Genomic DNA, 42799 nt, shown 5'->3' with positions numbered 1-42799 from the left:
ATTTATGCTGTTGTTCGACGCGGGGAAAAATATGACAAAAATTATACAAACACGCTTGCATAAACCATAGAAATCGGTCTGAATGAAATTTCCGCACTGCCGGCGAGATGCCAATCGGAAGAGAATTGCTTGACCAAATGGAGGAAAAGAGTGAAGAATCAAACGGGGAAGTTAGAAGGAGTAGGCTTAGATTCCTTGATTTTCATACGTTCTATCAATGCCATAAGATCATCGTGCTTTTTTTGATGAGTTGCTCCAAGTTTGATACCCTCGTTTTTTTTATCCAAAGCGGGATTAACACTGATACGGGCGGGCTTTTTCATTGCTTTAAGCAGATTTGAAATGCAAAATAGTTTTTATTGGGAACAAACAGTTCAATTTCATCATCGAATGTAATACCAAAAATGTCAAACTTTTCATTGATTAATTTCGATATGACAGCACGATACAGACGGTTTCTTGACGCTGAACTACCCGTAAATATAACAGTTTTTGAAGGGTAAAGTTCAAAAAAATGATACAAGGTTTTGATTACTGTATTTAAAATCAGGACTATATCTTGATTGTTACTGACTGTTTGAACATCTATTGTCCCGTCATCCTGTAAGTCGCCAAAGATAAGTTCATATAAATTAGGGTCTTGTTTTATCGGCAAGTAAACAACTGCTTTCTTAATCATTTTGTGATCGCTGTTACTCTCAAATTCATACAAAAGGCGGTCGGAAGATGATTCAATGTTGTAAATAGGTTTCTCCATTGTGCAAAAATAAAATTTTATTGACAGTGTTTCCAAAATTCCCCCACTGCCGTCGAATCGTCGAACCGCGAGTCGTCGAACCGCAACTCGACACCATGGCCGAAACGTCGGACCGCGAAACGTCGGACCGCAGGAACGCCTGCCCGGTGCGCGGAAACGTCCGTCCGACCCATCTGCTTACGTTTGTCAGCCAAATAATAATAAGCATTTGAAATCCTTCCCTTTTTATAAGCAACTCGACGCCATGGATTGTGGTCCCACTTGTCTTCGAATGGTAGCCAAATACTATGGGCAGAGTTATGGCATACAACCGTTACGGGCGGCGGCGGAGATAGGGAAAGAGGGCGTAAATCTGCTGGGCATTGCCCAAGCCGCCGAAAGCATCGGCTTCAAAACCCTGGGCGTAAAAGTCACTCTTCAAAAACTATTGGAAGAAGCACCGCTGCCCTGTATTGTACATTGGGGGCAAAATCATTTTGTGGTGGTTTATGGTAAAGGGGTTGGCTCTTTTTCTCTTACAAGGAGAAAGGGCGGGGACGGTACGCCGCGCGGGATAGAGGTTGCTGACCCCGCCGCCGGCCTGCTCACTTACACCAACGAAGAATTTGAAAGCAAATGGGCCACCACCGTGGCCGATGGTGAAAAAGTAGGAGTTGCTTTACTGCTGGAACCTACTCCGAAATTTTTTGAAGGGGTAGAAGGAATAGAAAAAAGAACAAAAGCAATTGGCTTACCTTACCTCTTTGGCTACCTGTGGCGCTATAAAGGCCTGATTTCACAGTTGGGCTTGGGATTGTTGGTCGGCAGTATTTTGCAACTGGTGTTACCTTTTCTCACCCAATCGGTAGTGGATGTGGGCATTCAGACCCGTAACCTGCACTTTATCACGTTGGTACTGACAGCGCAGGTGATGCTGTTTGTGGGGCGGGTATCGGTGGATTTTATTCGGTCGTGGGTGTTGATCCACATCAGTACCCGCATCAATCTCAATATTTTGTCGGATTTCCTCACGAAGTTACTCAAACTCCCGCTTTCTTTCTTTGATACTAAACTCACGGGCGATATTCTCCAGCGCATCGGCGACCACCACCGCATTGAACAATTTTTGACGGGCACTTCGCTCAATACGCTGTTTTCACTTTTCAATTTGGTGGTTTTCAGTGTTATACTGGCGTATTACAACCTGTCTATTTTCGGAGTTTTTCTGATTGGGAGTGTGTTGTACGCGCTGTGGGTAACGATTTTTTTGCGATATCGTCGGCAACTGGACCACAAACGCTTTGCCTTGGCTTCGCAGAATCAAAGCAGTCTGATTCAGCTCATTACGGGTGTGCAGGAAATAAAACTCAACAATGCTGAACATCTTAAGCGCTGGCAATGGGAGAATTTGCAGGTACGGCAGTTTAAACTCAGTATGAAGGGTCTGGCCTTGGGACAATACCAACAGGCAGGGGCGCTGTTTCTGAACGAAGGAAAAAACATTGCCATTACTTTTTTAGCCGCCACGGCCGTGGTCAACGGTCAAATGACCTTGGGCGGCATGATGGCTTTGCAGTACATCATCGGGCAGTTGAACAGTCCCGTGGAGCAGTTGGTGCAGTTTATGCAACAGTGGCAGGATGCACAGATCAGTTTAGAGCGGTTGAACGAAATTCATGAGTTGGAAGATGAGGATAAGCCTGCTTCACAGGGGCTTATGCACGCTCAATTGCTAACGGGAGGAGGGGGAGAGAAGGGCATGCCGCGCGGGATAGGCCTAACCAACCTCACGTTTACCTACCCCGGGGCAGGAAACGAGCCTGTGTTGAAAAACATCAATTTACACATCCCGGCCGGGAAAATAACGGCGATCGTAGGGACCAGCGGAAGCGGTAAAACTACACTTTTGAAATTGCTGTTGAAGTTCTACGAGCCGCAAAAGGGCGAAATAAATCTCACCCATTCTTCATTAAGCGGAGAAGGAAGTTTCCACAGCAAGCTAAGCTTAAAACAAATTTCTCACCGTCAATGGCGCAGTCAATGCGGGACGGTACTACAGGACGGATTTATTTTCTCGGATACCATTGCCAACAACATCGCCGTAGGCGACGAAGTGCCGAATGTTCAGAAGCTGCTTCATGCCGTGCATGTGGCTAATATCCGGTCGTTTATTGAGGAGTTGCCGTTGGGGTATAACACCAAGATCGGAGCGGAAGGCAACGGCATCAGTCAGGGGCAAAGGCAGCGGTTGCTCATTGCCCGTGCCGTCTACAAAAATCCCGATTATCTGTTTTTTGATGAAGCCACCAATGCACTTGACGCCAACAATGAAAGCGTGATTATGCGAAATTTGGATGAATTTTTTTAAGGGCGGGCCGATGGGCCGACGGACGGTGATCGTAGTAGCGCACCGTTTGAGTACGGTCAAAAATGCCGATCAGATTGTGGTCTTGGAAAAAGGGGAGATTGTGGAAGTTGGGACGCACTCAGAATTGGTACACCAACGTGGCAAGTATTTTGAATTGGTGAGCAATCAGTTGGAATTGGCAGAATAGCCCTTTGTATGAAAGAAATAAATCCTATATCACCCGAAGAACTGAAACACAATACTGGAGGCCGTGCCAACGGCGTGGCTGTCCTTTCCCAACCAGGACAGGCGGGCCAGGAATTAGTGGGGTTACGCAGCTCTGAGGTCAACGAAGTATTGAGTCAGCCGCCGTCGTGGTTGGTACGTTGGGGCATTACCGTTTTTTTCTTCGTGTTGTTGATTTTGCTGGGCGTAGGGTGGTTTGTGGAATATCCCGATTTGGTCAAAGCGAATCTGCGCGTAGTGGCTTTGAATTTTCCCAAGGCGGTCAATGCCAAAAGTGAAGGAGTTGTCATGAAACTGTTTGTCAAAGACGGAATGAAGGTAATGCAGGGGCAGCGTCTGGCGTATTTGGAAAGTACGGCCAATCCTGAAGAAGCGCTGGGTTTAGATGAAGTGGTAGATAAGTTGGTTAGACTAGGCATCGACAGCGATTTGGAAGGCATTCATAAAGTCACCATTCCGTTGTATTTTCAATTGGGCGAGCTTCAAAAATCGTATCAGACGTTTCAGGATGCCTATGTTCGGTCAAAAGCATTATTGCACGGCGGCGCTTTTGAACAAAAAAGGCTCGCATTGCAAAATGACTTGGCTCAATTGGGGCTATTGCGGGAAAACTTGCAAACCCAACTAGAAAATTACCGAAGAGACCTCGAACTGACCGAAGATGATTTACGGATGAACCGCAAACTGCACGAGGAAAAAGTCATTGCGGATGTAGAAATGCGTCAGACCCGAAGTCGGTATTTGTCTAAAAAACAGGTCGTTGACCAAGCCCAAACGGCGTTTAACAACAACGGAATGTCGCAAAATCAAAAACAGCAGGAACTGTTGGAGCTGGAAAAGACCCGTATCGAACAATTGAACAGCCTTTTTCAATCCATCAATACCCTCAAAAGTGATACCGAAGCGTGGAAACAGCGTTTTGTGTCGGCGGCACCGACGAGCGGAAAAGTCGCTTTTCTCAGTCCGTTGCAAGAAGGCCAAACCGTCAAAGCTGGGCAGGAGTTATTTTATGTGTTGCCCGAGGGAGCGGGATTTGAAGGAGAAATGTACGTAGGTCAGTACAATTTCGGGAAAGTTCGTCGCGGGCAGGAGGTTATTGTGAAGTTTGCGGGCTACCCGTATCAAGAGTTTGGCACGGTGAGCGGGCGCATTGCGTCGATTTCGGATATGCCCAAAGATACGGCTTACTTGGTGAAGGTGCAGTTTCCCAAAGGATTGGTGACGTCTTCACAAAAGAAAATCCCCTTTCGCAACGGCATGGCGGCCACGGGCGAGATTGTGACGGAAGATTTGAAATTGATTGAACGACTTTTCTACGATTTTAGGAAGGTGTTAAGGCGTTAAAGCCGATTTTTAAACAAGAATAAGTCTATTATTAGAGTGGAGGGCATGTATAAACCCGATTTATGAATATCAGCTTGGTGTATAGCTCACTTATCACCTCAGCCAATTAGAAACTCTGTGCCGTATTTTAGCACTGGATAGTACATTAACATAAGGATTTGGCCGAAACAACATACATTATTTTGCCAATACACACAACGGTGCGGCGAACCGCACAACGAAACAAAATGAAAAAATCAATGTCAAGTTTTATGGATGCGGCGCTCACAAAGGCGGAGATGAAGCAAATGAAAGGTGGGGCTTATTGGAGTTGCTCTTGTACACATGAAGGGCATGTAGTATCAGGAATAAGCTTTGAGGCGGATTCGGCAACGGTGGCTTTGCTAAAAGCAAAAACTGCGTGGAGCAGTCCATTTAGCCCATGCCATCCAGGCCAATCGCATATCACTTGTCGAATCAGTTAAAAGTTGACAAGATAATTTTCTATTCTTTAAACCTAATCTATGGGAGTGTAAAAGCTTTCATAGCTAAAAATTATACAAATGAAAAATGGCACAGTATTTCTCGCTTTTATTCTTTTTGCCTGCAACCAAAATGAAGATATAACCAAGTTTACTTCAACATTTAACGCCAATGGTATAGTTTTGGAAAATGAAGATTTTGTAATTACATCTGACAAAAACCTGATAAAGCTGAAAAGTAATCAACTAATCAGTTTTAGTTTTTCTATGGATTCTACAAGTAATGAAAATGTGGTTTTTGATAAACTTATATTTGTGCCATCAGATGAACAGATTAAAAAACATGACCTTAGTGACACAGTAGCTGTAAAATTTAAAAATGGAGCAAAATTAAACCTGCATGAGATACTGAAGAGTAGGCAGACTTTATAAGGAATTCGCTGTAAAGTGCCTGGCCCGCGATACGTCTGACCGCCTCTCAAAACTCTGAAAGAAGCTTTCCTGACGGGCATTTTCAGGCAAAACGGCATGACGGCTACGGGCGAGATAGTGACGGAAGATTTGAAGTTGATTGAACGACTTTTCTACGATTTTAGGAAGGTGTTAAGGCGTTAATTAGACCAAAGGAAAACCATTTCAGTTAAATTTTTGTTGCAAAAGGGATAATCTTTCAGAGGTTGTCCTTTTTGTTTTTTTATTAATCACTAACAGTGCGAAGCAACGACCATGCAACCCGTATTTATCTATACAGAAGCGAGCCCCAATCCCAATTCGATGAAGTTTGTACTAAACTTCGAGCTTGTTCCGCAGGGACTTTCGTTTGACTATCCCGACAGCGAGTCTACCCAAATGGAAGGGAAAGCGTCGCCGTTGGCGGGAGATTTATTTCAGTTTCCTTTTGTCCAACGTATTTTTTTAGCGTCCAATTTTATTACGGTCACCAAAGATGATGCCACCGATTGGGGGGATGTCATTCTGGATACCAAGCAGTTTTTGAAAATTTACTTCGAAGAAAATCACCCCGTATTTGAACAAAAGACGGTGGACAAGAACACGGCAATCTTAGATACCGACAGCCCGACCGTCCGTCAAATCAAAACCATTTTGGACGACTACGTGCGCCCAGCGGTAGAATCAGACGGGGGAGCTATTTCGTTCCATTCGTTTGAAGAAATAACCGGAACCGTAAAAGTATTGTTGCAAGGCTCATGCAGCGGGTGTCCTTCTTCCACATTGACGCTCAAAGCAGGTATCCAAAACTTGCTTACCCAAATGGTACCCGACGTGAAAGAGGTAGTGGCAGAAGGAGTATAGGGCTTCTTTTGCGATTTTTATCCTATTTTTGAGTTTCTTTGCCTAAAATTCAACAAAAACTTTCCCGTTTTACCATTGGATAAAATCACGGAAAGTTTTTTTGTATAGTTTAATCATTGAAATTTAAAAAAACGTTATTTCGTACTAGATAAAATATAGCTGCGCAAATTGCGCAGACGTTGTATCTAAATACGTTAATACATTAGTTGTATAACTAATCACGATTCATTACGTACATGTCGACGATTCTTAAAACCCTACTGATTTTTAGCTGGATTGCGCTCTGCAGCTTTACGTTAAAATCTGATGCCGAAGGAGGGATAAAGACGGTGGTGATTGATGCAGGGCACGGCGGAAAAGACCCTGGCGCGCGCGGGCGCATCTCGCGTGAGAAAGATATTGTGCTGGATATTACCCTTCAATTGGCGCGTAAAATCAAGTCAGAAATGCCCGAAGTGAGGGTGGTTTTGACGCGTGCCAGCGATAAATTTGTGGATTTGGACGAACGCTCCAACATTGCCAACCGCCGTAAAGCAGATTTATTCATTTCTATCCACTGTAATTCTCTTCCGAAAAATAAAGTAAGCCCCGCTGGTACCGAGACCTTTGTGATGGGATTGCACAAATCGGACGAAAACCTAGAGGTGGCCAAAAGAGAAAATGCGGTTATTTTGTTGGAAAAAGACTACGAAGACAAATACAAGGGTTTTAATCCTAACTCACCGCTTGCGTATATCATGCTTGCCAACCGCCAAAATGCGTATATAGCGAGCAGTTTGAATTTTGCGGGAAAGATTGAACGCCAATTTAAAAAACACGCCGACCGTAGCAGTCGGGGGGTAAAACAGGCGGGTTTTATGGTTTTGTGGCAGACTGCTATGCCTAGTGTATTGATTGAAGCGGGTTTTTTAAGCCATGCCCAAGAAGAAAAATACCTTAATTCGGAAGAAGGTCAGGACCAAATCGCGGAATCTATCTTCCGAGCTTTTAAGCAATATAAGGAAGAAGTAGAAGAAAACTGATAAATTTGCCATTTCAAACAGATAGTCAAGGGTTAAAAGCTAAGCGTTATGAATGCACTTTTAACGCTTCATTTTTAACATATACTCATCCATGAAAATATCAAAAGAAGCAAAAGTTGGTATATTAGCAATTGTCACCATAACGATGCTGTATTTTGGCTTCAATTTCTTAAAAGGTTCGGATTTCTTTTCAACAAACCATAAATACTACGTACTCTACGACAACGTAGGCTCCCTCCAGCCTTCCAACCCCATTAAGCTCAACGGAGTTGCTGTGGGGATTGTGAAAGCAACGGAGTTGCTACAAGAGCGAGGAAACGCCGTTTTAGTAACGCTCGATATCAATCGGAATATTATTTTAACCAAAGGAACCAAAGCTATGCTAACCTCAGAATTGCTCGGGGGAAGTGCTCTAATGCTCCAGATTCCGTCGGGTGCGCCTCGCCTCAACGAAGGGGATACTTTGTTGGCCGAAACTGAAAAAGGAATTCAGTCGCTGTTGCAAGAGAAAGCGTTGCCTGTGGTCAAAAATGCTGATTCGCTGATTGTTAGCCTCAATAAAATCATCAACCAATTTGACCAGACTGGCTACGCCCTCAACAAACTGCTGACCACGACCGACCAAACGGCCATGGGAATCAACGCATTGGTAGACCAGAATCGGCAAACAATCGCCGCTACAATGGCCAATATCAATGCTCTGTCGGCTTCGTTGATTGAGACTGAAAAAGGCATGAAGCCCATTCTTAGTAATTTACTCACTACCACCGATTCACTGAAAGCCTTACGACTAGGCCAGACATTGGCGCAGGCCAATGCTGCCGTGGCAACGCTCCAAAAGTCGCTTACAGCGCTCGAACAGGGTCAGGGAACGGCGGGTAAATTATTGAAAGATCAAGCCTTGTACGATAACCTGAACCGTACTATTGTGAGTGTCAATAAATTAATGACTAATTTCCGTCAATACCCCAAGCGATACGTAAATATATCGGTATTTAGCAAGAAGGATAAAGGCCCCGCTGATAGCCCTGCCGATACTACTTTAAAGTATTAGTTAAGCTAGGTATTGATATTTGGGAACTGCCCACTAAAAAAGGTCGTGAGAACTCTCTCGCGACCTTTTTTAGTAGGAATAGACTCGTTTATTAGGCGGTCGTTTTATTGGATGATGCCAATTTTGATTTGGCAAATTGCCACACCATCGGCAAAACGGAAAGGCCGATGATCCCGAAGATGACCAATTCGAAGTTCTTCTTTACAAAGTCTAGGTTTCCAAAAAAGTAACCCAACATGGTAAGGGATGGTACCCAAAGGATAGCTCCGATGATACAAAAGAGGATATATTTAGAATAGGTCATGCTTCCAGCACCCGCCACAAAAGGAGCAATGGTACGGACAATCGGAATAAAACGGGCCATGATGACGGTTTTGCCGCCGTGCTTGGCATAAAACTCTTCTGTTTGCTCCAAATATTCACGTTTGAAAAACAAGATTCGTTCTCGTTTCTTGATGGTACTGCCCAAGAATTTCCCGACAAAGTAATTTACATTATCCCCCATCAACGCTGCTACAATCAGCAATGGAATAACAATCCAGGGATTCAGTGCACCCGTAGATGCTGCTAAAGCGCCTGTTGCAAATAAAAGTGAATCGCCAGGCAAGAGTGGCATAACTACCAAGCCAGTTTCGGTAAAGACAATCAAAAACAGAATCAAATAGGTAAGAGTACCGTATTCATTGATGATGTCGGCGAGGTGTTTATCAAGGTGTAAAAAAAAGTCTAAAATCTGCGCGAGAATTTCCATTTGTGTGTGATGTTTATTTTGTATTTAATTAACGCACAATGGTGCGAGTTTACTTTGTTAACTTCCAGCGCTTACGCGTTTTATCGTTAAGAAAATGGGCGAATGTGTCGCCGCGAAGGCCCAAACGAATGGTTTCGAGTGGGATAATTTCATTAGGAGCGATATTACCCAGGTTGACATTGGCTCCAAGAAGTTTGACAAACCATACTTGTTGGGCTTTTTGGGGGGCTTCCCAGATGATGTCTTTGTTGGGAACTTGAGTTAAAATTTCTTCCACTAAACCTTGGCGCACTTCACCACTAGAGCGGAACAAACCCACGTTTCCAGATTCACGGGCCTCGCCAATTACTTTCCAAGCACCTGCTTCAAGTTCGGCCTTCATCAGTTGAATCCACTTGTAGGGTGGAATGATTTTGGTTTCATCTTTTGAACCCACTTCCGAAAGCACTTTTACCTGCTCGGCAAGCACCTTGATAAAATCACATTTGATTTCTTCGGGCATATCTACTGAGCCATCAGAAACTTCGGCGTACTCTAAGCCGTATTCGTCAATCAAACGGCGATAGTCTTCAAATTGATTGCGAACCACAAAGGCTTCAAATAGGGTCCCTCCGAAATACACTGGGATTCCAGCACTTTTATAGACGGCAATCTTATCTTTTAGATTAGGAGTAACAAACGAAGTAGCCCAGCCCAATTTGACGATGTCGATGTGCGGGGCTGAAATATCAAGCATATCTTCAATTTGACGGATGCTTAGCCCTTTGTCCATGACCATGGTTAACCCAAATTGACGAGGTTTACTTGTGCGCTCGGGGACCTGAGATAGTTTAAAATTCATACTTGTTGGTTCGGTATGTCATTAAAAATAATGCGTAAAATTAGCGATTACTATTACAACGTACTAAACCCAAGTCGAAAATATGCTGATTTTAGTCATTTATTTAATCACTATAAAATCCATAGGTTGAAAACTTTTTTAAATTTAGGCCTATTCATCAAATGGAATATGACTGTCGTTTTCCTGAAATAATCCTACTGGATTTAGAATAATAAAAAACCCGCAACCGAAATCGCGGGCAGGTGGAAAGGGTAGGAAAAGTAAGGTTTGGTGCCCTAAAATCAACAGAACTCAGGGTACTGGTCTGGCGCAGCTTCACTTACTAATTGATACACTGCTTCAAAAATATCTTCCACATTTGGTTTTGAAAAATAATCGCCGTCGGAGCTATAAGCAGGGCGGTGGGGTTTGGCTGATACGCACCGGGGAGCCGAGTCAAGCCATTTGTAAGCGTTTTGTTCATCCAGTACCTGCTGCATCATATATCCACTACCACCGCCAGGCATATCTTCGTCGGCAAAAATAACCCGATTTGTCTTTTTGATGGAGTTGAGAATTTGATGGTCAAGGTCAAAGGGGAGCAATGTCTGTGCGTCGATAACTTCAACACTAATTCCCGTTTGGGCGAGCTCCTCAGCGGCTTCCAATACAATTCGGCACATAGAACCGTACGTTACAATGGTTACATCCGTGCCTTCACGCAACACTTCAATCTGACCCAGCGGAACGCAGAATTCTCCAGGATTGGAAGGCATCCGCTCTTTGAGCCGGTAGCCATTAAGTGGCTCTACTACCAGTGCGGGGTCATCGCCGCGCAGTAAGGTGTTGTACATCCCTGCGGCTTGGGTAAGGTTGCGAGGTACACATACATGCAGTCCACGGAGACTGTGAATAACGGAGGCCATGGGTGAGCCAGAGTGCCATATTCCTTCCAGACGGTGGCCGCGTGTCCTGATAATGACGGGGGCTTTTTGACCGCCTTTGGTTCGGTAGTGCAAGGAAGCCAAGTCGTCGGTGAGGGTGGCTAATGCATAAAATACGTAATCAAAGTACTGAATTTCAACGATGGGTTTTAACCCACGAATGGCTAAGCCGATGCCTTGGCCGATGATGGTAGTTTCGCGAATGCCAGTATCAGTAATTCGCAACTCACCAAATAATTCTTGTAGGCCCGCAAATCCTTGGTTCACATCACCGATTTTGCCCACATCTTCACCCAAAGCCACGATTCGGGGGTCATTGGCAAATAGCGCCCCAAAATTGGCACGTACTACTTCCCGCCCGTCGACAAACGGCGATTCGTCATCGTAAATAGGAGCAACAGGTACAATTTTTAACGGGGATTCGGGCGACTGACTGTAAACGTGTGAGCTAAATCGGTCGTGATTGATTTCGGTGTTTTTTTGAAGCCAATCTGCCAGTGCCTTTTTGGCGGGTATGTTTTCAGAACGCAGTGTGCGGAGTGTTTTTCGGACGGCAGTGGTATTGTATCGGTGTAGGGGCACAAATTCTCGCTGTACTTCGTCAATCACTTGGCGTAGCTCCTCTTTGAAACGGCTTTCTTGAACCGCTGCCTCAATGAGCGTTAAGGCCTCTTTCTGCTCTTTTAAAATAGCTTCGTGGTAGGCTTTCCACGCATCGTTTCTTTGATTCCGAATAAGTTTTTTTGCTTGTTCTTCTATTTCGTCCAGCTCATCTTCGTTGGCGTAGCCGTTATTTAGAATCCATTCTTTAAACTTACGGTTACAATCCCAATCCTTTTCCCATTCAAGCCGTTCTGCTGATTTGTAACGGGTGTGCGTGCCCGAAGAGGAATGTCCTTGCGGCTGAGTCACTTCTTGCACGTGAACGAGCACAGGCACGTGGTCGCGACGACAAATCTCTTCTGCTTTACGGTAGGTTTCCAGCAGACCCACATAATCCCAGGCTTTGACCGTAAAAATTTCAATTCCCGCTTCCTCTTCGTGGCGTTGAAGCCCCGCGAGGGCTTTTGAGATACTTCCTTTGGTGGTTTGGTACTCAACAGGGACCGAAATTCCGAAGCCATCATCCCAAACCGACATCAACAGCGGAACCTGTAATACCCCTGCCGCATTCATGGTTTCCCAAAACATCCCCTGCGAAGTGGAGGCATCACCGATGGTGCCAAAGGTAATTTCGTTGCCTTTCCGCGAAAAATTGGTCATCGACCAGAGTTCTTCATTTTGACGATAAAGTTTGGATGCATAGGCCAAACCCACCGAGCGCGGAATTTGCCCTGCGGTAGGGGCAAGGTCATTGATGTGATTATAAGTATCTACCTGCGATTTCCAGAGGCCGTTCTCGTCCAGAAAACGGGTTGTATAATGATTGTTCATCGAACGCCCAGCCGTATGCGGGTCAAAGGCCACGTCGGCATGTCCGTACAATTGAGAAAAATATTGTTGCCAGGTGAGATTTCCTAGTGCCGCTACAATGGTTTGGTCACGATAATAACCCGAGCGAAAATCTCCCTTACGAAACACCTTGGACATTGCGACCTGCGCCAACTCTTTCCCATCGCCAAAAATACCAAACTTAGCACGTCCTCCCATCACATCCTTTCGACCCAATAAGCTGGCTTGTCGGCTTTCACATACCAAACGATAATCGTTCAGAATCCCTTGACGCGTAAGGGCAATAAAGTCGGTCGCGAGTTCGTTCTCTATCACGTTTCTTGATGAAAGTTTGTAGGTTTCCGTTGAAATAAAAAGTAAAATAAATAAACATTTACTAATTATTTACAACGAATAATTAATTTCATTGTTTTGGCAAGTAAATATAAGGGAAAACAAATCAGGTTTCAAAATACAAGTTTTTTCTGTTACCTTGCCATAAAAATTTCGTCAAAAAGAACGTTTGGCAAAACTTTTGCTAGTACAATTATTGTTAGATAAGCAACCAACTTTTACAAAACTAAATTTTACAATGAACATGAAAAAGTTTCTTTCATTTTTCGTAGCAATTTTGGTATTCAGCGCAACAAGCTACGCGCAAAAAGGAGTCGTAAAGTTCGCCAAAGTCGAGCATGATTTTGCCAAAATCGAACAAGGTAAGCCCGTAAGCCATGTATTTGAGTTTACCAATACTGGCACTGATCCCGTCGTTTTAGGAAACGTAACGGCATCATGCGGTTGTACCACTCCAGAATGGACGCGGGAGCCTGTAATGCCTGGCAAAAAAGGTTCAATCAAAGCTACGTTTAATGCAGGCGTAATGGGACCTTTCAACAAAACAGTGACGGTTCCGAGCAATGCTGAAAATGGCACTCTATACTTAACCCTCAAGGGGGAAGTGGTGGCCAGCAAAGCACCTGAAGCAAAGAAAGGTAAGTAGATATTAGTGGATGGTTATGCGGCTCATAACCATCAGATTAATCTTTAGACTACTAATTTTTAAAAGCATATAAAGGCTTTGGCTTGATGTCAAAGCCTTTTTTGTTATTTTTGTAAACGAAAGAGGGTATGGCCGGGTGTTGCAACGTATTGCGTAACGATCATGCTCAATACTCAATGCCTTGTCTTTATAACCTTCAACGATGTTTAAAACTGGTATCATTCTCGCATTAATTGTTGCGTTTTCCTGTAACAACACGGCCGACCACCACCATGCCGCTTCCCTTCAAAATGCACTGGCCGATTGTGTCACCGATGCAACCCTGACTCCAGAACAAATTTCTAAAATTCGGATGCGCATCAAGGCTGACCAAAAAACGGCGAGTTTGGATTCGATTTTTCGACGGAAGTACAAATTGGAGCGTTTTAACGGGAATGTTCTGATTGCCCAACAAGGGGTAGTGCTCTATCGCAACTCTTTTGGGTATGCGCAAATTGAACAAAAAGATACGATGCGCTCGGAGTCCAAATTCCAATTAGCATCGCTTTCGAAGACCTTTACGGCGGTGGCCATTCTGAAACTGTACGAAGAAGGCAAGCTAAAACTTGAGGATTCCATTCAAAAATTTATTCCGCAATTTCCCTATTCTGGGATTCAGATAAAGTCTTTGTTGTCGCACCGCAGCGGCTTACCCAACTATGCGTATGTGCTCACCGACAGCGTGCGCAAGCGAAATCCTTACCCTTGCAACGACGACATTGTGCGATGGTATTGTGCCGTCAAGCCCAAATTATACAATACTCCCAATCGGAATTTCAGTTACAGCAATACGAACTATGCCCTCTTGGCTACGATTGTAGAAAAAGTGTCGGGTCAAAAATTTGAAGACTACCTGCGGCAGTATATCTTCAAACCCCTCGGGATGAAAGATACCTATTTGATTACGAGTCGTAACGATTCCTTAAATTTATATCGTACCACGGGCTATCAATATAACCGTCGATTACCCAAGGATAATTTTGATGATGTAGTGGGAGATAAGGGAGTATATTCCACCATGGATGATGTATTGCGTTGGTATTCAGGTCTTAGTGGTGGTTGTGTTTTGCGTCCAGAAACCATGAAAGAGGCCTTTACGCCAAGGAGCTTTGAGCGCCATGGCATCAAAAATTACGGATATGGCTTCCGGATGCACGTAAACGAAGCTACGCGTGAACCCAAGTACGTCTACCATACTGGCTGGTGGAAAGGCTATAATACACTGATGTGGTTTAGTCCCAAAAACAAATTTGTCATTATCATTCTCAGCAATCGCTACAATCGCAGTATCTATCAAATCAAACCTATTTTGGAGGTGTTGGAAGGTAAAAGTAAAGTAGAAGAAGGCGTGGAGGAGGAGCTTTTTTAGGCTTATCCAAAGCCGACTTGATACGGATTGAGTTTCTATTTTACAAAATCGTATATCATCTCCGAAACATCGGCCAATATTCGTACACCTGCTTTGGGGTCTTTTAGATTTTTGGAAAGTAGGACAAGCACGTATTTGCGTCCATCGGGCAAAAATACAATTCCTGAATCGTGCTGTACACCCGTGATAGAGCCCGTTTTATGCGCTACTTTTACTTCTTTGGGGAGTTTAGCGGGGATAATTTCGTTGAATTTTTGGTCAAATAAAATACGCGTCATGCCTTCGGAGGCAGTGGGGTCGATGGCTTTTTTTCTGGCGATTTTCTCAAAAATAACCATCAAATCATAGGCCGTTACGGAGTTGTTCATTCCGAGCTGAAACGCTTTGCTATCTTCTACGCCACGCAGTACTTGAATGTCATTTGCTCCAAAATCGCGCATGGTGGCGTTGGCTTTCTTCGCGTCAACCAACTCAATCAGAATGTTAGTAGCTAAATTACTGCTGACGATAATCATTTGGTATGTCAGGTCGTAAATGGTCATTTTTTTGCCAATCATTTTGTACATTCCGTCGGCACTGTCGTCGCTTATATCAAGGCTAAAAGCTGAGCCATCCACGATACTTTTAAACTCGTTTTTGACCAAAATAGAATCGGTAAGCTTGAATTTACCCCCCTTTGCTTGCTTAAAAACCTCAATCATTACGGGAGTTTTCATCGTACTTGCCGCATGAAAGTTTTCTTTTTCATTGATAAATAACGTTTGATTGGATTGCAAGTCTTTGAAGGCTACGCCAAAATTGCCTTCAACACCTGCTAGTTTAGCCTGAATGGCTTTTTTGAGAGGTTCAGTGGAGGGCTTTTGAGAAAAAGCGGACCATGTCCATCCAATAACAATGAAGGCTAAGAGGTATTTCATAAATAGATTATTGATGAAGGGTTGTGTATTACTTGATCAGAAACTGCACCCGCCGGTTGCGGCGGCGATTTTCGTCGGTATCATTGGGGGCAATGGGTTTGGTGCTGCCTTCGCCTCGGTAGATAAGGCGTGATTCATTGATGCCTTCATTGCCAAGAAAGTTTGCAATGACTTTTGCGCGTTGCTCAGAAAGAATTTTGTTCAGCCGAGCATCGCCTACGTTGTCGGTATGGCCTACAATTTCAATATTAATGTCGGGGTTTTTGGTCATGACAGCGGCCAAACGTAGCAATTGACCGTAGGCTTCGGTACGAAGAATATAGCTGCTTTGGTCAAAATAAATGTTGTCTTCAATACTCACAGATTGACCCGCTTTAATATTGTCAAAAATCTTTTCATTGATGACCCGAGTTGCGGGGGGGGCGGTGGTTTTAACGAGGGGAACAAGCGAGATATTGGTCAAAAATTCACCCCGGTTGGCCCATTCTGCTGCTGCCATCTTCATGGTTGTTTTTTCGAATCCTTTGGCTTCAACTTCAATAAGATAGGTTTGGTCCGTTTTCAGCCTGGTTTCTTTGAGTTGTCCCGCTGGTTTGGTCGTAATTACCTTTTGCGTGGCTTCATTGATAATTTTTAATCGTGCGTTGGGTACTGGTTTTTGACTTTGGCCGTCCAAAATGGCAAAACGAAAGGTTTCTAAAGGGGCGTTGGTGGTGGGTTGTTTGGTGGTCGGTACGAGTTTAGCCTCGTAATTAAACACTTGTCCAACGCTAATCTCTTCGGCATCTATTTCTGCTTTTAAAGAGGCGAACCCCGGCGCTATGGTTTCGATTTGGTAAATATCGGGTTCCACAATTTTGTGTTTGATAGGCAACGCACTCTTTAACTGCGTCACTTGTCCAGTCAAGGAGGCCGTAATTTTAAAAGTTGCCGCAACTCGTTGTCCAGTAGCCGCATTTATAGCTGATAGATTGAGGAAAATATCACCGATTTTCGACAACCGTATGGTTAAGGGCGTTGTTTCACTGAGCTTTTCTACGGCTTTTTCCAGTTCTTTTCGAAAAGGCATGTAGCCTTTGGCTTCGGTCTCTATCATATAACGCCCGTTAGGGTTGAGCGAAATGGGGATTTGTCCGTTGAAAGAATTTTTTTGGTTAAATAATTCCCGGTTATCGCTCTCATTCACAATCCGGAGTGTGGCAGGAATGGGCTTGCCCGTTTGCTCTTCCAATACTTTGATTCTTAAAACAATGTCACCTTTGGATAATTTAATGATTTGAACGGGTTGATTTCCTGCTAAAGGTACAGAAACGGAGAGTTTTGACGCGTGACTTCGATAACCTTTTGCGTTCACGGTGAGGGTATATGGGCGAGGTTGTAAGGATACCCGCGCTGAAAACGTAGCATCCGTCGCACGAGTTGTGCCCGAATAGCTTTCTTTTAGGTCGTTGGTGAGCAAAAATTCCGCCGCAATTGGCATGCCTGTCAGGGCATCGACTGCCTGAAACGTAAGTTCTTGTTTGGGAGGAGCAGAAACGACGGTAGCGGGAGCAGTTTGGATAGGTTTGGACGGTTCCTGTGGTTTTTGAGGTATGGGTGCTGCATTTTTGGGTGGCACTAGCGGTTCCAATTCTATGGTCAGGAGGGTTCTAGAGTTGGTATTGCTTTTGGTAAATGTATGGGTTTGGCGGTAGGTCTTATATTCTTGAAAAGCCACCACTATAAGGTAGTTTATATCGGGTTTTGCAGTTATCACGTACTGATCATAATTCATCTGCCCAGTAAGCTCCGTGGGGCTGTTTGGGGCCAAAACTGATATAATTGGTATAAGAATGCGCTTTGTGTACTTATCTTTTACTTCAATGCCTACTTCAAATTCATTTTGAGCAAAGCTTGAAGTACAACCGACAAAACTGAGCAGAAAAAAGCAAAAGAATCGCTTCATGGGTGCAACAATGGTTAAATGACAAATTTAACGACTTTCCCCTAAAAAGAAAGAATCAGTACCTTAACGGTCCTGCCTAGGCGGAATACCGTTAAAATACTGATTCAAAATAAGCCGTTAAAGTAAAGCTTAGTTTACAGACTTATCTTCTTCTTTTGTTTTCTTTATTACTTTTTTGATGACCAAAGTGCCGTTTTTGAGGCGCTTGGAAACTTCAATAAACGGCCCTGAAATGATTTCTTCGCCTTCTTTAAGGCCTGATAAGATTTCGATGTTTTCAAAATCACTAATACCCGTGGTCACTTCTCTAGTTACGGCTTTGCCTTTGTCATTCACAAAAACAAGTTCTTTGAGTTTTTCCTCTTTTTTGTTCTTTTGCTCAGGCTCGGCGGGGGCAGGAGGTGCATCGGGGCCTTCTTTTTTGGCTTCGTCCTCTTTGCCACGAGTTGTTACCGCCGCAATCGGAACCGAAAGCACACCCGCTTTACGGTCGGTGATGATTTCAACGGCGGCCGTCATACCAGGTTTGAAAGGGTACGATTTTTTGGAGCGGTTAACCATCAAATCTCGGTACGATGAGTTCAGAATTTTGATTTTTACTTCAAACTCGGTAACGGCATCGGTTGAGCCTGAGCTGGCCGAAGTCGTAGCCATTCCGTTGGCCGTGTTGGCAATTTCAGTGACTATGCCCATAAATTTGCGCTCGGCGTAGGAGTCAACTTCAATGTCGACGGTGTCGCCGAGATGAACCCGCACAATATCGTTTTCGTTTACATCCACCCGTACTTCCATGTTGTTGAGGTTGGCAATACGCATCATTTCCGTACCTGCCATCTGCGACGTACCTACTACACGGTCTCCAAGTTCGACGTTTAGTTTAGAAATCGTTCCGCTTTGCGGGGCGTAGATGGTTGTTTTACGGAGGTTTTCGGCCGCATCGCGCAGGGCGGCTTCGGAGCTTTGAACGTTGAATTTAGAGGCCGAAATAGCGGCTTTGGCCGCTTCTACGTTTTGCAAAGCCACCCCATAGTCAGCCTCACTTCTTTCAAGGTCGGCGTCCGAAACAATTTTATCGGCTTGTAATTTTTTATTACGCTCGTAATCGGCTTTTGCCCGAATCAATTGAGCATTAGATTGCGCCAGTGAGGCTTTAGAGCGTTCTACTTCTGCTTTGCTAGAATTGACCGCCGCTTGCGCACGGGCCAACAACGCATCGTAGTTGTCGGGGCGGATTTTGGCGAGCAATTGCCCTTTTACAACCGAGTCGCCTTCTTCTACGTAGAGACCGATGATTTCACCAGGTACGTCGGGGCTGATTTTTACTTCTACTTCTGGCTGCACCCGACCCGAAGCGCTCACGCGTTCAATAATGTCTATCTTTTTTACTTTGGCAAATTCTACTTCGGTCGGTTTGACTTTTCCAATCCAACCTTGTTGCTTAGCGATTAGCAACCCCGCCCCCAATGCTACCACAACGCCTCCGAGTATCCACCATAAACGAGAAGAAGATTTCTTAGCCATGTTTAATTTTATTGTAAAGTGTAATTTAGTGTATGAGTGAGGAAAAGCATTTTTTTCATTCCTGCTTTTTTCTCGTGTTAATGTTAATGAGGAAGGAATCCTTTTTTATTCTAAAGAGATAGGTTTGCTTTGGTAGAAATCCAGAATTTTGGTTCTGAAGAGATACTCGTATTTGGCTTGAATCAAACTGGCGCGTGAACGGTCCAAATTGTTTTTGGCGATGTTGTATTCCGTGGCGTTGATAGCGCCCGCGTTAAAACGTAACTCGGCGGCTTTAAACGACAATTCAAGCGACTCGATTTGTCGGGAAGTAGCCTCATAGCGCTTGGCGGCGTTGACCATGCTGTAATAAGCCTGCTCCACCGTTTGACGAATTTGATTCTGGACGATTTGCGCTTGGTATTCCAAGTTTTTTTGCTGAATCATGGCGTTTGCAATGCGGTATTTTACCTGATAACCATTGAAAATAGGCATCCTTAACGAAAGAGAAAGGGAAGCGTTGCGGTTAAAATTCAGCTGGTCAAAGTACCCGAAGTCCTGAATGGATCCGCTCGGAACGGTCACTTTTTCAATGACTGGGACGGTAAAACCTCCATAAGATACATAGCGCGTAGTAGAAGGAACATCCACGACTCTGGAAGCGCCACCGTCGCCGACAAAACGTTGTTTAGGGGCCGCACTGGAAAACGAAGAACTAAGCCCACCGCCCAAGGTGATGGAAGGAAGTTTGGCACCTTTGGCAATTTCAATGCCCGTTTTGGCACTTTCGATGCGCAAGTTAGCCGCGTCCAAATCGGGTAAATACTTGATGGCCGCGTTGTAGACTTGTTCTAGGGTAGCATCGTATGGCGTTGTTGTAGAGGGCGCGGGCAGCGCGATGGGGGTTATCTCAAATACTTCGCTTGCGGGTAGGTTGAGGAATTGTTTCAAGGTCAATTTCGACAATTCGATATTGTTTTGCGCATTGACGATAGAGAGTTCGTCGTTGGCTAACTGGGATTGAATATCATACAAGTTGATTTGCGACAAAGACCCCGCCTTGACCAATCTATCCGTGCGGTCTAATTGCAGGCGAGTAGTTTCTGCCTGACGACGGGCAAATTCGAGTTGTTCCTGATTGTTCAAGACAGAAATATAGCTCGAAGCAACGTTCAAAATCAGGGTGTTACGGTTTGCCTCGACGTCTTTCTGGGTGGCAAGAATGTTGGTTTGGTTTTGTTTAATGATGTTTTTTTGCTGATAACCGTTAAACAAATTGACGCCTGTATTGACCGAAAAGTTGGAAAAATTGACCGTTTGCTCCACAAACTGGTTGGTAAACGGGTCAATATTACGGCCTGACTGTAAACCTTGGCTTCCGCTGAAGTTGAGGGTAGGATAACGCTGCCATTTTGACTGTTCAAAAACATTCTGATTCGTTTGAACTTGCAGCATTAATTGCCGCAACTGCAGGTTATTTTCCAACGCAATCGTAATGCACTGTTGGAGGGTATATTTTTGTTGAGCTTGGACGTGGACTAATACGCTAACACCCAGCACAAAGGCGAGTAACCATTTTTTCATCGCTGTTTCGGATTTTCAAGGTCAAGGTTACAAAACTAAATTTGCTCCCTCTACTAAATTTGGATAAACGGTGATATAAGTATATCAACGCTTTAAATTCAAAGATTTTGAAAATCAGTTTTATTTAATCACTTTTTGAAAATCAATTTCTCCCGCATTGGTCAAGTGGAGAGTCACACGTTCGATTTCGCCCGTCGGTCCTATTTTAAAATCAAATTTTGTTTGGTCAAAGATGCCAGTGCCTTCAAATATATCGTAGTGATAGTGGGTGAGTGTGAAGGGGAGTCCATGAAAAGCACCTACGTAAGTGCCATCGGTTTTGGGCTCCAGCACAAAGGTGCCGTACGCAGGATGCTCAAAGGTTCCAGCGTATGAATCGAGTATGTGGGAGGGGGCAGTATTGTTTTTGCGTTTTGAGGCGTTGTCGAGTTTTGCCTTTTCCTGCTTTGCTTTTGTCTCGGCTTGGGCGGTTTTGAGGCGAGGAGTCCAGTCGATGACGGGTAAACTAAGCCATTTGTCGGAGAAATAATTGCATACGGCATTGACAAAATAATAATCTACGGCCCCTGTATTTGTGAGAATCACAACACCGATATTGTCGTTGGGGAAAAAAGCCATTTGAGAACGGTACCCTTCAATCGAGCCATTGTGGGCCAGTCGGAGGTGCCCACGGTAAGTATTGATGCTCCACCCCATCCCGTAAGAGGCATAACCCAACTCGCTAAACGTTGCCTCGGCGGGCGACACGATAATTTGCGGGGTATGGTTTTCTTTTAGATTAGCGGCCGAAACGATTTGTTTGTCCCCAAACTTCCCTTTATTGAGTTGCATAATGAGCCAATTGGCCATTTCTACTGCGTTGGATTTGATGGATCCCGCCGGGCCGATGGCATCTACGTTGCTACCAAACCCCTGTTCTGTCCATTGGCCATTGGAGTCGCGGTACGAAAGTGCATAGTCCTCTTTCTGAAACAGTTCTGGATAGGTAAGGGCCGTTTGGTTCATGCCGAGCGGTTGCAGGATTTTTTCCCGTAGAAAGTTTTCCCAACTTTTGCCAGAGAGGCGTTCAATCAATACACCAGCGGTCATAAACATCAAATTGTTGTATTGATACTGCGCATACAGGGGCTTCGAAAGCGGCAAGTATTTTAGGTTTTGGTATAAACTTTGGCGTCCCAGGTTGGCATAGAGCCACGTGAGGTCGTGGCGGGGGAGGCCAGTGCGATGAGAGACCAAATCTCGGGCTGCAACGGTTCTCGTGGCAAATTCGTCTTGCAATTGAAAGTCAGGAAGATACTCTTTTATGGGTTTATTCCAATCCAGTTTTCCCTCATCGGCCAGAATCGCCAACGCCGCCGAGGTAAAGGATTTGGTACAGGAGGCAATAGGGAAAAGGGTCTTTTCTGTAACGGGTAAATTTTTCTTGATGTCTTTGAATCCATATCCTTTGGCGTATAGAAGTTTACCGTCTTTCACAATGGCCACTGATGCCCCGGGGACGCGCCATTCCACAAGCATTTGGTTAACAAAGGCATCAAAGCCCGTCAGTGGGTCGGTAGGTGGGGGAGGGGTATTTTTCTTTTGGGCAAAAGTGACAAACGTAAGTAAAAAAAGGAAGACGAAGGAGTAACGGGGCTTCATACTGGGTTGATGTTTTTACAAATATTGATAAAACTTAAAGGAAGTAATACTGTTAGGGCGCAGTATTTTTGCATTAAGTAGACGAATCAACAAAAAAACATTTTCCAAGGCTAAACTATGGGCAAATTGGATGGTTCTGGTTGTTTTAAACGCACCAATCGGTAGAATCGAATGGTCAGAAAAACCGCTGAAAACGTAAGTCCCGCCGAGAGGGCAATCCAAATCCCTTCAACATCCATTTGGAAGGTAAAAGCCAACACATAACTCAACGGAAGGGAAATACCCCAATAGGCTATCAGTGTGATTATGGTGGGGACATTGACATCTGAAACGCCACGCAAAGTGCCCAGACCCGTTGCTTGAATGCCGTCGGAGAGTTGAAAAAAGCCCGCGTATATCATGAGTGTTGCCGCAATTTGCGTTACTTCTGGATTATTTTTCAGGTAAAGCGACACCAGAAAATCACTCGCCGTCAGAAATGTAATGCACCATACGCCCATAAATATTGCAACCAGCACAAAAGCGGCCGTGCCTGCACTGCGCACGTTTTTGGGCTGTTGTTCTCCAAAAGCGCGCCCCACGCGGATAGCTCCCGCTGAGGCAATGCCCGTGGCCATCATGTAGGTAGTAGAAGCTAAATTGATGGCGATTTGGTGGGCGGCCAACTGACTTTCACCCAGCCAACCAATCATGACTACTGCCAGTGAAAAAGCGGCTACCTCAAAGAAAAACTGAAACCCCACGGAGACCGATAACCGTAAAATTTTGACCACTAGTTGGGTACTTACGCGACGGGCGGCCACAAGATACCGTGAAAAATGCTTGGTTTTATAGATATAGACCAGAATAGCCACCGCCATGTAGATGCGCGATAGTAGAGTTCCTGCAGCGGCTCCGTTGAGGCCCATTTTTGGAAAAATCCAAATACCGTTAATCAGTAACCAGTTGACCAAGGCATTGAAACACAATGCTGAAACGGTCACAATCATGGCTACCCGTGTATAGGAAAGCCCGTCGGCTAACTGCCGGGCCGCCACAAATATCAATAACGGCAAGGTAGAAACGCTTAAATAGTACATGAATGGCTCAGCCAAGCGGGCTACTTCGGGGGTTTGGCCTAATGCGTCCATATTCATTCCAATGGCCGCTCCTACGATTCCTAAAACAGTACTCAGCAAAATGGCCACGTAAAGCCCCGCCCGGAACAAACGCCCGATTTCGGCTGTATCATTTTGGCCCTTGGCTTGAGAAATCAGCACCGCAATGACGCCTAAGCCACCAAACCCTATACTCGTGACCAGAAAGGATAGTGAAGTAGCCAATCCTGCCGCGCCCAACGGCACCGCACCCAGAAACCGCCCCACCATCAGGTTGTCGGTAACGCCCATGAGAATAACGCCGAGTTGGGCAATGATGATGGGAATACTTAACTTAATCGTTTCAAGAATTTCGCGCCGCATGACTGATTTGGAATATTTCGAATTGTACTTAGGTATTTACTTTTCAACCCAAGATTTTAAAAAATAGTTTGGCCGTCAGCGTGTATGTTGCAGAGTAAAAAAAATGTAATGACCCCGAATACAGCAACTCAAAGAAGAATATGTTGGCTTGAGAGGCCAATTCAAGGAGGAGGAACTACAAAAAAAACGGATGGCTTTGGGCCACCCGTTTCGTTAATTTTTATTCAACGACTAATGAAAGAAATCTTTCATTTTCTCGAAAAATCCTTTCTCATTCTTTCCCGGTTTGGGTTGGAAGTTGGGAGAAGATTTTAGTTTTTCGAGAATACTGCGTTCTTCGGCGCTGAGTTGCTTAGGCGTCCAGATATTGACGTGAATCAATTGGTCACCGCGACCGTAGCCGTTGAGTTCTTTGATGCCTTTTCCTTTGAGGCGTAGGATTTTTCCACCCTGTACTCCCGCTTCAATTGGCACGCGGGCTTTTCCGTCGAGGGTAGGTACCTCGGCCGTAGTGCCCAGGGCGGCATCTACGAAGTTGAGGTGAAGGTCATAGACGAGGTTGTTGCCGTCGCGCTTTAGTTGTTCGTCTTCTTCCTCTTCTACCACGATGAGCAAATCGCCCGCCACGCCGCCTCGGGGTGGTACGTTTCCTTTGCCACTCATCGAAAGCTGCATTCCGTCGGCTACACCGCCAGGGATTTTGATGCTGATTACGTCCTCTTCCAATACACGACCTTCGCCTGCGCAAATTTCGCAACGGTCGGTTACTATTTTACCTTCACCGTTACAGGTAGGGCAGGTGCTGGTCGAAACCATTTGCCCAAGCATCGTGCTTACCACTTTTCGCACCTGACCGTTGCCGTTACAAGTGGTACAGGTTTTGAGGGAAGCGCCGTTTTTTGAGCCGTTGCCGCCGCAAGTGTTACAGCCAACGTAGCGTTTTACTTTAATTTTCTTTTCAGCTCCTTCGGCTACTTCGCGCAAATCGAGTTTTAACTTGATACGCAGGTCGGTGCCACGCCGTACGCGGCGTCCGCCGCCCCCGCCACCATTGCCGAAAATATCGCCAAATGGTGATGCATCACCGAAAATATCGCCGAATTGTGAAAATATGTCATTGATATCAAAGCCTTGACCTCCGCCAAAACCGCCATTTCCACCCATGCCAGCGTGGCCAAACTGGTCGTAGCGCTTGCGTTTTTCAGGGTCACTCAAGACCCCGTATGCCTCGGCTGCTTCCTTAAACTTCTCTTCGGCAGAAGGGTCGTCGGGGTTTTTGTCGGGGTGATACTTAATCGCCAGCTTACGGTAGGCTTTCTTTATTTCATCATCTGCCGCCGTTTTGCCAACGCCAAGAATTTCGTAATAATCTCTTTTTTGTGCCATTTTTTTTTGTGTTAATCGTTACCGCGCGGGCGGTTCCGCTGTCATTAGTTATCTGACATAAGTTTACTCCGATTAACGGTTAAAGATAACGGATAACCTAATTAACTTCCTACGACCACTTTAGCGTATCTAATTACTTTTTCATTTAAAAAATACCCCTTCTCAACTTCATCAATCACTTTGCCTTTCAAGTCGTCGCTTGGGGCGGGGAACTGCGTGATGGATTCGTGCAAATCAGCGTCAAATGTTTCACCTTTAGAAACCATTGGTTTGAGGCCTCGGTTTTCCAATGTCTTTGAGAACTTTGTATAAATTAACCCAACTCCTTCTTTTAACGGCACAATGTCGGTTGTTGTTTCAAAAGAAGACATGGCACGTTCAAAGTCGTCGACGATGGGCAATACCGCCTTCATCAATTCTTCGTTGGCGGTTGAAATCAATTCCAATTTTTCTTTGGCGGTGCGGCGACGGAAGTTTTCAAAATCAGCATATAGGCGCAGGTATTTGTCTTTCAGCTCCGTAATTTCAGCCTGTAATTTTTCGGTTTCCGTGGTTTCTGTTTCCTGAGCTATTTCTACGGGAGTTTCCGTGCCCTCTACGGGTGCTGTCGTTTCGTCCGTAGTTATGTCATTTCCGTTGTCTGTTGTCATAATAAATAGGTGTACGCTACTGTTCAATATTTTCTACAAATGTCGGCAATTTCTTTGCCACTACCTCAAAAGCTGACAGATTGGCAGGGTAATGCAAGTCTTAATAAATGAGCGCCTGACTTTGTTAGCGTGTGTTTATTGAAAAAATAACATCCCTATTAGGCTTTTTTTGATGGGGTGGAATTCTTCCTAAGAAATCAAGTTTCGTTGATTTTCTATTTTGGTCGGTATATTTTGATGCACACTTAAGGAGATTTTTTTGCCGCCGTCTATTTATAATCAGTAAGTTAGCTAGGGGAGGTGCGTGACCTTCTAAAATATTTTTCGTCTGATGATAAAAGCCTAAAAAGGATGAAACAAACGTTACTCATTAAAAAAGAACACGCCTCATCACCCAAAAGAAGCTATATGTCTCCGAGGCTTCGTACGATAGGTCAGGTAAAAAAAATGACTGCTAAAATAGGGAGTCAATTTGATGCGCTGACAGGTACAAATTCACTCACTCCTTAGTGTATTATTAACCTTTTTATTCCCGATTTTATGAAGAAAATCTATCTTAGTCTATTCTTGGTATTTATTTGGTTGAAGGGTTTCTCAGCGGGTGAAATCGCCTTTGTTTCTTTTCAATCAGATGATCCAGATTCTTTTTCGTGGGTGTCGTTGGTGCCGATTCCCGGAGGAACGACAATTCTTTTTACCGATAATGGCTGGAACGGTACGGCTTTTCGGACCAGCGAAGGGGTTTTGACATGGACCGCACCAGCAGGAGGCGTACCTGCGGGGACGGTGGTGACAATCACGGGAGGAGCAACCGCATCCATCGGAACCGTTACTTCTTCAGGAACGTATGCATTATCTACCGCAGGAGACCAATTATTTGCCTTCAAAGGTACGTTAGCATCTCCTACCTTTATCGCTGGAATAAATTTCGGAAGTACGGGTTGGGATGATACCGCAGCTAGTACAAATTCAAGCGCTTTACCAGCAGCATTAACGAATGGTTCCAACGCAGTTGCGGTAGGTAATCAGGACAATGGGCGCTTTAATTGCAGTGACGGAAGTGTAATGGGGAACATCGCCACTATCGGGTCAACCATTAACACGGCCACTAATTGGACTATAAATGCGGACATCCTGAGTCCGGCGGTAAGTGCCTGTACTTACACAAGTTCTAGCCTTCCTGTGCGCCTTATATCTTTCAAATCAGAGGCACAATCTGCCGTTATTGAACTCACTTGGCAAACGGGAGAGGAGATAAACAATAGTCATTTTGAAATTGAACGTAGTAGCAATGCCCAAAACTTTGAAGCGATTGGGCGCATCATGGGCACTGGCAACAGCACCGCAAAGCAGATTTATTCTTATGTGGACGTTTCTCCAAAAATAGGTCTTAATTATTACCGTCTAAAACAAGTTGATTTAGACGGACAATTTGAATATAGTCGCATTGTATCTGCACGATTGACTGGATTTGGCCTTTTTAAGGCTTATCCTAACCCCGTTGTGGAAATTTTGACGATTGAACTCCCTTCCGAGTCAACAATTGAGTCGGCTTGTTTGATAGACTTAACGGGTCGTAAAGTAAGGGAGTTTTCCGATAGTAATGTATCAGTGGAAGGTGTTGAAAACGGGATGTATACGCTTCAGGTCAAAACAAAAGATGGACGGACTTTTCAGCAACGGGTTTTGAAAATAAACTGACAATCTGTTCATTAGGTTATTGCATCAACGGTTATGTCTGGTATTTGTGGAATTGTCTATTTTGATGGGAGGAAGGTACAGGAAGAACTTCAGGCAATGACCTGTGCCATACAGCACCGAGGAAGTGACAGAATTCGAGTAATAAAAAACGAGAATATCGGCTTTGTACATTTACAACTGAACGTTTCTGTAAACACAGCGACTGATTCATCCCCTATTGTTGATAAAAACGGCGTTTGGTGCGTAGCTGATGCTCGAATAGATAATCGTGCAGCATTGCTAACTCAATTATTGCCTTCTCTACCCAGCAGTGAAGCAGCGAGTTTGGGTAATACTGCCCTCCTTTTGGCGGCTTACGCGCATTGGGGAGAGGAAATGCTTTTTCATCTAATTGGCGACTTTGCATTCGTTTTATGGGATGAGTCGCGCCAAAAACTCATTGCTGGACGAGACCATTGTGCGGCACGACCGTTGTATTACTGTTATCAACCTGGTAGTTTTGTTGCTTTTGCTTCGGAAATCAAGTCTTTGTTAACGCTTCCAGAAGTTTCTAACGAATTTAATTTTGATAAAATCCACCGTTATTTGGAATGGGCCTCGTCTTTGAGACCCTACAGAGCGGAGACTTTTTATAAAAATATTCATTCGTTGCCACCTGCCCACTTACTGACCGTGGAGGCACACGCGTTTAAATCCCGTTTTTGTTGGAATTTGAAATTGGAGCGTTTTGCCTATCTCCGTACCGATGAAGAATTCATTGAAGCATTCAAAACAACGTTTTTAGAAGCAATACGGTGTCGGCTTCAAACGTCATATCCTGTAAGTGCGCATTTGAGTGGTGGGCTAGATTCTTCTTCCGTTTGTGCCACCGCCCATCACCTGCTCGGACAAGAACTGCACACACTCCACTTCGACATGGGAGAGGCCAAACAAGCAGAGGAAAAACGATTTGCCGAACGTATACTTCAATGGGGTATTTATCAGCATCAGTACATCAGTCCAATGACTGATTTGATGGCTTCTGTACAGACGCTAGTCACTCTTCTTGACCGTCCCGACCATTTTACGCTTTTGCCCACCTATCATTTGGCGGCGGCTGAGGCTATAAAAAAGCAAGGAAGCCGTATCCTCTTGACAGGACATGACGGCGATAGTGTGGTGGGATACGGAAAAACTTATCCTATGCGGTTGCTTCAAAGCCAAAGGTGGGGAGAGTTTAAAGAATTAATGAAACAATACGCTCAAATTGCGGATTTTAGCCATCGTTTTGAACAATGGCCTGAATGGCCCTTATCAAAAAGGTATGCATTTATCTTGCGGAGTTATACCCAGAGATATTTTGTAAAAATAGCAAAAAATAAAGAATGGAAACGCTTAACAAAGGAAGGATGGGAAAGTGTCAAAGCGCTGAAAATGTTGCCTTTTGGAGTGAATGCGCTGTTGCTTTATGGGGGGCTAAATTGGATTAGAAAATATAAGAAAAAACAAAAGTTTATTGTCGAAACAGACTATGGGTTTTTGCCCGAACAGGCGCATTTAGTGGCCGATATTCTCCACGAAGGGATGTTGGAAGGTACAGAAGAGTTTGAACAGATTGCCGCGCACTATGGCTACGAAGCGGCTCATCCTTTTTATGACAAACGGCTAATTGAATTGTGTTTGGTCATCCCCGATCGCCTGAAATTTGACCGTGGCTATGGACGTGGACCCCTCAGGGCCATGATGAAAGAAATACTACACGACGAGGTCCGGTTACGAACCAGCAAGGCCCTGATGAATCAGCCTGTTAAAATGCAAATTAGCCAGCATCAGCGCGAAATCACTGGTCTATTTGGACAGGCGCGACAACTGCTACCATTGTTATTTACCGAAACGCAGGCCCTTATTTTGGATGGCTATTTTAAACGAGCCTTGAAAGAAATGGCTAAGAAATCATCAGACAGTATACACCTTTGCGTGCGAGAAATTCATTTGGCCCAGTGGCTGCTGAACCAAAAACGTTCCTAGAAACTGCCACGGTCGTAGAACGAGCGGCGGCGAGAGAGTTTTAAGTCACGTAGCAGTGCCGATTTGGCCCGGATTTCAAACGAATAGTTGTTGGCCCGAATGCCCGAACCCGCAAATGGTGTCCAGTTAAACGACATTTCCCAGCAGTGTAGGTCGCGGGTGATGCCGATATTGGTGATGGAAGGGGCTTTGGCAACAACATCGACGCCCGTATCAAACACAAATTTCCAGTTGGGCGTAAGGCTGAAATCACCGTTGACGCGCAAAGCCTGAATGGTGGTTCCTTTGGACAGCCCTTGGCGTGAGTACCCAAAGTTATAACTTAAATTGAGCGTCCAAGGAATGTTGAAGTCTACGTAGGCGTCTGGGTTGGCATTGATGAGGCGCTGTTGCTCTTCGGTATTTGGAGTGTTGGCTTTTTTGGGCTTATCGGAGCCTTTGGGTGCAAAACGAGTGCTTAGTGCTACATTGACGTTGTTGAGCCGGGCCAATCCTTGCTTTTCAGTAAACGACCAGCGGTTGATTTTTCTACCTACTGTACCATAAAGTTCGTCTTTTACGTAGGCGTACGGGTCAAAATTGGCCGAAAAGTTAAAGTTCAAATTCTTGAAAAGCTGGGCATTGGCGTTGAGGCTAATGTCCGACATTTTCAATGAATCAGCCAGCAGGTTATAAGAGCCGTTTAGGCTGAGGTTGTCCAGAATAGATTTTTTTTCAAACTGCTTACCCGTTGAATCTGATTTGGGACGCATTTTGGCTTCAAATAAGTTGTTCAAACTCCACGAAATACCCGCCGCAGAGGTGCCCGAAGTGGTGAGGTTACCACCAATGGTGCGGTAGCGATTCAGGTACCTCACGTCGCCGCGTTGGTTGACGACGGTTTTCTCAAAAAGATTTGATTGGTCAGGAACGTAGCTGAAACTGGCCGAAGGAATTAAAGTGTGTCGAATGGCTTCCAGTCGTTTGCCGTGAAAAAAGAAGGTGCCGTATACTCGGGTGTTCATGCTGGCGCTAAACGAAACGTTGTTGGCAAAGTAAAAGCCCTGAAGGGTATCGACCTTCACTTTGTTGTTGCCCATGTACTCATATTTGAACTTCTTAGTAAAGGTTTCTCCCGACAGTGAAATGCCAGGGGTAATGTTGATGTAGCGGAATAACTTGATATTGGGTAATGAAATCGGGACCGAAAAGCGCCCAGTGAGTTGACCATTTTTAATGAATTCGGGTAAACTCTGGGAGTTTAAGGCGTAGGTAGTAGGTGCTCCTGATTCTGGGGTAACTACCGTGGGTGGGTTAAAGAGCGAAAATCCCAGCCGGGCCGTAGAAGTATCAGCGAAAACCTTGGTATTGTTGGCACTGATACCGCCGCTAAAATCCATTCCTAAACGGAAGCTTTCGTACCATGCACCTGTGCCGCCTTTTAGGGCAAACGGCGCAATTTGGTTAATTCCAAAGTTGAAGTCAATCCCTGCATCTAGCGCACCAGGGTCGGTATTGGTCACGCGTCCCAACGAATCTCGGGTTTCTTTGGAACGGTCTGGAAACCGCTGGTTGACGCGGATGCTGCTTCCTATACGGGCAAATTGCCCAAATTGCTTGTTGTACTGGACCGACGAACTCGCCACGTTTTGGATGTACCGCGTGGTGCTAAATTCATTAAACTGATTAAAGCTGTTGCTTCCGATGTTGACCGAAGCGCCAAAACTTGAGGTCCCTCGTGGCACGGGCGCATGACTCCACGTGAGGCTGAAATCATTGCGCGGTCTGTTCAAGGCTTTCACTTCATTTCCTTGCAAATTGCGGTTGAAGCGCGCGTTAAAACTTCCGCTGTAACGGTATTTTTGGGCATAAGTCGAGGCAACTCCTAAACCCCAACTTCCTTTAGAATAAATCTGCCCCGTAAAATTCATGTTGATTTTTTCGCTGATGGCCCAGTAATAGCCACCATCGCGCAGGTAATATCCCCGACCGTTGGGCTCTTCGCCGTATTGAGGCATAATGATACCCGAAGTGCCGATTTCTTTTTTCTTTGGAACGGGAAAAAAACCAAATGGCAAGCCCACGGGCAGAGGTACATCGGCAATGACCAAGTGGAAAGGCCCAGAGATGACCTGTTTTTCGGGAATAACCTTGATTTTTCTGGCTGCAATGTGAAAGTGAGGCTGGGCTAAGTTGCAGGTGGTATAAATTGAGCCTCTCACGTACATATTGTTTTCTTCGTCTTTTTTGACGGTTGTGCCCCGGATATTACCGTCGCCTTGTTGGGTTACAATACCTTTGATAAACCCTTTTTTACTTTTAAAATTATACCGGAGTTCTTTGGTATCGTATTTTTCGCCGTTGTCCTGAAAGATGGGCTGCCCAATCCACTTTTTAGCGGTTGAATCGTAATTGCCTCGCGCAAATACCTCGTTGGTTTTCCAGTTGAGACGGATATAGTCGGCATCCAAAATGATGGCCCCATACGTGACGTTTGCTTTACCATACAAATGAACTTCCTGCTGCCCTGGGTCCATGACGGTTGAGTCTTGGGCGCTGTATTTTACGGTACTTTTTAAATCACTGTCGGATTGGAGTGAATCGGTTTGGGTGCTGTCGGCATTGATACCCACGGCAGAAATGACCTTCGGAACCACTGGAGTGGCCCTTTTCATAGAATCCAAAAAAACGGGAGTGGATAGTCTTTTGGGGGCTAATACCTGTGAAAAAGCCTCAAAGCCAACCCCCAGAAAGGTCAGCCAGAGAAGGCTTATAGCCACACGCGCACTGATTTTACGATTGGAAGAGAACAATTTTACACATGCTTTATTTGCAAAAGTACGTCTTTACAGGTTTGAAAAGGCCGAAACATTGTTAAAAGTTATTAAACGAATTAAAATTTTATCAATGAGATGAAAACAGGCATCAGTAAAAATCGGCGCTAAACGCCTTAAAAAGAGACATCTTCTAACCGTTCTTTTGAATGAAACATACCTATTTTCTGCCGGTGGTTGTATGTGCCGCATTCTTTGCTTTTCGCCTTCCGCAGCCTGTACCTGCTTCTGCTCCGATACAAACGAAAACCCCGCCCAATATCTTATGGATTACTTGCGAAGACATGAGTTTTCAATTGGGGGCTTACGGAAATAAACTGGTGAAAACGCCGAATATTGACCGTTTGGCGGCAGAAGGGGTTCGATTTACCAATGCCTTTGCCACCGCAGGGGTATGCGCTCCGAGCCGTTCGGCCATTATTACGGGCATGTATCAGCAGTCTATCGGCACCCAAAATATGCGCACGTTGGCGGCCTCAGCGGCGGCACTTGATGCCTATCCTCCTGGTTTTAAAGGTTATTCGGCGGTTGTGCCCGAAGAAGTAAAATGTTTCCCCGAATATCTACGGGCGGCGGGGTACTATTGCACCAACAATTCTAAAGAGGATTATCAGTTTCAAGCGCCCCCCACCGTTTGGGATGAAAGCAGCAACAAAGCCCACTGGCGCAACAGAACGGATAAAAATCAGCCTTTCTTTGCCATTTTTAATCTTACCGTCACGCACGAGTCGCAAGTTTGGGTGCGGGCCAAAGAGCCTTTATTGGTAAAACCAGAAGACGTGGTGTTGCCGCCGTATTATCCTGATGTACCAGAAGTGCGTCTGGACGTGGCGCGGCATTTGTCCAATGCCATGGTAATGGACGAACAAGCGGGTAAAATTCTAGCGCAGCTTCGAGAAGATGGCCTTGAGCAAAATACCATCGTTTTCTTTTATTCCGACCATGGCGACGGGCTACCTTTTGTAAAACGGGAAATCTATGACCGTGGCCTGCGGGTACCGTTTATTGTAAAAAATCCCTTTGAAAAAAGTAAAAAAGGCGTTGTCGATCACCGATTCATCAGTTTTGTAGACTTGGCCCCCACCGTTTTGTCATTGGTAGATTTGCCCATTCCCGCGCATTTGCAGGGGCAAGCGTTTCTGGGGAAACAGCAGGCACCTAAACCTCGTCAGTATACCTTCGCCGCCCGCGACCGGATGGATTCAGAATACGACCGCGTACGAACCGTGCGCGACAGCCGCTACCGATATGTGCGAAACTATATGCCCGAAAAGCCCTACTATCAAAATATTCAATACCGCTTGCAACAGCCTTCCATGCGGGCCATACTGGCGTTGAAAGAGCAGGGAAAACTCAATGCTGCTCAATCTTTGTGGTTTAGGCCGACCAAACCCAAAGAAGAATTGTATGATTGCCAAAAGGACCCCTATGAGTTCAATAACCTTGCAGAGCTACCTCAATACCAACCCAAACTGAAAGAATTGCGGAAAGTATACGAAGCGTGGATTCAGAAGGTCGGTGATACCGCCGTCGAACCCGAAATGGAGATGGTGCGCCGTTGGTGGAACGGTAAAGAGCAGGCGCCCGTCACGGAAACGCCCAAAATACAGCCTGAATTTTCTAAAATTACTTTATCTTGCGCCACCAAAGGCGCCTCGATTGGCTACAAACAACGTTGGAAAGACCCAAGCTGGAAAGTATATACGCAACCCATCAATGCCTCCGCAGGTGATTCGTTGTACGTGGTGGCGCATCGCATTGGTTATCAGAAAAGCCCCGTTGTAGTACTGAAACTCAATTAATAATTCACCGATAAAGAATAAATTCAAACCCACGTTCAAAACCCAAAAATACTATGTCAAAAACCCAAGTAGCCGTTGTAGGGCTCGGCTTTATTGGCCCCGCGCACATCGAAGCACTTCGCCGCTTGCCAGATGTTGAAGTCGTAGGTATTGCTGATTTTTCGGCTGAGATTGCACAGGCCCGCGCTAAGTCGCTGGGGATTCCCAAAGCCTACGATTCATTTGATGATTTGCTGAAAGACGATTCCATTGAGTGTGTTCACATCTGTACGCCCAACTTTTTGCACTACGAGCAATCGAAAAAAGCATTGTTGGCGGGCAAAAATGTGGTGTGTGAAAAACCCTTGGCCACCAACACCGAAGAAGCCGAAGAACTCGTAGAATTGGCGGATAAACTGGGATTGGTGAATGCTGTTCACTTCAATTTGCGCTACTATCCGCTCATTCGTCAGATGAAAACCATGCGCGAAAAAGGCGAATTAGGCGAGGTGTATTCAGTTCAGGGAAGCTATCTTCAGGATTGGTTGTTTCTGCCTACCGACTACAACTGGCGTTTGGAACCGTCGCAGTCGGGTGATTCACGGGCCGTGGCTGATATAGGCTCTCACTTGTTTGATTTGATTGAATACATCACCGGTTTGCACATCACGGAAGTAATGGCTGATTTTAATACCGTCCATAAAACCCGGATGAAGCCTAAAAAAGCGATTGCTACTTATTCCGGCAAGCTGTTACAGGCCGAAGACTACGAAGAGGTACCCATTACCACCGAAGATTACGCCTCTATTCTGTACCGTTTCGAAAACGGAAACAAGGGCGTTGCAACGGTCAGTCAGGTAGCAGCGGGACGTAAAAACCGCGCCACGCTTGAAATCAGCGGATCGAATCAAACCTTTAATTGGTGCTCAGAAGCGCCCAACGAAATGTGGATTGGGCGCCGCGACGGGTACAACCAGTCCTTGATTCGTGACCCAGCATTGGTGCACGAAGAAGTACGTCCTTTATTAACGTTTCCGGGTGGCCACAACGAAGGATTTCCCGATACGTCGAAGCAATTATTTAAGGAAGTTTATGCGGCCATTCGCAACGGTCGTCCCGAAAATCCGACGTATCCGACCTTTGCCGATGGGCTTCGCGAACTTAAATTGTGCGATAAAATCGTCCAAAGTAGCCGCGAGCAACGTTGGGTTCAAGTATAGATTCTGAGGAATAGTTGAACCGTTCTTGATACATATCGTTAAACGATGATAATATTTCCGTAATTTTGCGGAACGTTTTAACGAACTAAGTTCCATACCGCCACAGCCTTTAAACTCTTTTTTTAAGATTTTAAGTGATGTGGCGGTATGTTTTTTTTCTATTTTTAGCAACACAATTAACAAAAAGCTCATGGAGCGCATTAAGATTGCCGTTTTGGACATGTACGACGGTCATGCCAACGAAGGTATGCGTTGTATTAAAACATTGGTGGAGAATTTTCTGGCACAGGAGGAAATCGAAGGCAGTTATGAAGTGTTTGATGTTCGTCAAAAATGCGACGTCCCTGATTTAAGCTACGATATTTATATTTCATCGGGTGGGCCTGGAAATCCCGTGCCCGTAGGTGAGCCTTGGGAGAAGCCCTTTTTTATGTTGCTTGACCAAATTTGGCAACACAATCGCCAGCCGCACCATCCGCAAAAAAAACACTTGATGCTGATTTGTCATTCGTATCAAATGGCCTGTTTGCATTGGAACGTCGGTCTGGTATGTAAGCGGCGGTCAACGTCTTTTGGTATTTTTCCGATGCATAAAACTCAATTTGGGTTAAAAGAACCTGTTTTCGAACAATTGTTAGATCCATTCTTTGCCGTTGATTCGCGCGACTATCAAGTCATTGAGCCAAACTATCATGAGCTAGAACGCATGGGAGCCAAAGTGCTTTGCATCGAAAAAGAACGACCTCACGTAGCGCATTTGGAACGGGCCGTGATGGCGGTACGATTTTCACGGGAGATTTTCGGTACGCAGTTTCATCCCGAAGCCGACGGTGAAGGCATGTTGCGTCATTTTCAAAAAGAAGAAAAGCGGAGCTTGATTATTAAAAATTACGGTGAAGCCAAGTACAACGATATGGTCAATTCATTGCAAGACCCCGACAAAATCCTGCGCACCGAAGCGGCCATTATTCCCACTTTTCTTCAACGGGCGGCGGAGCAGTTGGTAGGAGCCCAGTTGGTGTAAATTTGGAGCTTTCATTTTAGTTAGAACAACTTATTGCAATTTTGTTTGGGTAAACGCCCTCTATAACCTATGATTTCTTCCCTAAGACAAACTTACAACGCTGCTTTTAGCGATGAAAAATACAATGAATTCATCAAAGGTATTCAGGCCGATTGGCCGGGTCAATTGGAGTTTCGAGTGGCAGAAACCCCCGTTTTTGTGCCAGCAGGCCTTAAAAACAAATTGATTGAAGCGGGAGAGTCTTTTATTGATGTGATTGTTGGGCCCCATTTTAAAGCCAAGACCCAGCACGCTATTCCGCCAGGGCAATTTGTCCCCCACGAAAATGACCATGCTTCGTTTTTAGCCATCGACTTTGCCGTTTGTAAAGATGAAAACGGTGAGTTGATGCCTCAATTGATTGAGTTGCAGGGTTTCCCATCTATTTTTGGATTCCAGACCTACGTGACCGAAAAATTCCGTGATTACTTTCCTGTTCCAGCCGAGTTCACTAACTATTTCAGCGGTATTTCCAATCAGGCAGAATACATTGCTAAGTTGAAAGCGGTGATTTTGGGGAATGAAAACCCCGAAAATGTGATTTTGTTGGAAATTTATCCGGAGCAGCAAAAGACCCGTATTGACTTTGCCGTGACCGAGGCCCTGTTGGGCGTAAAAGCTGTTTGTTATACTAAAATTAAAAAAGTAGGTCGTCAGCTTTTTTACGAGAAAGACGGCCAGACCATCGAAATCAAGCGCATCTACAACCGACTTATCTTTGATGATTTAAATAATTTCCCCGATCTTCAAACTGAGTTTGACCTCACGGATGATGTTGACGTGACGTGGGTAGGACACCCTAATTGGTTTTTTAGAATCAGTAAGTATACACTTCCGTATTTGAAAAGTCCTTATGTACCAGATACCCATTTTTTGAGTGAATACACCGATGATTTTCCCGAAGATTTAGAAAACTACGTGCTGAAACCGCTCTTTTCCTTTGCAGGGAGTGGCGTAAAAATCCAAGTTACGCGTCAGGATATTGAGGAAGTAACCGACCCCGAAAATTGGATTTTACAACGAAAAGTAACGTATGAGCCCGTCATTGAAGCACCAGATGGGTTGGTGAAATGTGAAATCAGAATGCTCTATGTTTGGGAGGATAATGCCCCACGTCCACAGCTATTGACGAGCCTAAGTCGGCTGAGTAGGGGCGAAATGATTGGGGTGAGATTCAATAAAGATTTTACGTGGGTAGGCGGAAGTACTTGTTTTTATCAACCTTAATGGGGGAGGGAACTCAATGCAAGTATCCCCTTTTTCAGGGGATTGAATCGCCCTGATGTTTTGACTTTTTAAGTATCAATCAGTACCTTTGTGCAGGTTTTTGAAGATATCTGCACTAATAGTCAATGGAACGGTTAGCCAATGAAAATACAGAAAGAAAAATATCCCTAAAAAAGGGTGATTTGCTTAATTATTCCAATGCGCAAATTTGTACTTTCTGTTGTTGAGCCATCTTTCACATTCTGCTCGAATCGGCTCAGGAGCTTAACCTAAACAATCACTCCCTTGCTTTTTTGTAGATACAACTAACAAAAATCTATTTTGGTAGTTTTTTGATTGAATAACCGCAATCGCCTTTTTTGCTTTTGCTTAGAAGGAATAGGTTGCTTTTAGATGTATACTTTAGTTTACCGTTTTTAATTTTCATTTTATCAACTCTAACAAATCAAATTGCATGAGACACACTTTACGTATTAGCTTGTGGATGCTGGTATGCTTGTCGTTCGTTGCCGTAAGGGCGCAGGACAAGGTCGTGACTGGAAAAGTCACCTCATCCGATGAGGGTGCTGGGCTACCGGGCGTTTCGATTACGGTAAAAGGCACCACGCGCGGTGCCAACTCCGACGCCGAAGGGAATTATCGTATTTCTATCCCTGACAATGCCACGCTGGTATTCAGCTTTGTCGGATTTTCTCCTTTGGAGGAAAAAGTAAACGGACGTTCGGTGATTAATGTTCAACTGACTCAGGATACCAAAACACTGAGCGAGATTGTGGTAACGGGTTTTGGTTCACAAATCAAGCGCGAATTGACGGGTAACATCGCTCAGGTAAAAGGAAAAGACATTGAAAATATGCCTACCCCAACCGTAGATGCCGCTTTGCAAGGAAAAGCCGCCGGGGTATTCATCAACTCAGGTTCGGGTAAATTGGGCCAAGCCGTAACAGTGCGCGTTCGCGGAAACTCCTCTATCAGCGCCAGCAGTCAGCCGCTGTATGTAGTAGACGGAACGCCTATCACTACGGGAGACTTCGGTAACTACGGCGGTGAAACCAACGCTTTAGCGGATATAAATCCAAACGATATTGAGTCTATCGAAGTATTGAAAGATGCCTCTGCGGGAGCAATCTACGGTGCCCGTGCCGCAAACGGGGTGGTGTTGATTACCACCAAACGCGGTAAGGCAGGAAAAACGAATGTTTCTTTCAATTTTCAAACTGGTTCGGCCACTGCCGCCCGTCGTTTGCCTTTCCTTAATTCTGAAGAATTTATTTCTTTTTATAAGCAAGCAGCTGGATACCGTGACCGTTTGGCCAATATTGATCCAAATGACCCAGATTCTTTTACTCAGTCTATCTTTGGAGCAGGCGGATTCTTGGATTATTACAGTTATGGTACCTACGGCACTCCCCAACAAGCCGATGTAAACTGGCAAGAACAGGCTTTTCAAAAAGCACCGATGCATCAGGCTGATTTGCAGTTGAGCGGTGGGAATGACAAAACACGGTTCTTTATCTCAGGTCAATACTTAGACCAGACAGGAACGATTATTGGTAACCGATTGAAGCGTATGTCGGGGCGCTTAAACCTTGATCACCAAGCCAACAACTGGCTTTCGGTCGGTTTGACAATGAACTTGGCCCGTACCGAAAACCAACGTTTGCCCGATGATAATGCCTTCTCTAACCCATTGCAGATGGCAGCATTGACACCACTGACGCCGTTTCTGGATCCCAACACGGGTCTTCCAGCGGGTACGCCTCCTGGTGACATTAACATTCCTTTGTACTACAACCCGATTATTTCAATCAACTACGCCAAATTTGTGGCAACGTCTATTCGTAACCTTACGAATGGTTATTTGCAGGCCAACATCTTTAAAGGCTTGAAATTCCGTAGTGAAGTAGGGGTTGACTTATTAAACCAGCAGGAAGAAGGATATTTCCAGAGCCAAACGGTACGTAACCAAACCCGGGCGACCAACGGTATCGGTGCCAACTACGGTACGTTTGTGACCAACTATAATACCAATAATTTCTTTGCGTACGACAATAGTTTCGGCCAACACGGAATCAGTGCTACGCTGGGGATGTCGTATCAACAATCGCAGACCAAGACCAACTTCATCGAAGGTACCCAGTTTCCTTCAAACTCCTACCAGCGGATTGCCAGTGCGGCAACCAAATCTGACGGTAGTAGTACCGAAACCAATTTCCGGTTCTTATCTTATTTTGCCCGTGCCAACTATAAATTTGCCGATAAATACTTACTCTCGGCCAGTGCACGTATCGACGGTTCTTCACGTTTCGGGGCCAACTCACGCTACAGTTTCTTCCCTGCGGTGTCGTTGGGATGGGTGCTGTCGGAAGAGAATTTCCTAAAGAATAATACTGTCATCAGCTTCCTAAAAGCCCGCGCTAGCTACGGTGGAACAGGTAACTCAGAAATCGGTAACTTCCCACAATTAGGCCTGTTTCAGGGTGATGCAGGGTACGCAGGTGCGGCAGGTCAGCGGCCTTCACAAATCGGAAACCCTGATTTGAGATGGGAAACAACCTATCAAACTGACTTTGGTATTGACTTTGGAATTCTTAACAACCGTATCAATGGTGAAATTGATTACTACGTTAAAAATACCTCTGGGTTGTTGCTGAACGTAAACATTCCTGCCACCACTGGTTTTGTAAGCCAAGTGCGTAACGTGGGTAAGTTGGAAAACAAGGGCTTTGAATTTGTGGTAAATACCCAAAACTTTGTGGGTAAATTTAAGTGGAATACGTCATTCAACTGGGCCAACAATAGAAACAAAGTGACTGATATTCAAGGTCAAGTCATTGAAGGCGGGATTCGTAACATGAACCGCGTGGTGGAAGGCCAGCCTATCGGAGTGTTTTACACGGTTGAGTATGCGGGTGTAAATCCTGATAACGGTGATGCATTGTTCTACAAAAATACTAAAGGTGCCGACGGCTCAATTGACAGAACAACGGTAACCAACTCGGGTTATAACTCTGCCCAGCGGGTAGTGGTTGGAAATCCCAACCCTAAATTTATCGGAGGTATTACCAACTCTTTCTCTTACAAGGGCATTGATTTGAGCGTATTCTTCAACGGAGTATATGGCAACCAAGTTAACTTTTATGGGGTAGGTCAGTATTCGTCGGCCAACGGTATTTATGAAGATAACCAAACCAAAGATCAGTTGAACGCTTGGACTCCAGAAAATCGTAACACCGACGTTCCAGAGGCCCGTTATCTGCGTGGCAACGGAAACCAGGCATCAAGTCGTTACATTTTTGATGGTTCGTATCTTCGTCTTCGTACGGCTACATTGAGCTACACACTGCCAACGAGCCTTGTCAATCGTGTAAAACTGGAAAGAGTGAAGGTCTATGTTTCTGGAATGAACTTAGCAACCTTTACCAATTACAAGGGTTGGGATCCTGAAGTAAGTGCCGATAGCTTTACCAGCAACTTTGCCATCGGTAACGATTTCTATACGCCGCCTCAGCCACGTACCATTTTGTTTGGTATCAATATTGGTTTGTAATATCCTCTCTAAAACGACTTTCAGAAAATGAATAGACTATTCAAATATAGCTTTTTAACCGCTGCGGCCATGACGCTGTTGAGCGGTTGCGACCAAAAACTCGATGTAGCACCCACTCAGAGTATTGATGATGTGGCTGCTTTGAGTACTTCCAAAGACGTTGAAGTGACCCTGATTGGTTGCTACGACGGTATTCAGGATGGTGATGTGTACGGGGGCGCTTTTCAGTACGTATCCGATTTATACGGTGATGCTGGAGAAATTCGTTTTGGCGGTACTTTTGCCAACTTATTAGAAATTTTTGATAAGCAATTAACCACCGCCAACTCAACCGCCAGCACTACGTGGATTGACTCTTACAATGCCATCAACCGTTGTAACAATGTATTGTCGGCGTTGGATAAGGTAGAAGAGGCCAAAAAGGCGCGTATTGAAGGTGAAGCACGTTTCATCCGTGGGGCTTTGTACTTTGAACTAGTACGTCTTTATGCCAAAACATGGGGCGATGGCGACAACGCCGCCAATGCAGGGGTACCGCTTGTGCTTGAGCCAACGCGTAGCGTAACCGATGCTGATTACAGAAAACGCAACAGCGTAGCCGAAGTGTACGCGCAGGTATTGGACGATTTAACCAAAGCCGAGAATTTATTGCCCGCTTCCAACACCATCTATGCCACCAAAAATGCCGCGGCTGGTATGTTGGCCCGGGTGTATTTGCAGCAGGGAAATTATGCCTCTGCCCGCGACGCCGCCAATCGCGTCATCACTTCTGGTCGTCAGCGTTTGGTGACTCCTTTCAGTTCTTTGTTTTATACATCTTTGAGAAACGGTGGAGCAAACCCCGCAGAATATATTTTCTCAACGACCGTAACCGCCCAAGATGGTGCCAATAGCCTTAATACGTTTTTTGGGACAGCAATAAGCTCAATTCCAGGTACCGCAGGTCGCGGCGATTTTCGTATTTTGCCCGCTCACCGTGCCCTTTATGGAGCAGGAGATACCCGAGGAGAATTTTTTGTCACTCCCCCAAGCAATTTAACGTATACCCAAAAGCACCTAGATCGTTTTGGGAATGTGCCAATCATGCGTTTGGCTGAGATGTATTTGATTCGTGCCGAAGCTAATTTCCGCCTTGGTACTACCGTGGGAGCGGCTCCTTTGGCAGATATTAATGCGATTCGTGCCAGAGCGGGTGCAACGGCTTTAACCGAGGTGACCATTGCTGATATTTTGAAAGAACGCAAGTTGGAACTGGCCTTTGAGGGTCACACATTGCACGATATTAAGCGTTTGAAAGGCAAAGTGGGCGCGTTGGACTTCAACAGCCCGCGCTTGATTTTCCCGATTCCGCAGCGTGAAATAGATGCAAATAAGCAATTGACACAAAACGTGGGTTACTAGAAACCGCTCCACGGTTTTGTTATTCTTAAAAACAAAAAACCTTCGGCCTGGGTCGAAGGTTTTTTGTTGATATTT

General features: G+C 45.1%; 30 protein-coding genes and 1 pseudogene. 16 read left to right on the top strand and 15 right to left on the bottom strand.

Features of this window, described 5'->3' with window-relative positions; translation table 11 throughout:
- Nucleotides 1-158: 158 nt before the first annotated feature.
- From GVN20_RS23370 to GVN20_RS23360, 3 genes are read right to left on the bottom strand one after another with little or no spacing between them, the layout of a single operon-like run.
- A complete protein-coding gene (locus GVN20_RS23370; protein WP_166560663.1) occupies nucleotides 159-323 on the bottom strand; it encodes a hypothetical protein in 165 nt (54 codons plus the stop codon).
- Nucleotides 320-757, bottom strand: coding sequence for a DUF6934 family protein (locus GVN20_RS23365; protein ID WP_114462079.1), 438 nt, complete (start codon nucleotides 755-757; stop codon nucleotides 320-322). Before GVN20_RS23365 ends, GVN20_RS23370 begins: the two co-directional genes overlap by 4 nt.
- Nucleotides 732-965 carry a hypothetical protein gene (locus GVN20_RS23360; protein ID WP_166560662.1) on the bottom strand — a complete coding sequence of 78 codons (234 nt, stop codon included), beginning with the start codon at nucleotides 963-965 and terminating at the stop codon, nucleotides 732-734. The genes GVN20_RS23365 and GVN20_RS23360 overlap by 26 nt, the downstream gene beginning before the upstream one ends.
- A gap of 36 nt (nucleotides 966-1001) precedes the next feature.
- Here GVN20_RS23360 and GVN20_RS23355 point away from each other — a divergent pair.
- The 6 genes and pseudogenes from GVN20_RS23355 to GVN20_RS23330 all read left to right on the top strand — a co-directional run bounded on the left by GVN20_RS23355 (nucleotide 1002) and on the right by GVN20_RS23330 (nucleotide 8524).
- Nucleotides 1002-3291, top strand: a pseudogene (locus tag GVN20_RS23355) (peptidase domain-containing ABC transporter).
- 8 nt (nucleotides 3292-3299) lie between these two features.
- The gene (locus tag GVN20_RS23350) at nucleotides 3300-4673 is read left to right on the top strand and encodes an HlyD family efflux transporter periplasmic adaptor subunit (protein WP_166560661.1); all 1374 of its coding nucleotides are present in this window, start codon (nucleotides 3300-3302) and stop codon (nucleotides 4671-4673) included.
- Nucleotides 4674-5215: 542 nt separating this feature from the next.
- The gene (locus tag GVN20_RS23345) at nucleotides 5216-5566 is read left to right on the top strand and encodes a delta endotoxin C-terminal domain-containing protein (RefSeq protein WP_166560660.1); all 351 of its coding nucleotides are present in this window, start codon (nucleotides 5216-5218) and stop codon (nucleotides 5564-5566) included.
- Nucleotides 5567-5860: 294 nt separating this feature from the next.
- On the top strand, nucleotides 5861-6448 hold the full coding sequence (locus tag GVN20_RS23340) for a NifU family protein (RefSeq protein ID WP_114462075.1): 588 nt from the start codon (nucleotides 5861-5863) through the stop codon (nucleotides 6446-6448).
- Nucleotides 6449-6684: 236 nt separating this feature from the next.
- The gene (locus GVN20_RS23335; protein WP_166560659.1) at nucleotides 6685-7470 is read left to right on the top strand and encodes an N-acetylmuramoyl-L-alanine amidase; all 786 of its coding nucleotides are present in this window, start codon (nucleotides 6685-6687) and stop codon (nucleotides 7468-7470) included.
- A 91-nt stretch (nucleotides 7471-7561) separates the two neighbouring features.
- The gene (locus tag GVN20_RS23330) at nucleotides 7562-8524 is read left to right on the top strand and encodes an MlaD family protein (protein WP_166560658.1); all 963 of its coding nucleotides are present in this window, start codon (nucleotides 7562-7564) and stop codon (nucleotides 8522-8524) included.
- A gap of 91 nt (nucleotides 8525-8615) precedes the next feature.
- Here GVN20_RS23330 and GVN20_RS23325 read toward each other — a convergent pair whose 3' ends face one another.
- From GVN20_RS23325 to GVN20_RS23315, 3 genes are all read right to left on the bottom strand, one after another.
- A complete protein-coding gene (locus tag GVN20_RS23325) occupies nucleotides 8616-9275 on the bottom strand; it encodes a DedA family protein (RefSeq protein ID WP_114462072.1) in 660 nt (219 codons plus the stop codon).
- Nucleotides 9276-9324: 49 nt separating this feature from the next.
- Nucleotides 9325-10116 carry a phosphosulfolactate synthase gene (locus GVN20_RS23320; RefSeq protein ID WP_114066881.1) on the bottom strand — a complete coding sequence of 264 codons (792 nt, stop codon included), beginning with the start codon at nucleotides 10114-10116 and terminating at the stop codon, nucleotides 9325-9327.
- Between the two features lie 281 nt (nucleotides 10117-10397).
- Nucleotides 10398-12806, bottom strand: a complete 2409-nt coding sequence (locus GVN20_RS23315; protein ID WP_166560657.1) for a thiamine pyrophosphate-dependent enzyme — start codon at nucleotides 12804-12806, stop codon at nucleotides 10398-10400.
- 262 nt (nucleotides 12807-13068) lie between these two features.
- Between GVN20_RS23315 and GVN20_RS23310 the strand changes: the two genes are divergently transcribed.
- Nucleotides 13069-13470 carry a DUF1573 domain-containing protein gene (locus tag GVN20_RS23310; RefSeq protein ID WP_166560656.1) on the top strand — a complete coding sequence of 134 codons (402 nt, stop codon included), beginning with the start codon at nucleotides 13069-13071 and terminating at the stop codon, nucleotides 13468-13470.
- Between the two features lie 202 nt (nucleotides 13471-13672).
- Complete coding sequence (locus GVN20_RS23305) at nucleotides 13673-14878, top strand: serine hydrolase (RefSeq protein WP_166560655.1); 1206 nt, start codon at nucleotides 13673-13675, stop codon at nucleotides 14876-14878.
- Nucleotides 14879-14913: 35 nt separating this feature from the next.
- Here the strand turns inward: GVN20_RS23305 and GVN20_RS23300 are convergent, their stop codons facing one another.
- The 8 genes from GVN20_RS23300 to GVN20_RS23265 form a co-directional block, all read right to left on the bottom strand.
- Nucleotides 14914-15795: a serine hydrolase gene (locus tag GVN20_RS23300; RefSeq protein ID WP_166560654.1), complete on the bottom strand. Its 882-nt coding sequence runs from the start codon at nucleotides 15793-15795 to the stop codon at nucleotides 14914-14916.
- Between the two features lie 28 nt (nucleotides 15796-15823).
- Nucleotides 15824-17740: an OmpA family protein gene (locus GVN20_RS23295; RefSeq protein WP_166560653.1), complete on the bottom strand. Its 1917-nt coding sequence runs from the start codon at nucleotides 17738-17740 to the stop codon at nucleotides 15824-15826.
- 129 nt (nucleotides 17741-17869) lie between these two features.
- Nucleotides 17870-19261, bottom strand: coding sequence for an efflux RND transporter periplasmic adaptor subunit (locus GVN20_RS23290; protein WP_166560652.1), 1392 nt, complete (start codon nucleotides 19259-19261; stop codon nucleotides 17870-17872).
- Nucleotides 19262-19366: 105 nt separating this feature from the next.
- Complete coding sequence (locus GVN20_RS23285) at nucleotides 19367-20824, bottom strand: TolC family protein (protein ID WP_166560651.1); 1458 nt, start codon at nucleotides 20822-20824, stop codon at nucleotides 19367-19369.
- A gap of 120 nt (nucleotides 20825-20944) precedes the next feature.
- Entirely contained in the window at nucleotides 20945-22465 is a 1521-nt protein-coding gene (locus tag GVN20_RS23280) for a serine hydrolase (protein ID WP_166560650.1), read from the bottom strand.
- A 110-nt stretch (nucleotides 22466-22575) separates the two neighbouring features.
- On the bottom strand, nucleotides 22576-23925 hold the full coding sequence (locus GVN20_RS23275) for an MATE family efflux transporter (RefSeq protein ID WP_166560649.1): 1350 nt from the start codon (nucleotides 23923-23925) through the stop codon (nucleotides 22576-22578).
- A gap of 231 nt (nucleotides 23926-24156) precedes the next feature.
- The gene (gene dnaJ, locus GVN20_RS23270; RefSeq protein ID WP_166560648.1) at nucleotides 24157-25311 is read right to left on the bottom strand and encodes a molecular chaperone DnaJ; all 1155 of its coding nucleotides are present in this window, start codon (nucleotides 25309-25311) and stop codon (nucleotides 24157-24159) included.
- A 101-nt stretch (nucleotides 25312-25412) separates the two neighbouring features.
- Nucleotides 25413-25961 carry a nucleotide exchange factor GrpE gene (locus GVN20_RS23265; RefSeq protein ID WP_166560647.1) on the bottom strand — a complete coding sequence of 183 codons (549 nt, stop codon included), beginning with the start codon at nucleotides 25959-25961 and terminating at the stop codon, nucleotides 25413-25415.
- Between the two features lie 540 nt (nucleotides 25962-26501).
- Between GVN20_RS23265 and GVN20_RS23260 the strand changes: the two genes are divergently transcribed.
- Together GVN20_RS23260 and GVN20_RS23255 are read left to right on the top strand one after the other, a co-directional pair.
- Nucleotides 26502-27662 carry a T9SS type A sorting domain-containing protein gene (locus tag GVN20_RS23260; protein ID WP_166560646.1) on the top strand — a complete coding sequence of 387 codons (1161 nt, stop codon included), beginning with the start codon at nucleotides 26502-26504 and terminating at the stop codon, nucleotides 27660-27662.
- Between the two features lie 33 nt (nucleotides 27663-27695).
- Nucleotides 27696-29669 (top strand): asparagine synthase-related protein, encoded by a 1974-nt coding sequence (locus tag GVN20_RS23255; RefSeq protein WP_166560645.1) that lies wholly within the window; start codon nucleotides 27696-27698, stop codon nucleotides 29667-29669.
- Here the strand turns inward: GVN20_RS23255 and GVN20_RS23250 are convergent.
- Nucleotides 29666-32428 carry a putative LPS assembly protein LptD gene (locus tag GVN20_RS23250; protein WP_310586849.1) on the bottom strand — a complete coding sequence of 921 codons (2763 nt, stop codon included), beginning with the start codon at nucleotides 32426-32428 and terminating at the stop codon, nucleotides 29666-29668. The genes GVN20_RS23255 and GVN20_RS23250 overlap by 4 nt on opposite strands.
- Before the next feature lie 203 nt (nucleotides 32429-32631).
- On the opposite strand from GVN20_RS23250, the gene GVN20_RS23245 reads away from it, so the two are divergent.
- From GVN20_RS23245 to GVN20_RS23220, 6 genes are all read left to right on the top strand, one after another.
- Nucleotides 32632-34284, top strand: coding sequence for a sulfatase-like hydrolase/transferase (locus GVN20_RS23245; RefSeq protein WP_166560643.1), 1653 nt, complete (start codon nucleotides 32632-32634; stop codon nucleotides 34282-34284).
- Between the two features lie 53 nt (nucleotides 34285-34337).
- Nucleotides 34338-35483: a Gfo/Idh/MocA family protein gene (locus tag GVN20_RS23240; protein ID WP_166560642.1), complete on the top strand. Its 1146-nt coding sequence runs from the start codon at nucleotides 34338-34340 to the stop codon at nucleotides 35481-35483.
- Between the two features lie 190 nt (nucleotides 35484-35673).
- A complete protein-coding gene (locus GVN20_RS23235; RefSeq protein ID WP_166560641.1) occupies nucleotides 35674-36507 on the top strand; it encodes a type 1 glutamine amidotransferase in 834 nt (277 codons plus the stop codon).
- A 69-nt stretch (nucleotides 36508-36576) separates the two neighbouring features.
- A complete protein-coding gene (locus tag GVN20_RS23230; protein ID WP_166560640.1) occupies nucleotides 36577-37773 on the top strand; it encodes a hypothetical protein in 1197 nt (398 codons plus the stop codon).
- Nucleotides 37774-38227: 454 nt separating this feature from the next.
- Nucleotides 38228-41323: a TonB-dependent receptor gene (locus GVN20_RS23225; protein WP_166560639.1), complete on the top strand. Its 3096-nt coding sequence runs from the start codon at nucleotides 38228-38230 to the stop codon at nucleotides 41321-41323.
- A 27-nt stretch (nucleotides 41324-41350) separates the two neighbouring features.
- Complete coding sequence (locus tag GVN20_RS23220; RefSeq protein ID WP_166560638.1) at nucleotides 41351-42724, top strand: RagB/SusD family nutrient uptake outer membrane protein; 1374 nt, start codon at nucleotides 41351-41353, stop codon at nucleotides 42722-42724.
- The last annotated feature ends 75 nt before the right edge of the window (nucleotides 42725-42799 follow it).

This window comes from Runella sp. CRIBMP, assembly GCF_009905605.1.
Taxonomy (GTDB): domain Bacteria; phylum Bacteroidota; class Bacteroidia; order Cytophagales; family Spirosomataceae; genus Runella.
The sequence above is the reverse complement of the archived record's forward strand: the minus strand, read 5'-3'. Positions and strand labels throughout refer to the sequence as shown.

Excerpts from the sequence above, each read along its gene's own strand:
- GVN20_RS23290 (WP_166560652.1), bottom strand. The coding sequence starts at position 19,261 with ATGGCTAAGAAATCTTCTTCTCGTTTATGGTGGATACTCGGAGGCGTT.
- GVN20_RS23225 (WP_166560639.1), top strand. The coding sequence starts at position 38,228 with ATGAGACACACTTTACGTATTAGCTTGTGGATGCTGGTATGCTTGTCG.
- GVN20_RS23275 (WP_166560649.1), bottom strand. The coding sequence starts at position 23,925 with ATGCGGCGCGAAATTCTTGAAACGATTAAGTTAAGTATTCCCATCATC.
- GVN20_RS23265 (WP_166560647.1), bottom strand. The coding sequence starts at position 25,961 with ATGACAACAGACAACGGAAATGACATAACTACGGACGAAACGACAGCA.
- GVN20_RS23330 (WP_166560658.1), top strand. The coding sequence starts at position 7,562 with ATGAAAATATCAAAAGAAGCAAAAGTTGGTATATTAGCAATTGTCACC.
- GVN20_RS23260 (WP_166560646.1), top strand. The coding sequence starts at position 26,502 with ATGAAGAAAATCTATCTTAGTCTATTCTTGGTATTTATTTGGTTGAAG.
- GVN20_RS23295 (WP_166560653.1), bottom strand. The coding sequence starts at position 17,740 with ATGAAGCGATTCTTTTGCTTTTTTCTGCTCAGTTTTGTCGGTTGTACT.
- GVN20_RS23310 (WP_166560656.1), top strand. The coding sequence starts at position 13,069 with ATGAAAAAGTTTCTTTCATTTTTCGTAGCAATTTTGGTATTCAGCGCA.
- GVN20_RS23335 (WP_166560659.1), top strand. The coding sequence starts at position 6,685 with ATGTCGACGATTCTTAAAACCCTACTGATTTTTAGCTGGATTGCGCTC.
- GVN20_RS23300 (WP_166560654.1), bottom strand. The coding sequence starts at position 15,795 with ATGAAATACCTCTTAGCCTTCATTGTTATTGGATGGACATGGTCCGCT.
- GVN20_RS23340 (WP_114462075.1), top strand. The coding sequence starts at position 5,861 with ATGCAACCCGTATTTATCTATACAGAAGCGAGCCCCAATCCCAATTCG.
- GVN20_RS23365 (WP_114462079.1), bottom strand. The coding sequence starts at position 757 with ATGGAGAAACCTATTTACAACATTGAATCATCTTCCGACCGCCTTTTG.
- GVN20_RS23240 (WP_166560642.1), top strand. The coding sequence starts at position 34,338 with ATGTCAAAAACCCAAGTAGCCGTTGTAGGGCTCGGCTTTATTGGCCCC.
- GVN20_RS23350 (WP_166560661.1), top strand. The coding sequence starts at position 3,300 with ATGAAAGAAATAAATCCTATATCACCCGAAGAACTGAAACACAATACT.
- GVN20_RS23370 (WP_166560663.1), bottom strand. The coding sequence starts at position 323 with ATGAAAAAGCCCGCCCGTATCAGTGTTAATCCCGCTTTGGATAAAAAA.
- GVN20_RS23280 (WP_166560650.1), bottom strand. The coding sequence starts at position 22,465 with ATGAAGCCCCGTTACTCCTTCGTCTTCCTTTTTTTACTTACGTTTGTC.
- GVN20_RS23230 (WP_166560640.1), top strand. The coding sequence starts at position 36,577 with ATGATTTCTTCCCTAAGACAAACTTACAACGCTGCTTTTAGCGATGAA.
- dnaJ (WP_166560648.1), bottom strand. The coding sequence starts at position 25,311 with ATGGCACAAAAAAGAGATTATTACGAAATTCTTGGCGTTGGCAAAACG.
- GVN20_RS23220 (WP_166560638.1), top strand. The coding sequence starts at position 41,351 with ATGAATAGACTATTCAAATATAGCTTTTTAACCGCTGCGGCCATGACG.
- GVN20_RS23305 (WP_166560655.1), top strand. The coding sequence starts at position 13,673 with ATGTTTAAAACTGGTATCATTCTCGCATTAATTGTTGCGTTTTCCTGT.
- GVN20_RS23325 (WP_114462072.1), bottom strand. The coding sequence starts at position 9,275 with ATGGAAATTCTCGCGCAGATTTTAGACTTTTTTTTACACCTTGATAAA.
- GVN20_RS23285 (WP_166560651.1), bottom strand. The coding sequence starts at position 20,824 with ATGAAAAAATGGTTACTCGCCTTTGTGCTGGGTGTTAGCGTATTAGTC.
- GVN20_RS23235 (WP_166560641.1), top strand. The coding sequence starts at position 35,674 with ATGGAGCGCATTAAGATTGCCGTTTTGGACATGTACGACGGTCATGCC.
- GVN20_RS23360 (WP_166560662.1), bottom strand. The coding sequence starts at position 965 with ATGCTTATTATTATTTGGCTGACAAACGTAAGCAGATGGGTCGGACGG.
- GVN20_RS23255 (WP_166560645.1), top strand. The coding sequence starts at position 27,696 with ATGTCTGGTATTTGTGGAATTGTCTATTTTGATGGGAGGAAGGTACAG.
- GVN20_RS23245 (WP_166560643.1), top strand. The coding sequence starts at position 32,632 with ATGAAACATACCTATTTTCTGCCGGTGGTTGTATGTGCCGCATTCTTT.
- GVN20_RS23345 (WP_166560660.1), top strand. The coding sequence starts at position 5,216 with ATGAAAAATGGCACAGTATTTCTCGCTTTTATTCTTTTTGCCTGCAAC.
- GVN20_RS23320 (WP_114066881.1), bottom strand. The coding sequence starts at position 10,116 with ATGAATTTTAAACTATCTCAGGTCCCCGAGCGCACAAGTAAACCTCGT.